This window comes from Janthinobacterium sp. P210006, assembly GCF_036231885.1.
GTDB classification, from domain to species: Bacteria; Pseudomonadota; Gammaproteobacteria; order Burkholderiales; family Burkholderiaceae_D; genus Janthinobacterium; species Janthinobacterium violaceinigrum.
In genome coordinates, this window is the sequence record NZ_JAZARD010000002.1 from 398,745 (window position 1) to 456,415 (window position 57,671).

Annotated in this window: 46 protein-coding genes and 1 pseudogene (1 of these 47 only partly in view); 15 read left to right on the plus strand and 32 right to left on the minus strand. The window is 62.2% G+C overall.

Features of this window, described 5'->3' with window-relative positions; translation table 11 throughout:
* The 7 genes from VPH41_RS10215 to VPH41_RS10245 all read right to left on the minus strand — a co-directional run.
* Positions 1–963, minus strand: the 5' portion of a protein-coding gene (locus VPH41_RS10215; protein WP_328569905.1) for a methyl-accepting chemotaxis protein. Its footprint begins 588 nt before the window's first position; only the first 963 of its 1,551 coding nucleotides appear in the window; it begins with the start codon at positions 961–963; its stop codon lies off the left edge, out of view.
* A gap of 60 nt (positions 964–1,023) precedes the next feature.
* Positions 1,024–1,488 (minus strand): cache domain-containing protein, encoded by a 465-nt coding sequence (locus tag VPH41_RS10220; RefSeq protein ID WP_328569906.1) that lies wholly within the window; start codon positions 1,486–1,488, stop codon positions 1,024–1,026.
* A gap of 237 nt (positions 1,489–1,725) precedes the next feature.
* On the minus strand, positions 1,726–2,157 hold the full coding sequence (locus VPH41_RS10225) for a hypothetical protein (RefSeq protein ID WP_328569907.1): 432 nt from the start codon (positions 2,155–2,157) through the stop codon (positions 1,726–1,728).
* Between the two features lie 13 nt (positions 2,158–2,170).
* A complete protein-coding gene (locus VPH41_RS10230) occupies positions 2,171–2,551 on the minus strand; it encodes a hypothetical protein (protein WP_287772030.1) in 381 nt (126 codons plus the stop codon).
* Between the two features lie 114 nt (positions 2,552–2,665).
* A complete protein-coding gene (locus tag VPH41_RS10235; RefSeq protein WP_328569908.1) occupies positions 2,666–3,217 on the minus strand; it encodes a DUF4142 domain-containing protein in 552 nt (183 codons plus the stop codon).
* A 100-nt stretch (positions 3,218–3,317) separates the two neighbouring features.
* Positions 3,318–3,983: an SMI1/KNR4 family protein gene (locus tag VPH41_RS10240; protein ID WP_152255762.1), complete on the minus strand. Its 666-nt coding sequence runs from the start codon at positions 3,981–3,983 to the stop codon at positions 3,318–3,320.
* Positions 3,984–3,986: 3 nt separating this feature from the next.
* On the minus strand, positions 3,987–4,373 hold the full coding sequence (locus VPH41_RS10245; protein ID WP_328569909.1) for a MerR family transcriptional regulator: 387 nt from the start codon (positions 4,371–4,373) through the stop codon (positions 3,987–3,989).
* 154 nt (positions 4,374–4,527) lie between these two features.
* On the opposite strand from VPH41_RS10245, the gene VPH41_RS10250 reads away from it, so the two are divergent.
* Positions 4,528–5,322 carry an SDR family NAD(P)-dependent oxidoreductase gene (locus tag VPH41_RS10250; RefSeq protein ID WP_328569910.1) on the plus strand — a complete coding sequence of 265 codons (795 nt, stop codon included), beginning with the start codon at positions 4,528–4,530 and terminating at the stop codon, positions 5,320–5,322.
* Between the two features lie 3 nt (positions 5,323–5,325).
* Here the strand turns inward: VPH41_RS10250 and VPH41_RS10255 are convergent, their stop codons facing one another.
* The 7 genes from VPH41_RS10255 to VPH41_RS10285 all read right to left on the minus strand — a co-directional run bounded on the left by VPH41_RS10255 (position 5,326) and on the right by VPH41_RS10285 (position 13,855).
* Positions 5,326–6,615, minus strand: a complete 1,290-nt coding sequence (locus VPH41_RS10255; protein WP_328569911.1) for an NRAMP family divalent metal transporter — start codon at positions 6,613–6,615, stop codon at positions 5,326–5,328.
* Positions 6,616–7,392: a class I SAM-dependent methyltransferase gene (locus VPH41_RS10260; RefSeq protein ID WP_328569912.1), complete on the minus strand. Its 777-nt coding sequence runs from the start codon at positions 7,390–7,392 to the stop codon at positions 6,616–6,618. It lies immediately after the preceding gene.
* A gap of 59 nt (positions 7,393–7,451) precedes the next feature.
* Positions 7,452–9,554: a c-type cytochrome gene (locus tag VPH41_RS10265; RefSeq protein WP_328569913.1), complete on the minus strand. Its 2,103-nt coding sequence runs from the start codon at positions 9,552–9,554 to the stop codon at positions 7,452–7,454.
* A gap of 189 nt (positions 9,555–9,743) precedes the next feature.
* Complete coding sequence (locus VPH41_RS10270; protein WP_328569914.1) at positions 9,744–10,943, minus strand: FAD-dependent monooxygenase; 1,200 nt, start codon at positions 10,941–10,943, stop codon at positions 9,744–9,746.
* Positions 10,940–11,398, minus strand: a complete 459-nt coding sequence (locus VPH41_RS10275) for a MarR family winged helix-turn-helix transcriptional regulator (protein WP_328569915.1) — start codon at positions 11,396–11,398, stop codon at positions 10,940–10,942. The genes VPH41_RS10270 and VPH41_RS10275 overlap by 4 nt, the downstream gene beginning before the upstream one ends.
* A gap of 46 nt (positions 11,399–11,444) precedes the next feature.
* Positions 11,445–12,812, minus strand: coding sequence for an MFS transporter (locus VPH41_RS10280; RefSeq protein ID WP_328569916.1), 1,368 nt, complete (start codon positions 12,810–12,812; stop codon positions 11,445–11,447).
* A gap of 134 nt (positions 12,813–12,946) precedes the next feature.
* Positions 12,947–13,855 (minus strand): LysR family transcriptional regulator, encoded by a 909-nt coding sequence (locus VPH41_RS10285; RefSeq protein WP_328569917.1) that lies wholly within the window; start codon positions 13,853–13,855, stop codon positions 12,947–12,949.
* Positions 13,856–13,956: 101 nt separating this feature from the next.
* On the opposite strand from VPH41_RS10285, the gene VPH41_RS10290 reads away from it, so the two are divergent.
* The gene (locus tag VPH41_RS10290) at positions 13,957–15,402 is read left to right on the plus strand and encodes an amidase (protein WP_328569918.1); all 1,446 of its coding nucleotides are present in this window, start codon (positions 13,957–13,959) and stop codon (positions 15,400–15,402) included.
* A gap of 9 nt (positions 15,403–15,411) precedes the next feature.
* On the opposite strand, the gene VPH41_RS10295 is transcribed toward VPH41_RS10290, so the two are convergent.
* Complete coding sequence (locus tag VPH41_RS10295; RefSeq protein WP_152255770.1) at positions 15,412–15,834, minus strand: DUF2061 domain-containing protein; 423 nt, start codon at positions 15,832–15,834, stop codon at positions 15,412–15,414.
* Between the two features lie 164 nt (positions 15,835–15,998).
* Positions 15,999–16,403 carry a nuclear transport factor 2 family protein gene (locus VPH41_RS10300; protein WP_328569919.1) on the minus strand — a complete coding sequence of 135 codons (405 nt, stop codon included), beginning with the start codon at positions 16,401–16,403 and terminating at the stop codon, positions 15,999–16,001.
* A 91-nt stretch (positions 16,404–16,494) separates the two neighbouring features.
* Here VPH41_RS10300 and VPH41_RS10305 point away from each other — a divergent pair, with 91 nt between their 5' ends.
* On the plus strand, positions 16,495–17,079 hold the full coding sequence (locus VPH41_RS10305) for a TetR/AcrR family transcriptional regulator (RefSeq protein ID WP_152280955.1): 585 nt from the start codon (positions 16,495–16,497) through the stop codon (positions 17,077–17,079).
* A 36-nt stretch (positions 17,080–17,115) separates the two neighbouring features.
* On the opposite strand, the gene VPH41_RS10310 is transcribed toward VPH41_RS10305, so the two are convergent.
* Both VPH41_RS10310 and VPH41_RS10315 read right to left on the minus strand, forming a co-directional pair.
* Positions 17,116–18,462: a chitinase gene (locus tag VPH41_RS10310; RefSeq protein ID WP_328569920.1), complete on the minus strand. Its 1,347-nt coding sequence runs from the start codon at positions 18,460–18,462 to the stop codon at positions 17,116–17,118.
* A gap of 280 nt (positions 18,463–18,742) precedes the next feature.
* Entirely contained in the window at positions 18,743–20,305 is a 1,563-nt protein-coding gene (locus VPH41_RS10315) for a PA domain protein (RefSeq protein ID WP_328569921.1), read from the minus strand.
* A 223-nt stretch (positions 20,306–20,528) separates the two neighbouring features.
* On the opposite strand from VPH41_RS10315, the gene VPH41_RS10320 reads away from it, so the two are divergent.
* A complete protein-coding gene (locus VPH41_RS10320; protein WP_442906251.1) occupies positions 20,529–21,185 on the plus strand; it encodes an SDR family oxidoreductase in 657 nt (218 codons plus the stop codon).
* Positions 21,186–21,445: 260 nt separating this feature from the next.
* On the opposite strand, the gene VPH41_RS10325 is transcribed toward VPH41_RS10320, so the two are convergent.
* From VPH41_RS10325 to VPH41_RS10350, 6 genes and pseudogenes are all read right to left on the minus strand, one after another.
* Positions 21,446–23,275 (minus strand): ATP-dependent endonuclease, encoded by a 1,830-nt coding sequence (locus VPH41_RS10325; protein WP_328569922.1) that lies wholly within the window; start codon positions 23,273–23,275, stop codon positions 21,446–21,448.
* Positions 23,276–23,862: 587 nt separating this feature from the next.
* Positions 23,863–24,141 (minus strand): hypothetical protein, encoded by a 279-nt coding sequence (locus tag VPH41_RS10330; protein ID WP_328569923.1) that lies wholly within the window; start codon positions 24,139–24,141, stop codon positions 23,863–23,865.
* A gap of 40 nt (positions 24,142–24,181) precedes the next feature.
* Positions 24,182–24,667: pseudogene (locus VPH41_RS10335) on the minus strand (rolling circle replication-associated protein); the annotation flags it as partial.
* 300 nt (positions 24,668–24,967) lie between these two features.
* Positions 24,968–25,762: a hypothetical protein gene (locus tag VPH41_RS10340; protein ID WP_328569925.1), complete on the minus strand. Its 795-nt coding sequence runs from the start codon at positions 25,760–25,762 to the stop codon at positions 24,968–24,970.
* Between the two features lie 687 nt (positions 25,763–26,449).
* Positions 26,450–26,863, minus strand: a complete 414-nt coding sequence (locus VPH41_RS10345) for a MerR family transcriptional regulator (protein WP_328569926.1) — start codon at positions 26,861–26,863, stop codon at positions 26,450–26,452.
* Between the two features lie 16 nt (positions 26,864–26,879).
* Positions 26,880–27,674: a type 1 glutamine amidotransferase domain-containing protein gene (locus tag VPH41_RS10350; protein WP_328569927.1), complete on the minus strand. Its 795-nt coding sequence runs from the start codon at positions 27,672–27,674 to the stop codon at positions 26,880–26,882.
* Positions 27,675–27,925: 251 nt separating this feature from the next.
* On the opposite strand from VPH41_RS10350, the gene VPH41_RS10355 reads away from it, so the two are divergent.
* The 5 genes from VPH41_RS10355 (at position 27,926) to VPH41_RS10375 (ending at position 34,397) form a co-directional block, all read left to right on the plus strand.
* The gene (locus tag VPH41_RS10355; RefSeq protein WP_328569928.1) at positions 27,926–29,170 is read left to right on the plus strand and encodes an NADH:flavin oxidoreductase/NADH oxidase family protein; all 1,245 of its coding nucleotides are present in this window, start codon (positions 27,926–27,928) and stop codon (positions 29,168–29,170) included.
* Positions 29,170–30,225: an acetoacetate decarboxylase (ADC) gene (locus tag VPH41_RS10360; protein WP_328569929.1), complete on the plus strand. Its 1,056-nt coding sequence runs from the start codon at positions 29,170–29,172 to the stop codon at positions 30,223–30,225. Before VPH41_RS10355 ends, VPH41_RS10360 begins: the two co-directional genes overlap by 1 nt.
* A 230-nt stretch (positions 30,226–30,455) precedes the next feature.
* On the plus strand, positions 30,456–31,493 hold the full coding sequence (locus VPH41_RS10365; RefSeq protein ID WP_328569930.1) for a zinc-dependent alcohol dehydrogenase: 1,038 nt from the start codon (positions 30,456–30,458) through the stop codon (positions 31,491–31,493).
* Between the two features lie 100 nt (positions 31,494–31,593).
* Entirely contained in the window at positions 31,594–32,298 is a 705-nt protein-coding gene (locus tag VPH41_RS10370; RefSeq protein ID WP_328569931.1) for a hypothetical protein, read from the plus strand.
* A 155-nt stretch (positions 32,299–32,453) separates the two neighbouring features.
* Positions 32,454–34,397 (plus strand): cytochrome c/FTR1 family iron permease, encoded by a 1,944-nt coding sequence (locus VPH41_RS10375; protein ID WP_328569932.1) that lies wholly within the window; start codon positions 32,454–32,456, stop codon positions 34,395–34,397.
* A gap of 107 nt (positions 34,398–34,504) precedes the next feature.
* Here the strand turns inward: VPH41_RS10375 and VPH41_RS10380 are convergent, their stop codons facing one another.
* Positions 34,505–36,523, minus strand: coding sequence for an amidohydrolase (locus tag VPH41_RS10380; RefSeq protein WP_328569933.1), 2,019 nt, complete (start codon positions 36,521–36,523; stop codon positions 34,505–34,507).
* Positions 36,524–36,781: 258 nt separating this feature from the next.
* Between VPH41_RS10380 and VPH41_RS10385 the strand changes: the two genes are divergently transcribed.
* Positions 36,782–37,186 (plus strand): ribonuclease domain-containing protein, encoded by a 405-nt coding sequence (locus tag VPH41_RS10385; protein WP_328569934.1) that lies wholly within the window; start codon positions 36,782–36,784, stop codon positions 37,184–37,186.
* 264 nt (positions 37,187–37,450) lie between these two features.
* On the opposite strand, the gene VPH41_RS10390 is transcribed toward VPH41_RS10385, so the two are convergent.
* Positions 37,451–37,822: a gamma-glutamylcyclotransferase family protein gene (locus VPH41_RS10390; RefSeq protein ID WP_328569935.1), complete on the minus strand. Its 372-nt coding sequence runs from the start codon at positions 37,820–37,822 to the stop codon at positions 37,451–37,453.
* Between the two features lie 226 nt (positions 37,823–38,048).
* On the opposite strand from VPH41_RS10390, the gene VPH41_RS10395 reads away from it, so the two are divergent.
* Positions 38,049–38,696, plus strand: coding sequence for a hypothetical protein (locus VPH41_RS10395; RefSeq protein WP_328569936.1), 648 nt, complete (start codon positions 38,049–38,051; stop codon positions 38,694–38,696).
* Positions 38,697–38,714: 18 nt separating this feature from the next.
* On the opposite strand, the gene VPH41_RS10400 is transcribed toward VPH41_RS10395, so the two are convergent.
* Positions 38,715–40,220, minus strand: coding sequence for an anion permease (locus tag VPH41_RS10400; protein WP_328570512.1), 1,506 nt, complete (start codon positions 40,218–40,220; stop codon positions 38,715–38,717).
* Positions 40,221–40,510: 290 nt separating this feature from the next.
* Here VPH41_RS10400 and lodA point away from each other — a divergent pair, with 290 nt between their 5' ends.
* The 3 genes from lodA to VPH41_RS10415 all read left to right on the plus strand — a co-directional run bounded on the left by lodA (position 40,511) and on the right by VPH41_RS10415 (position 44,951).
* Positions 40,511–42,721, plus strand: a complete 2,211-nt coding sequence (gene lodA / locus VPH41_RS10405; protein WP_328569937.1) for a CTQ-dependent lysine 6-oxidase LodA — start codon at positions 40,511–40,513, stop codon at positions 42,719–42,721.
* 2 nt (positions 42,722–42,723) lie between these two features.
* Positions 42,724–43,881, plus strand: coding sequence for a tryptophan 7-halogenase (locus VPH41_RS10410; protein ID WP_328570513.1), 1,158 nt, complete (start codon positions 42,724–42,726; stop codon positions 43,879–43,881).
* A gap of 296 nt (positions 43,882–44,177) precedes the next feature.
* Positions 44,178–44,951: a ferredoxin--NADP reductase gene (locus VPH41_RS10415; RefSeq protein WP_152280938.1), complete on the plus strand. Its 774-nt coding sequence runs from the start codon at positions 44,178–44,180 to the stop codon at positions 44,949–44,951.
* A gap of 62 nt (positions 44,952–45,013) precedes the next feature.
* On the opposite strand, the gene VPH41_RS10420 is transcribed toward VPH41_RS10415, so the two are convergent.
* On the minus strand, positions 45,014–46,672 hold the full coding sequence (locus VPH41_RS10420) for a phosphoethanolamine transferase (RefSeq protein ID WP_328569938.1): 1,659 nt from the start codon (positions 46,670–46,672) through the stop codon (positions 45,014–45,016).
* A gap of 233 nt (positions 46,673–46,905) precedes the next feature.
* Between VPH41_RS10420 and VPH41_RS10425 the strand changes: the two genes are divergently transcribed.
* Positions 46,906–47,481, plus strand: a complete 576-nt coding sequence (locus VPH41_RS10425) for a type 1 glutamine amidotransferase family protein (protein ID WP_152280936.1) — start codon at positions 46,906–46,908, stop codon at positions 47,479–47,481.
* A 20-nt stretch (positions 47,482–47,501) separates the two neighbouring features.
* Here VPH41_RS10425 and VPH41_RS10430 read toward each other — a convergent pair whose 3' ends face one another.
* The 4 genes from VPH41_RS10430 to VPH41_RS10445 all read right to left on the minus strand — a co-directional run bounded on the left by VPH41_RS10430 (position 47,502) and on the right by VPH41_RS10445 (position 57,573).
* Positions 47,502–48,977, minus strand: a complete 1,476-nt coding sequence (locus tag VPH41_RS10430) for a serine hydrolase domain-containing protein (protein ID WP_328569939.1) — start codon at positions 48,975–48,977, stop codon at positions 47,502–47,504.
* Between the two features lie 187 nt (positions 48,978–49,164).
* Complete coding sequence (locus tag VPH41_RS10435) at positions 49,165–56,763, minus strand: glycosyl hydrolase family 18 protein (protein ID WP_328569940.1); 7,599 nt, start codon at positions 56,761–56,763, stop codon at positions 49,165–49,167.
* A gap of 86 nt (positions 56,764–56,849) precedes the next feature.
* Positions 56,850–57,185 carry an immunity protein Imm33 domain-containing protein gene (locus VPH41_RS10440; RefSeq protein ID WP_152280933.1) on the minus strand — a complete coding sequence of 112 codons (336 nt, stop codon included), beginning with the start codon at positions 57,183–57,185 and terminating at the stop codon, positions 56,850–56,852.
* Between the two features lie 7 nt (positions 57,186–57,192).
* Positions 57,193–57,573 (minus strand): hypothetical protein, encoded by a 381-nt coding sequence (locus VPH41_RS10445; protein ID WP_328569941.1) that lies wholly within the window; start codon positions 57,571–57,573, stop codon positions 57,193–57,195.
* Positions 57,574–57,671: the final 98 nt, after the last annotated feature.

Sequence of the window (57,671 nt, forward strand, 5' to 3'; positions counted from 1 at the left end):
CGACAGCACCATCTGGTTGGCCTGGTGCGCATGGCTGGCGTTCTCGCGCACGGTATCCGTCAAGGCATGCATGGACGATGCCGTTTCCTGCAAGGAATGGGCTTGCGACTCCGTGCGGGCCGACAAATCCGCATTGCCCAGCGCGATTTCGCTCGCTTCCACCGTGATGGTGGAGCCTGCCTGGCGTATGTCGCCCAATAAGGTGTTCCAGTTTTTCAGCACGGTGGCCAGGGCCCGCGACAGCTTGCCCACCTCGTCGTCGTCCCGTGCATCGATGCGCGTGGTCAAGTCGCCCGCGGCCAGGCTTTCGGCGGCGCGGCAAGCCTCGTCGATGGGGCCCAGCACGGAGCGCGCCACCCAAGTGGCGATCAGGGCCAGCAGGGCAAAGCCGATGGCCATGGTGCCCAGCGACAGCCAGCCGGCGCGCTGGCCCGCATTCTTGGTGTCCTGCAATGCATCGGCAGTGTGGCGGTCGAGGTTGAACAGCACCTGGCGCAGCTGCCCGCGCACTTGCTGGTAATGCGTGGCGGCATTCTGCATCGCGGCCACGCCCGTGTTCGCATCCATCGAGGCCAGGTCCAGCGCCTGCGCCACGCTGCTGCGGTAGCGTTCGAGCCCCGGCAACGCCTGGCCCGCTTCCGTGGCGGCGCCCGAGAACTTCTTGAGTTCCGTCAAGCCTTGCGCGATGGCGTTCAGCTGGCTATCCGTTTGCGTGCCGAATTGCTTGAACTGCTCGTCCGACAGGCTGGCGGCGATGGCGATCTTCGCATACACATCGGCATGCACCTGTCCCAGGGCAATGGCTTGCTGGTTGGCAAGCCGCTCGGCCGTCAAGGTGACGTCTTTCAATTCGCGCATGCGCTGTTCGTTTTGCTGCATGGCGAAATACGACAAGGCCCCCATGGCCAGCAGGCAAGCCAGCGCGACCACCGGGACGATCAACATCTTCTGCGCGATTTTCATCGGAGCCCCTATCGTCAAGAGAGCGGAAAACCATCCCGGCGCCGGCGGCGCGAAGGCTGGCTACAGGTAGATGCCGCCGCAGACGACGGTCTCGGCCAGCTTTTCGCAATACATCACCTTGGGCTCGATCTTCTTGTTTTCCGGATTCGTGAATTTGTATTCCTGCCAGAACGTGCCCTTGCTCCTGGCCAGGTCGACTCTTTCCTTGACGAAGGCCTTGCCATCGATATCCTTCAGGTCGATCAAGTTCTTGCCCACCATTTTCGGGTTGGCGCCATGCGCGACGACGCTTCCATCGAGCTTGTAGACGACCAGGTACAGGTCGTGCAGGATGAATTGCGGCGACTTGGCCGTGATCTCGCCATACGCCTTGGCGTCGCCGGCGCTCTTGATGTAGGCCACGCCTTTCTTGACCATGGCTTCGGCGTCGGCGCGCGTGGCGCCGCCTTCCGCGGCGCTGGCCGCGCCCAGGGGCAGGGCGGCCACGGCGATCGACAGGTAAAGGGCGGGGGCGAACTGGGGCATGAGAGTCTCCTTCAAATGGCGGCTGGGGGAGCCGGCAAGGAAGCGGCGCCGCATGCGGTGCCTATCGGAGTGCCGACGGGTCATGGTAGCGCGATGCCAGCGGGCATACACTGGTGCAACAGACTTTTTTTGAATGGGGCGTTTTTGCAACGTCGCGCGCGCCATGCCGCAACGCGGTTTTCAGAGGGAAAAGCGCGCTGCAGGCTATCGACAAGCTAGTGTGGCGCGGGCGCCGCGCTACCAGTCGGCCGGGTCTTCCGCCGCCGCGCGGGCCAGATCGTCGCGCCAGTCCTGCTGTACCAGCCGGTAGATATCGGCAAAGAAGGCGCGCGGGTCGGCCATTTCATCCCATCGACAGGGCAGGGCATGCGTGCTTTCGGGGTCATGTTCGAGGATGGCCTGGAAATCGTAGGCGGGGTCTTGCAGCGCCTGCGCCAGCACGGCCACCAGCGCGTGGCGGTGGCGGTAGCCGAGTTCCTTGTATTGCGACGTGATGTCGCGCCGTATCAGCGCCGCGCGCTGGGCAGGGTCGTTCATGTCCCAGCCATCGAGCTCCACGCCCAGAGTTTCTTCACGGTCATACACGTCGAAAGGACCGAGGAAATGGTGCAAGGTGGGAACGTAGAGGGCATCGCTCCAGGGGCCGCGCAGTCCTTTTTGCTGTTGCATGGTGACGTTCCTTTTACGCGCACTCGGGCAAGGTCCAGCCTTCGTAGCCCAGGTCGGTGGGATAGATGGCACGGTTCTGGCCCCAGCGCGCATAGTCGAGGATGCCGTCTTCGTGCATGTCCAGCACCCATTCTGTGCTTTCCAGCAAGGTTCCATCCTTGTGGTAGACGCGGAAGAAGGTTGTCGTGCTCAGCGCGCGCACGATGTTTTGTGGTACGCCATCGCCGTAGTGGGGCACATAGGTCTTGATCACGCACGTGCCCTGGTCGTTCCACTTCTGGGCATACACGGTGGCATTGCGCGCCGCGCTTACCTTGATGAACAGCCAGCCTGCCAGCACGATGGCGAACAGGATGGCGGCGGCGATCAGGCCGGTTTTCTTGAGTAGCTGCATGAGGTCATGGCATGGCCGAAAACGAAGTTGCCGCATTGTATGTCAAGAGCAGAAATACTTGCCGTACAGCACGTACGGCAAGTATTTCCCTGCGTACTGCTGTCTTACTGCAGTCTATTTCGCCAGCGCCGCGTGCAAGGCGTTTGCCATTTCCAGGTGATGTTGCAATGCCGGTAAGGTCTTGGCGGCAAAAGCCTTGATGTCAGGGTCGCTGGCCTTCTGGCTGGCATCCGTAAACAGTTTTACAGCGTCCTTGTGCGCGGCCACGCCGATGCTGGCCGCATATTCCTTGTCGAATTGCGGGCCTTCCAGGCGGCCCAGCTTGTCGATTTGCGCCTTGTGTTTCGCGGCCGGCTGGTCGCTGACCTCGATCTGCTTGCTGCTGGCCAGCTGTTTCAATTCCTCCGCCACTGTCGTGTGGCCGCTCACCATGGCGTCGGCGAATTTCTTCACCTCCTCATTGCTGCTCTTGCTTTGCGCCACTTTGCTGGCAGCAATTTCCGTGCTGCCAGCATCGGCGGCCTTGCTGAGGAATTGCCTGTCGTAAGCGGCGGGTACGGCGGCGGCAATGCTGCTGATGGCGATGCCGCTCAGCAGCGCCACGGCGGCGCCGATGGCCACGCTTTTCAGGGAAGGCGTACGGGAGCTGGTGGTGGAGATGGGCATGGGAAATCCTTTCAAGTGTGGTTTTTTCTGTAAGCTGATGACAATGTTAAGCCACCGGCCTGCGCACACGAATAGGACCGTCGCGGCCATGCCCGTAGGACTAGTCCTGTTCGTTAGCGCACAATTCGACCTGTTTCAGGGCAAACAAGGCAGCGATGCCCGCATCGCGGCGCCAGGCGGGCATGCCGATATCGAGCCATTGCGCCATCGCTTCCAGGTGGGAGGGTTCCGACACGCTGTGCTCGAGCTCGTCGAGTACCGTTTCCCGGTCGATATACAGGCTGTCCAGCCACGCGTCGAACGAGGGCGCCAGTTCGATGAAACCGTGGGCGCGCTTGCCCGTCCACTCCGGCAACTCCTGCACATAGGCCAGCACGCGGCCGCCGCCGTCTTCCGTCAGGTCCAGGTAGACCATGGAATTGCCGCCATCGCGGGCGAAGGGCAGGATTTTCGGGGGCATGGCCGTGTGCTGGCGCGCCGCGCGGATTTCGCCCACCAGGGTTTCATCGCAGAAATCGCCTTCGTCGGCGCTGAAGAAGGTATTGAAGCCCATCTTTTCCACGCCGCCATTACCGTCCGGCACATCGCAGGTGTAATCGAACCAGGCGCCGTTGGCCGCCTGCAGGAAAGCCAGGAAGGCGGGCGGCAGCGGGGCTTCCAGCAGGGTTTCGATGGCGGCGATCTGCTGCGCCGTGGGCGGCGGCTTGGCGCCCTCGATGGCCAGGTGGCGGTATTGCGTGTAGTAGTTAGCGATTGAATGGTTCATTGATTATCCTTGTATATGCACTGGCGCCGTATCGTCGCAGCCTGTCTCCACCTTGGCCAGCGCATCGACGAGGCCGGCGCGCAGCACGGCCATCGAGCGGGCCTTGTCGTCGATCTGGGCAATTTTAATTTCCAGCATGCTCCGCTTGGTGGCCGCATCGAGGGCATTTTCCTGCCAGACGGCGATCACTTCAGCGATTTCCTTCAAGGTAAACCCCAGGGCCTTGGCGTGGCCGATCAGCTCGATGCGCCGCAAGGCTTGCGCCGAATATTCCTTGTAGTTATTCGTCATGCCTGGCTGCGGCGCTTCGTCCAATAAGCCCTGGCGCTCGTAGAAGCGCACCGTGTCCTTGCTGACGCCCGTCAGGCGGGTGATTTCACCGATGCGCATGTTTTTTGACTTTCTATTCATTTGTGGAACGCGAAAAATGTGCAGGGCAAGGCATGTGCAACGCAGGCATGCGCACTTTTTTACGTTCCACGCTTGACCGTGGACTAAAGACCACAGTTTACAGTGAAATCCTCTTCACTACGATTCAATTGCCATGACCGCCTTCAACTATACCAATCAAACCGTGCTGATCACGGGCGCCTCGTCCGGCATCGGCCGCGTCTTTGCGGAAACCCTGGCCGCGCGCGGCGCCCACTTGCTGCTGCTGGCCCGCTCCGGCGCCGTACTTGATGCGCTGGCGGCCGACCTTTCCCGGCGCCACGGCATCCGCGCCCATGCGCTGGTGGCCGACCTGGGCTTGCCCGGCGCCGCGCAGGACGCCCATGCGCAGGCGTGCGCGCTGGGCATGCCGCCCGATGTGCTGATCAACAACGCGGGTTTCGCCACGCATGGCCGTTTCGAAAACACCGATCTGGCGCGCCAGGGGCTGGAGGTCACCGTCAATTGCACGGCCCTGATGGAATTGACGCACTGCGCCTTGCCGCACATGCTGGCCCAAGGGCGGGGCGCCATCATCAACGTGGCATCCACGGCAGCCCTGCAGCCCGATCCCTACATGGCGGTTTACGGCGCCAGCAAGGCGTTCGTGCTGTCGTTTTCGGAAGCGCTGTGGGCGGAAAACCGCCGCCGCGGCGTGCGCGTGCTGGCCCTGTGCCCGGGCGCGACGGACACGCCCTTCTTCGACGTGGTGACCGCGCCCGAAGCGGCCGTGGGCAAGCGCATGGCGCCGCAAGCCGTCGTCGATGCAGCGCTGCGGGCGCTCGACCGGGGCCGCAGCAGCCACGTGGCGGGCAGGCCCAACCGGCTGCTGGCCTGGCTGCCGCGCCTGCTGCCCCGCCAGACCGTGCTGGGCATCGTGGAAGGCATGCTCAAGCCGAAAACGGCGTAGGCATCAGAACGCCATGGTGGCAAACATGGCCAGCACGGCCGTCGCCATGACGGCGGTGGACAGCCAGCCCAGCGCCCGCAGGCGGCGCGAAATGGTGAGCGAGCCCATGATGGCGGGGCGCGACGCCATCACCATCATCAGGGCCATGATGGGCACGGAAATGACGCCGTTGATGACGGCGCTCCAGTACAGGGCCTTGATGGGGTCGAGCGGCGTGAAGCACAGGGCCGCGCCGATCACGGTGGACGTGACGATGATGCCGTAGAACTTCTTGGCGGCCCGGGGCGCCAGTTCCAGGCTGCTTTTCCAGTGAAAGGCGCCGGCCATGGCATAGGCGGCAGAGCCGGCCAGCACGGGTATGGCCAGCAAGCCCGTGCCGATGATGCCCAGGCTGAACAGGGCAAACGCGAACTCGCCCGCAATGGGACGCAGGGCGGAAGCGGCCTGGGCCGATGTGTCGATATGCGTGATGCCTTGCGCGCCCAGGGTCACGGCCGTCGTCAGCATGATGAAGAACGCCACCAGATTGGAAAAGCCCATGCCGATGGCCGTGTCCATCTTGATGCGCTGGAACTGCCGTGGCGCCTGCTCGGGCGTGCGGCGCAAGGCTTGTGCACTGGAATCGGCCTGCAAGTCTTCCACTTCCTGCGATGCCTGCCAGAAAAACAGATAGGGGCTGATCGTGGTGCCGAACACGGCTACGATCATGGTCACCGACGCGGCGGACCAGGCCAGCTGGGGCCAGACGGTGCGCAGCGCCACTTCGCCCCAAGGAATATGCACGGTCAGCACGGTGGCCACATAGGCAAGCAAGCCCAGGGTCAGCCATTTCAGGATGCGCACGTACTGTTGATAGGGAATGAACACTTGCAGCAGCAGGGACAGCAGGCCGAAGCCCACGGCGTACGCGTGGGGCGGGCCGCCGATGATCAGGGTCAACGCATCGCCCATGGCGGCCACGTCGGCGGCGATGTTGATGACATTGGCCAGCAGCAGCAAGCCGACGATGGCGTACAGCAAGGAGCGGGGATAGTGGCGGCGGATATTCGTCGCCAGCCCATGGCCGCTGACGCGGCCTATCTTGGCGCTGATGACCTGGATGCCCAGCATCAAAGGGAAGGTCAGGCACACGGTCCACAGCATGCCGAAGCCGAACTGGGCGCCCGCCTGCGAATACGTGGCGATGCCGCTGGGGTCGTCGTCGGCCGCGCCCGTGATCAGGCCAGGGCCCAGCTTGCCCAGCCAGGTGTCGGACGGGGCTGCGGGCTGTTCGCCATTTTTCCCGGTTGGCATCTAGGCCGCCTGTTTTTGCGCCACGAAGGCGGCCGTCCGGTAGGGCACGCTGATGCTGTCCCGGTCCCGCAAGGCCGGTTCCGAGGCGACCAGCTGGCGGATCTCCTCGTCGATGCGCTGGCGCTCCTGCGGCGGCAGGGCGGCGATAAAACTGGTCGAGCGCACGCGGTTGAACAGCACGTCTTCGGCCGTGCCCGTATGCTCCTGGGAAAATTGTGTTTCCTGCAAGGGCGCAAAGCCCGCGTGGGGGAAGGCCTGGCGCCAGGCGCCCGTGTAGTAGCGGGGCGTGTCGCCTTCGGCCCGGTTGACGATGGCGTCGAGCCTGGCTACCCAGGGCACGCTGGCGTCGCGCAAGTTCCACACCAGGCCCAGCCTGCCGCCCGGCTTGAGCACGCGCAAGATCTCATCGAGCGCCGCCGGGGTGGCGAACCAGTGAAAGGCTTGCGCGCAGACAACGGCGTCGACGGATGCGTCGGGCAAGGGAATGGCCGTTGCCGTGCCGGACAGGGCCTGTACTTGCGGCAAGGCTGCGGACAGGGTCGCCAGCATGGCGGGCACGGGTTCCACGGCGATGACGGTGGCGCCCGTGTCCAGCAGGCGCGGCGTGAACTTGCCCGTGCCGGCGCCCAGGTCCAGCACGCTGGCGCCCGGCGCCAGGCCCAGGCTGTCCTGCAGCCAGGCCGACACGGCGGGTGGATAATCGGGCCGGCCCTTGACGTAGGTGGCGGCCGCCGTGGCGTAGCCGTCGGCTGCCGCGTGATGGATATTGCTGCTCATGCATGACTCCCAGGCGTGGTCGTGGCATGAGCGTAGCAGATTACGCAGGGAACAGGGTGTCAGTAGCGCGCATCCGTGGGTTTGCCGCCCTTCGGCCAGTCCTTGACCTTGTCGGGGAAGTCGGGGCGCGGCATGTGGGTGAAATACTCGGCCACGTCGACGGCATCCTGGTCGGACAGGTTGCCCTGGCCCAGCGGGAATTTCTGGCCGTGGCCCATCACCATATTGGCCTTGACGAAGCCGGCCGCCGTGTAGGTGCGGGCCATGCCGGCGCCGATGTTGAACGAACGCTCGCCCCACAGCGGCGGGAAGGCCACTTCGCCGTTGGCGCCCCGGATGCCGTCGCCATTCGCGCCATGGCAGACGGCGCATTGCTCCACATACACCTTCTTGCCACGCACGGGGTCGGGCAGCAGCGCGCGGTCGATCTTGGCCACGCCCCGTCCCGGCACCTTGTCGTTCGCTTGCGTGGCGCCCTTCATCCAGTCGATGTAGGCGACCATGGCTTGCAGGTCGGGACCGTCCACGGGCAGCGGCTTGCCGTGCATGGAGCGGCGGAAGCAGCCGTTGATGCGCTCGCCCAGGCTGATGACCTTGCCGGCACGGGGCGCTTCCGACGGGAAGAAGGCGGAAATGCCGAGGAAGGGCGAACCGTTGGCCACGGTGCCGCCGTTCAGGTGGCAACTGCTGCAATTGAGGTCGTTGCCCACGTTGTTCGGCAGGCGCGCGCGCGTTTCCGTCATCAGCTGCATGCCGTGGATCAACTGGCTGGCATTCGGATCGGCCGACAAAGCCGCAAAGCGGGGCGTGACGAAACCGCCAGCATCCGGCGCCTTGAGCTTGAGCTCCTTGCGCACCCTGGCGATCTGCGCTGGCGTGACGGGCGCGCCGTGGTTGCCCCATTTGCCGCGCACGAAGGTGAGGATTTCCGCCAGTTCCGCGTCCGACAGGCGGTCATACGACGGCATGCCGAACGAGCGGGGCGAATGCTGCGTGACGGCCGACTGCCAGCCCGTCAGCGCGATATGGATGACGGTAGTGGCGTCCTTCGACTGCACGGAATCGTTCTGCGCCAGCGGCGGGAAGATGTTTTCCACGCCGCGGCCGTCGCGGCGGTGGCAGGTGGCGCAAAACTGCAGGTAGCCCAGGCCGCCGCGCGTGTTGTACAGCGCATCGTTGCTGGCCGCGACAGCAGGCGCCGGTTTAGCCTGCGGCACTGGCGCGCCCGGTTTGGCTGGCAAGCTGTGCAGGTAGTGCGCCAGCGCATCGAGGTCGCCGTCAGTGAAATACTGCGTGCTGTGCGTGATGACTTCCGTCATGCTGCCGGCCGCAGTGCCGAAGCTGTTGCGGCCCGTCTTGAGCAATTGCACGATGTCGGCCGGCGTCCACAGCTTGCGCAGGTTGACCGCATGCCAGCCGTCGAAAGTGAAGCCGGACAGGTAATGCTTGCCGCTGCTGCCATCCTGGCCCATGGTCTTTTCCTGGAAAGCCACGCCGCGCGGCGTGTGGCAGGAGCCGCAATGGCCGAGGCCCTGGGCGAGATAGCTGCCCCGGTTCCAGACGGCCGACTTGGCGCTGTCGGGCTTGAACGGCGCATCGTCGAGGAAGACCGCATTCCACAAGGACAAACCCCAGCGCATGCTGAACGGCCATTTCATGTCCGTTTCGCGGTTTTGCTGCGCCACGGGCGCCACGCCCCGCTGCAGGTAGGCGTACAGGGCCTGCATGTCGTCGGGTGTGATCTTCGCGTAGGAAGGGTAGGGCATGGCCGGATACAGGTTGTGGCCGTCGGCCGCCACGCCCTTGCGCATGGCGCGGTCGAATTGCGCGAACGAGTAGCTGCCCAGGCCCGTCTTCGCGTCGGGCGTGATATTCGTGCTGTAAATGGTGCCGAAAGGCGTTTTCAGCTCCAGGCCGCCCGCCATGGGCGCGCCGTTCGGGCTCGTGTGGCAAGCCACGCAGTCGCCCAGGCGGGCGACGTATTCGCCGCGCTTGATCAGTTCGGCCGAGGCGGCGGGCGTGGCGGCAGGCGCGGCCCGGGCGCTGGCGCAGCAGGCCAGCAAGCCCAGGACCAGCAAGATAAGCGCGAACCAGGTAGTTGTCAGGAAGAAAGTGACGCGATGGCGGTGCGAACCGCGAGGGGGGATGGAAATGGCGTTCATGGTGACCCTTTATTATTGGGGCCAAGCTTACGCATTCGCCGCCATGGCGAAAATTGGGAGTTTCTTTCGATCGACTAGGTAATTTTGCCTAGTGCATCACGGCAAAAATTCGTGTATGCCTGCGCGCGGCGCACCGGCAGGCGCGCATGGCAGACACCGTGCACGCCTGCCCGTCACCGCCGGCCTGCTTCACGCCATGTGCGCATACTCGGGCAGCGAGATGGCATCGGCCTTGGGCGTCAGGAACTTCGCCAGGATGGACTTCACAACCGGCACATTGCTCATGCGCAGCAAGGCATGGCCAACGGCGATCCCGGCGCGCGAGTGCGGGGAAGCGAGGCGCGGCGCGAACTTGGGCACGTTCTGCGCCTGGTCCACATACGGGCGCATGATCGCTTCATACGCGGCAAATGCCTGCGCGTGATCGTCGTGGCGTCCCAGCTCCCCCGCCAGCACGTAGGCGCCGCACATGCCCAGGCTCGTCCCCATGCCGCTGATGGGCGAAGCGCAATAGGCGGCGTCGCCCACGAGCGCAATGCGGCCTTTCGACCAGCGCGCCATTTTTACCTGGGAAATCTGGTCGAAATACAGGTCGGGAGTGTCATCCAGGGCCGCCAGGATGCGCGGCGTCTCCCATTTGAGGCCGCCAAATTTCTGCTTCAGCAGGGTCTTCTGCTCGGCAGGCGACAGCTTTTCGTAGGCGCTGGGTGCTTCCTGGAACGACAGCAGGGCGCGCGTGGTGCCCAGGTTATCGGGACGCAAACATACGCTCAGGCCGCCAGGGGCATTGAACCAGCGCATCTGGCGCGCATCGCCGGCTGCGCGGGGGATGGTGAAATAGGCCGTGTAGAGATCGAACGAGCGGCGCCTGACTTCGTTGCCGAACACCAGCTTGCGCGTGTGCGAACCCACGCCTTCGGCGCCGATGACGAGATCGAAGACCTGTTCGCCGCCTTGCTCGAAGCGCACCTTGACGCCATGGGGCAATTCCTCGAGCGCGGCGATGCTGTCGCCAAAGCGGTAGTTCACCGTGCTGCGGCCATGCTCGATCAGCAACTTGGCCAGTTCCCCGCGTAAAATTTCCAGCTCGGCCACGGGACCGTTGCCGCCGAACGCCCCGATGCCGATTTCCGCCTGGGTGCGGTCATGTTCGTCGACAAACTTGATGCCGTCCTCATGCGTGCTTTTGGAACGGATGGCGCTTTCGAGCCCCATGCGCTGGGCCACGATCTTGCCTGCGCCCCGCACGTCGATCGTTTGTCCCCCATCGCGAAATTCGGGCGCCCGCTCGACCACGGTGACGTCCATGCCCTGGCGCGCCAGCCAGAAAGCCAGGGTGGGGCCGGCGACACTGGCGCCCGTTACGAGGATTTTTCGTTTGTTTTTCATTTTGTTTTCTTTTCTGATGGGGTTGGCAACGTGGTCCGGTAAACCGTGATCACTTGCTGGAGAAAATGTTCGATCGTCGTGCGTTCGTCCGCCGACAGGGCGCCCAGCACCGCATCCAGCCCATCGAGCATGGGTGCGATATGCCGGTACGTCTGGGCCACGGAGGCCGGCACGGGATGGACGAGAACGCGGCGCTTGTCATCCTGCTGGCGTACGCGCGTCACGTGGCCGGCCCGTTCCAGGCGGTCGATGACGAGCGTTACGCCCGCCGTCGTCACGGCAAGGCGCGCGGCCAGCTCATTGGGCGACAGGGGACCATGCGTGATCAACTGCTCCATCAGGGCCAGGTCCGTCTGGTTGATGCCCATCGCGGTGCCCAGTTGCTGGGCCGTTTCGCGCGTCAGGATCGCGATATCCTGCAGCTGGCGGCCGATGATGTCCCCGGCGATGTGCATGCCGCGCGGATCTTCCGCGGAAAATGATTCAGTGTGTGAAGGCTGGTCATGCATGGTTTACCTCGAGGTCGGATTTTGCAGCAGTGGGAAAAAAGAAGGTCACGCCCATGAAGGCGATGAGTATGAAGGCCTGGATCGTCAATGCGGCGCCCAAGGCCAGGTCCGGCGTCATGGCGGGATGGGCGGCAAAAAATGCGCCGCTGAACAGGGCCACGCCTATCGACGCGGCAATCGATTGCACGGCAGACAGCACGCCCGAGCCGGAACCGATCTGCCTGTCGTCCAGCGACGCCAGAATGATACTGAACAGGGCAGCGATCACGAGACCGGCGCCGATACCGCAGACCAGCATGCCTGGAACTATCTGCCATGCAGAAAATGCCGCCGTCTTGCCCAGTTCAAATTGCAGCAGTGCCACGCCGGCCAGCTGGATGCCGGCCCCCAGTTGCAGCACCTTGCGGCCGAAGCGGGCCGCCAGGAAAGCGCCGCTCAGGGTGGCCCCGCACGCGGTGCCCACAGCGAACGGCAGGTTGGCGATACTGGCTTCGCCTGCCGTCAATCCATGGCCGATCTGCAAGAACAGCGTCAGCACCAGCTGCATGCCGACCAGCGAGCAAAAGAACAGGGCGATGCCGGCCAGTCCCGCCGTGTAGGCGGGGCGCCCGAAGATCGACGTCATGATGAGCGGCGTCTGCCCCGCGCGCACTACCGCCGACTGGCGCAGGCCGAACAGGCCCAAGCCCAGCACGGCCATCGCGATGGCGGGCCATCCCCAGGCTGGCCATGCTTGCGCCTCGCCCAGCGGCAAGACCAGGAGGATGGAAGACAATACCAGCAGGCTGGCGCCGATGGTGTCGATCTTGACAGACGGGTCGCCCGCACGCCGGGGCAGGTAGCGCCACGCCACGAGGAAACACGCGATGCCGATCGGAATATTAATCAGGAACATGGTCCGCCAGCCGAGGCCGAACAAATTCGATTCGAGCAGCATGCCGCCCAACACGGGGCCCAGTATGCCCGCCAGGCCCAGGATGGGGCCAAAGATGCCGAACACCTTGGCCAGGTCCGGACCGCTGTAGTTTTCACGCAGCAGTCCCAAACCTTGCGGCAACAGCATGGCACCGGCCAGCCCCTGCAGCAGACGAAAGGCAATCAGGAATGCAATGGTCGGCGCCACGGCGCATAGCAGCGAGGCGATGGAAAACGCGGCCAGGCCCAGCAGGAACATGGCGCGCCGGCCGAAACGGTCGCCCAGCCGGCCGCCGAGCACCAGGCCGGCGCCCAGCGCAAGCGCATAGCCGCCGATCACCCATTGCATCTGGGCGGCGCTGGCGCCCAGCGTCTCGATCAAGGCCGGACCACCGACGTTGACGATGGTGGAGGCGGCAAGGTCCATGATTTCGGAAACGATCATGACAAGTAAAATGGGCCAGCGAGGCAGTGCAGCAGTATTCATCTCGAATTAATAGCTAACTTAGTTAGTGATAAAGCGAGACAGTATACGGATTTTTGATCGCTGTCAATGCGGCGGGGCGGCGGGCCCGCGCGTCAAACGGGCTTGCCGTTCCACTCCATGATGCGCTCGCGCAGCCAGCGGTGCGCCGGGTCCAGGTGCATGCGCTCGTGCCAGACCATGGCCATGTCGTAATCGGGCAGGGCGACGGGCGGCTCCCAAGTGCGCAGCGCGCCCAGCGCGTTCTTCAGCAGGCGCGACGGCAGCAAGGCCACCATGTCGGACTCTGCCAGCAGGGGCGGCACGATGAGGAAATGGGGCACGGACAGCACCACCTTGCGCGTGCGCCCCAGCTGTTCCAGCGCCGTATCGACGCTGCTGCGGAAACCGCCTCCATTGGGCGAGACGACGATAAATTCCAGCGCGCAAAATTGATCGAGATCGGGCGCTGTCTGCAGCAGCGGGTGGCCGTGGCGGCCCGCCAGCACGTAATGCTCGGTGAACAGGGTGCGGTGGCGCAAGCCGGGCGGCGCTTCTTCCTGGGCCAGAAAACCAAGGTCGACCTGGCCGCTTTCCAGCTCTTGCGCCATGCGCGCCGGCACGGCTTCAAACACGGCCATACGCGACAGCGGCGCCTGCGCGCGCAACGATGGCAGCATGGGCCGCAGGATCGCATATTCGGCGGCGTCGGCCGCGGCCAGGTTCCAGCGCACGTCGGATGTGGCCGGATCGAACGCCTGTTCCGGCTGCAAGACTTGCTCGAGCTGGGCCAGCGCGGCTTGCAACGGTGCGAACAGGGACAGCGCGCGCGCCGTGGGCAGCATGCCGCGCGGACCGGGCAGCAGCAGCGGATCGTCGAAGGCGGCGCGCAGCTTGCCCAGCTGCACGCTGACGGAAGGCTGGCTCAGGTGCAGCCGCGCGGCCGCCCGCGTGACGTTGCGCTCGATCAGCAAGGCATTCAGGGTCAGCAGCAGGTTCAAGTCCAGCTTGTGCAAATTGTTCATGGCTATACCTTGTATATCAACTATTCATTTCCACTATGATAGCGCAAGCCCTACAGTGGTTCCTGTACTTTCCATTCTTCACCTTTTACAGGAACTAACTGATGCAACTCCATGAATATACAAGCTTTGATGGCCTGGGCCTGGCCCAGCTGCTGCGCGATGGCAGCGTCTCGGCAGCCGAATTGCAGGACGCGGCCGTGCGCGCCTGCGCCGCCGTCAACCCGCAACTCAATGCCGTGGTCGAGCTGTGGCCGGCGGATGTTTCAGCCATCGACCGCACAGTCAGCACTGCGCCGTTCGCGGGCGTGCCGTTCCTGATCAAGGATGTGGCCGTCACGATGGCGGGCAAGCGCAGCGAAGCGGGCAGCCGCCTGGGCGCCGGCCATGTGGCCACCTTTGACTCCCATCTGATGACGCAGTTCCGCCGGGCGGGACTGGCGACCTTGGGCCGCACGAGCACGCCGGAAATGGCATTCGCCACCACCACGGAACCCGTGCTGTACGGCGCCACGCGCAATCCGTGGAACCTGGCTTTGAGCGCGGGCGGCTCCAGCGGCGGCGCGGCGGCGGCCGTGGCGGCCGGCATCGTGCCGCTGGCCCATGCGACGGATGCGGCCGGTTCCATCCGCGTGCCGGCCGCGTCGACGGGCTTGTTCGGCTTCAAACCGAGCCGGGGACGGGTGTCGAACGGCCCCGCCATGGACGAAATCTTCAGCGGCCTGGGCGTGCAGCTGGGCGTGAGCCGCACGGTGCGCGACAGCGCCGCCTTGCTCGATGCCGTGCAAGGCATCTTGCCGGGCGAGCCGTATGTGACCGGTGCGCCCGGCCACAGCTGGCTGTCGCAGGTGGGCGTGGCGCCCGGCAAGCTGCGCATTGCCGTGCAACGGGCCGCCTGCAACGGCGCCCGGCCCGTGCCCGCCATCGACGCCGCGCTGAACGACACCGTGCGCCTGCTGGAAAGCCTGGGCCACCACGTGGAAGAAGTGCCCGCCGCGCTGGGCGTGTCGTGGGCAGCGTTCGTGCAGGCCAATGCCAGCATCTGGTGCGCCAACCTGGTGCCGTGGATCGATGGCCTGGCGCGCGAAAGCGGGCGCGCGGTGTCGCTCGCGACCCTGGAACCGGCAACCCTGGCTTGCTACCGCCATGGACAGACGGTGTCGGCCGTCGATTTCGTGGCCGCCCTCGACGTGCGCAACACGGTCACGCGCCACGCCGGCGCCATGTTTGGCCAGTACGACGTGCTGCTGACGCCCACCTTGCCGGACTTGCCGTGGCAGCTGGGGCGCTATGGCGAAAAGGAGGAACAGCTTGACGGTGTTGGCTGGACGGCGCGCCTGTTCGAACACTCGCCGTACACGCCGCTGGCCAACGTGGCGGGATTGCCGGCCATGTCCGTGCCGCTGGCGCAGTCGCCCGATGGCATGCCGATCGGCATGCAATTTATGGCGGGCTATGGAAACGATGGCGCCTTGCTGCGCCTGGCGGGACAACTGGAGCGGGCGGCGCCGTGGGGGCAGCGGCGCCCGCCCGTCTGGGCGGGAAATTAAGAACGGCGCTTACAGGGAGGCGAGGCGGGCCGCGCCGCGGCTTGCCAGGCGAAAGCGGGCTTTTTCCCACAGCCGGTCGTGGAAGGGCAGGACGATCACGTTGCAGATCGGCTCGACCACGGCCAGCAAGCCGCCGAAGGCCATGGAGCCCGTGGCCCAGTACATGACGCCGAAAGCCACGCCCATGTGCAGGGCCGTCTGGCTGAGCTTTTCGCCGGCCACGGCGGCAAAGCCCAGGCGGCTGGCCGCATGGCGGCGGCGGATCGCGTGCCAGGCTTTTTCATGCCCGGGCAGCAGTGCAACGTTGATGATCGGTTCGATGATTGCGGCCAAGCCACCGAGCGCCAGGGACCCCGTCAGCAAATAGGCGAGGCCAAAGGCAATCGACATGTGCGTGCAGACCTGGCTGAATGTTTTGATCGCTGTAAACAAGGGATGCTCCTTTCTGTTGAAATCGCTTATCCTTGAAGTAGATAGTAACGATTCTCATTTACAAAAGGAAGTAAAATATTTCAACTGACCCCATAGATTGAGGCTATGGTTTGAGAAATATCAATTGCCCCTGCTGCGGGCACCTCTTGCCGCCGCCATCGCCGTCAGCGTATCGCCGTCGCCTGCGACCAGACGGCTTGCCAGCATCCATCGCGCCGCTCATAGCTATCGATATGCCAGTAGCGTGCCCGTGGCACGGCCTGGCCGGCGAAATGGATTTCAAGCTGGGCCTGATAGCGCAGGACGGCTGCATCGCCATGCAGGCGCACGGCGATCTCGCCCGGCTCCCAGCTCAGATAGCGCATGTGGCCTGCCGCGATGGCGCCCAGGTATTCCTCCCGGGACAGCATGCTGCCGATCGGCGTGACCAGCTGGAAATCATCGGCATGCAGGGTGCGCGCCAGCGCCAGGTCGCCATCGACCAGCGCCCGCAGGCGGCACCGTTCGATCTCGCGCAAATGCTCCGTCTGCTGCAAGGCCGTGTGGCGGCAAGAGTTCTGCTCCATCATCATCCATCCTTCCTGAGGGAAATTGACACTTTGACGCAATTTGTCCAAAAGCCATGTTGACACTATATACTCTAAGTGTCAACATGCCCGCATGTCACTCCACACCCTGAAAACCCAGCGGATACTCGATGCGGCGCTGGCCGTGTTTTGCCGCTACGGCTACCGCAAGACCTCGATGCTCGACATCGCACAGGCGGCCGGCATGTCGCGCGCGGCGCTGTACCTGCACTTCAAGAACAAGGAAGACGTGTTCCGCGCCGGCTCAGAACGGGCCCATGCCACCGTCATGGCGCAGGTGGCAGCGGCGCTGGCCGAAGCCGGTCCCGTCTTCACGCGCATCGAAACGGCGCTGCTGGCATTCCAGCAAGGCTTGATGGCGGAAATTTCCGCCAGCGCCCATGGGCAGGAATTGTTTGACGCCAACATGACCCTGGCCGCCGACATCACCTTGCACGCGCGGGCAACGCTGGCGGCATCGCTGGCCGGCGCACTGGAACAAGCGGAAGCGGCGGGCGATATCGCGCTGCGCCGGGTGGACGCGACTGCCGCGCAGGTGGCCGCCCTGCTGGTCGCCGCCATGGAGGGTATCAAGCACACGCAAGGGGGAGGGGAGGCGTTGCGCCAAGGCATGGCGCTGCACACGCGCCTGCTGGGCGCGGCGCTGCTGCGCATGTGAACCGCGTGGCTCCCATGCGCAGCGGGGCCAAGGCTGTTACGGCAGGGTTTTCAGCACATTCTTCGTCGGCACGGAGAAGTTATAGCCATCGTGGCGGTCCCAGTTGATCGACCACGTCATCACGCCGCGGAAGTCCGGATACGCCTGCAGCGGCTTGATGGTGCCGCAATTGAGCAGGCGCGTCAGGCAATTGAGGGCATTGCTCACGTCGGCATTCGTCGTGAAACCCGACCCGGCCGAGCTGCGGCCCGACGGTACGCCAAAGCCCACCTGGTCCGGACGCAAGCCTGCAAAGGTATTGCCGCCATAGTTGAACCCTTCGATCAGCATGCGCGCCGTGGCCACCAGTTGGTCGGCCGAGCCCGCCTTGATGGCGCCCGTGGCGTACGGCGTGTAGATGTCGCCATTGTTGTAGTACTGCGGATGCAGCACCGTCAGCTCGCTGCGCAAGGCGTTGATGATGGGAATGTAGGCGCCCCAGATGCTGCCGTAGCTCGTATATCCGCCCTCCACGTACACCCATTCCGGCGCCATCGACAGGTAGAAACTGTTGCCGACCTTGGCTTTCAGGTTTTTCACGGCGATCGGCAGATAGGTCTGGATGGCCGCGCCTTGCGCCACGCCGTTTTCCAGGTCGAGGTCGATGCCGTCGAAGCCATACTTGGTGATGATGGCGTACAGGCTGTTGGTGAAATTCGTCGCTTCGGCCGTGTTGCCGACGGAAACGGAACCGTTTTGTCCGCCCAGCGACAGGATCACTTTCTTGCCCTTGGCCCGCTTGGCCGCCACGTCGGCGATGAACTGCGCTTCCGTACCCGCACCCGGATCGATGGTCAGGCTGACATTGCCGCCGCCCGCGTTGTCGCCAAACGAGACGACGATCACGTCCCAGTCATCGCTGACCTGGCTGATCGGATAGGTGGCGCCGCTGGGGTTGGTGAAGTTGTGCCAGTAGCCGATCAGCGCGTGCTTGGCCAGGCCCGTGGGGGTAGGCGTCGGCGTTGGTGTAGGAGTTGGTGTCGGTGTCGGAGTTGGCGTAGGTGTCGGAGTTGGAGTTGGAGTTGGGGTTGGCGTAGGTGTTGGGGTCGGAGTTGGCGTAGGTGTCGGCGTGCCGCAGTCTCCCACCGCCGTCCAGGGCTGGCCGCTGCCGGCGCCGCCGCTGCTGGTCGATGGGTTATTTCCTTGTGTCCACCAGTTGGCCGTGTAATTGACGTTGTTGTAGCTGGCCTGGCCGCCGCCGTTGTAGGCAGTGGCGCTATTCCATGGCGTGTAGCAAGCCACCGCTGCGGTCGCTCCCGCCAGCAGCTGGCTTGCACCTGCGCTGGACCCGTCGCTGCCGCCGCCGCAGGCGGCCAACGTTCCGCCGAAAAGGGTAATGATCATGGTATTCATGACTGTCCGGTTCATTGCATCTCCTTGTGTGTTTTTATATGGCCAGACGGCTGGACACCGTCCGCTGTTTCAGAGTGCAAGCATTGCAGGTGGTAGTCAACTGGTTTTATTCTTTGCGCGAAATCACAATACCAGTTGCCATCTGGTCCCATCAGAAGGGCGGCGCGGGCCATACCAGTGGCTGTTTTCTGGCGCGCTGGTATGGTGTCCGGATTAGCGCCAGGGGCAGGGCGGGGAAGGGAGGAGGACGCCGTGCGGCGGCGCACGGCCGCTACGGCGCGGTTTCCTTGCGCAAATCGGCATGGGACACGCGCGACAAGTCCAGCAGCAGTTGCGTCAAGGCCACCGTCTGGCGCTGCATGAGGCGGTAGTCGAGCTGGGTCACGGTGTCGATGCCATAGTCGAGCAAATAATACGGTTGCGCCATGTAATGCAGCGTGGGAATGGACTGCGCGGCCTGGAAATACCGGCCTTCGTCAGGCCAGCCGGCGTGCTGCGGGCCGGATTTGCTCGACGGCAGCACGAACGCGGGTGCTGCGTCGGCCTGTTTCAGCATGACGTAAGACGCATCCATCAGGGCGGGCGTGCGCGGCGAAAACAGGGCGGCCGGCTCGAACCTGCCCGTGGGATGCAAATAACCATTGCTGTCGGGCAGCACTTCCAGCGCACCCAGGTGCCCGACGGCCAGCATCGCAGCCATGCGCTGCGTCAATCCATCGTCCTGGTGGCGCTTGAAAAACTGCGTGATGCCCACGCCACCCGCGAAATGGCCGCTCGTCAACAGCAGCATGACGCTGCGCGGCAGGCTGTCCTGCGGCAGGCGCGCCAGGTACTGGGCCATGTCGACGATGGCGTTCGCCCCATTGTCGTCCAGCCCGTTCGGGCCATCCGTGTGGCTAGCCAGCACCATCAATTCCTCGGACTTGCCGGGGATGATGCCGATCAAATTGCGCGTCTGCACCTGCCGCACGGTGGCAGCCATGGTCAACCGCAGGACGGGCGCCTTGCCCGCCAACACTCGGTCGCGCAGGCGCTGGCCCCGATCGCGGTCGATAAACACGCCGGGCAACTGGCGCACTACGCCGTCGTGGGGCGCATATAAGCCATCCGCCGCCATGGACGGCGTATCGAGAATGACGATTACACCTGCCGCACCGGCCGCCTGCAGGCTGTCCAGCAGGGCGATGAATGGCTGCAGCCTCTGGGACGGGCGCGCATACGGCGTGTCCGGCCCCATGGCATGGTCCGGATCGTGGATGTGGACGGCGGATTGGTGGAAAACCTGGCCTGTCCACGCCACCTTGGGCATCTCGACAAGCACCAGCTTGCCCGCCAGGCTGGCATCGGGCGGGCCATTTGGCGCCAGATAGACGATGCGTCCTGTAATGCCGGACGGCGGCGTCACGCCCGAATACGGAATGTAGCCAGCCGTGGGCAGTACGCCGGATCTGTCGTCATCGACCACGTCCAAACCCCAGTTTTCCGCTTCCACCGACCATTGCCGGAAGCTGAAAGGCTCGAAGCGCAGCTGTTTGACACCGGCGCGCGCCAGGCGTTCCTGCAGGACGTCGATATACGCTTCATGCCGCGGCGATCCCGTGGCGCGCAGGCGACGCTCGTCGAGGTCGACTTGCCAGTCCACCAGCTGTTTTCTGGACAGAAATTGCGTAGCATCGACCGTCATGGCAGCCGACGGCGGCAGGGCGCGTGCAGGCCAGGGGCCGGGCTTGCTGGCGCAGGCGGACAAGGCGGCCGCGATGGCCAGCGCGCTGGCAGGGGACAGGCAGCGACGGCGCGGCGGCAAAAACGCGGTGCGTGGAGGCGCTGCGATCATCGGGATTTGATGTTAAGGTTTTTCATTCGAAATAGCCGATAAAGGATTGATTTCATGGTGAATTTGATAGACGTTGCAGACCATGACAAGCTTGTCACGGGCGGCAATTTACCACGAGACCAGGCGATTGGCCGGCACGCATCACCAGGCGATATCCTGTTTTCAAGCGCACCGTATTCCTTTCGCCAAAGAAAGCCTGTAACTTCCTGCATGGCACCGTGCCATGATGAAAGCGGAAATGATGAAAAAGATATTGATATTGGGCGCAGGCGGACAAGTGGCGCAGTGGGTCATCCGCGCCTTGGCGGGCCGTGACGACATCGCCTTGACGCTGTTGCTGCGCAATCCCGCCAAGCTGCCCACACCAGTCCCGCCTAACGGCACCGTGCTGGCCGGCGATGTGCTGGACCAGGCCTTGCTGCGGCAAACGATGCCGGGTCACGACCTGGTCTATGCGAATCTCGTGGGCGACGACATGGACAAGCAGGCCAACAGCATCATCGCCGCCATGCTGGCCTCTGGTGTCGAGCGCCTGGTTTTCGTGCTGTCGATGGGCATCTACGACGAAGTTCCCGGCAAATTCGGCGCATGGAACAACGCCATGCTGGCCGAAGACCTGAAACCATTCCGGCGCGCCGCCGACGCCATCGAAGCGTCCGGCCTGGCATACACGATCGTGCGCCCAGCCTGGATGACGAACGAAGACGAAGTCGACTACGAACTGACCACGCGCCACGCGCCATTCAAAGGCACCGTAGTGTCGCGCAAGAGCGTGGCCGACCTGATCGCCAGCATCATCGCAGCGCCAGACCTGCACCTGCACGCCAACCTGGGCGTGAACAAGCCGAACACGGACGGGGACAAGCCGTATTTCATGTAGCTTGTTCACGTGAAGGCTCGCAGCGGCGGCGACAGCTGCGCGCAGATGGGGAAAATCGCATTTGCGATTGGGGAGTTGGCAAAATGGGGGAATCCTCAAATTCATCCATAACTTCGCATAATTTATATTATGTCAAATTACAAGTTGAGGCGGGAACTACTTTTGGTCCGCCTGTCTAGCCAAATTAATCGTATCCACTCAAAAGCTGGCAGACTCTCCCCCAGTTGAGAATCTACCAGACGATACTCAGTTCCCAACGATCAAACAGCAAGTCCCCTCAATCGAGTAAAAAGCTCCGTCAACTCACATCGATCAGCCTCACCGTCGTTGTATAGCGAGCAGTTGATAATTTGTTCTGCCGTCATACTTGGCCAAAACCTATCTATAACGTCGTCGGGCTTCATGCCAACCGCGTTGCCAATGATTTTCTTAGCGTCACAAATATCGGTGAATATGACACGTTGACCGGTTTGGGCAAAAATCATATCTGGACAGAGGTAATTTTCCACTTCGCGTTTCTTTGTCGAGTAGAACTTTCGTCCTTGCCCCTCAACCTCCTGCTGCCTCTTCTTTATAGATTTCACTTGCCCAGGATCGCCACCTATATCGGAATCGAGGAACACACACCATGGCAAGCCCAAATCATCTGCCAGATTTAATGTAACCCAGTGCTTCACACTGCCACATCCGCCAATCAGAATAGGAACGATACCCAAATCCTCCAAATCGGAATCTAAGTGACCTCCATGTTTTAGTGCCTTAGCTGCATGACGTAGAAATATTACGTCAGACTTACCTTCAACTAGTATCACCGCTCTCGCGCGCTCCATACCTGTTTCAGGAAGGATGCCGAGACTTTCGGAAGCTTCTTTGAGGACATCTGGGTGCGGCATCTTGACTACAGGAGTGCCTTCATCATCCTTAGTTACATACCTAATCCCCTCAATCGGCATCAAGCCTGCCAATGCAGGCACATGAGTTGTTACAATAATCTGTCGGTTAGGTTGAAGGGAAAGAGCTAAAAGCGCCTTCATCAACATAATTTGATAGTTGGGGTGCTGCGAAGTCTCTGGCTCCTCAATGGCATAGATCACATTACGCTGTGAACCAACTACCACTTTCGCCGCCTCAGCTCGGAAAAAATTAAGCAAAATCAAGCGACGCACGCCGCTGCCGCGCTTGTTAATAGGAATGCCATTTTCACCATCCAATGTAAAGCTGAACGTCCATTTAGGCTTTTCTTTGAAGCGCGGAGTAAGCTCATTAGCCAACTCTGGTGCCATCTCTCGTAACTTATCAAGTGTCCGAGAAGCGACATCTAATACACTTGCTTCGATCTGTAGCTCAAGCTTATTTATCTCTGCCTGAAGCGCACTCTGCGCGTCCTTTACTGCTTGCTGTAAGGGATTTTTTGCTTCGGCATCGCCATCATTGCTTTCTCGATCAGCCTTGAAAAGTGCAAATGTTGGCAGTTGATCCTGAATCTTCCCCCAAATAGATTTGCTATCAGTTGAAAGTTCTTTATCTACATCTAAAAGTGTTTCTTTACATGCCAGATGCGGAACCCCAGCTCGAATAGCCTGCCGCCAAAACGATGCCACGCGCTTATCCGCCACAACATCAGCTACACCCCGTTGCTCACCTAATTTCTTAAGATCGGCAATTTTCATACTCAATAATGTACTCAATAATTCATCAGCTGGATGATTGCAACGAATCGATGTACGCTCCAACTTTCCAGTCGTTGCCTTAAAAGTCTTGACTATTTCGAAATCGCCGTCGATATTAATTAAGTACTCTTGCGCGAGGGAAGTTTGTACTTTTTCATCTAGTATCAGCGCTTCAGGTAGGTCATCAAATATGCAAGTAATTTCAAACTGCTCAGCGCCTGCTTTTAGACTAAAACAGTTCATGTCATTTTTATCTGCTTTAGCGCCATCAACCTCAAAAAATATGGAAAGCGCTTCAAAAATAGTAGATTTCCCGAAATCATTGCGACCTACGATGCCAGTCATTGCCTCATCGATTGAAATAGCAATAGCATCACGATATCCGCGAAAGTGACTTAGTTTTATAGACTTTAAACGCATTAGCATATCCTTTTAATATCGCGCATAACGGCAAAAATCTGGGGCGGCACTCAAATAAATATAATTGATTGCAAAAATATTAAAATACTAGTCGCCATCCGTATTGGTTCGCACATTTAATTGCCATTCAATTGCACCTTGTGTAGAGGGGTGCTGATGATGGTTTTGTAGCGGAAATTTATCTCCTTTATTACAGGTCACTTCCTTTTTGCAACCGAGATATTTATAAATTCCTGACATAGGGACAATGTCTGCGGGGCCGTGCCTCTTAGTCCACCATTCACCACCACCACTTTCCGTGAGACTTGAACTGCTTATATGCCAAGACATATCTAAATTCCTCTTTTTTTTAAAAATCGTAAAACCACACAATATCTTAAGCGAATTCAGATGAATCAAGCAAATTATGATCTTTTGATGCTATGCAGCAAATATTAAAGCAACACATCCACAGCTTTCAAGAAAAATTGCAAATAATTGTTGCATTAAATTTCGATTTGAACTATTAAAAAATATTCAAGTTTTATGGGTTGCATAGATAAATAATTCATTTTGAAATAGTATACTTTCTTTACGTTAGATTCTAGCTATTGATAATCGCCACGCTTGGCTCGCGCACCGATGCCGTGGCAGCGAAATTCGTTTTTGAAGCATCTCTTACAAACACGTAAGCGCAAGCAGTATCGCGCTTGCTGCACCGCCCATTTCGGCACCCCAAGCATGTACATGAAATCACCGAGCATTCGGGTACGGTTTACCGCTCGCCAGTTGGTTCGCCTGGAGTTACGGATAATCCAGTACTGATTGCGGAATTCATCCTCAATTTGCTCAAGTATCCGCAGCGAATTAGCGTCAAAATTTGCCATGTCACGTCCCTCCTCCCCGTCAATCAAGGTGGAGTAACTGTCAGAACGGACAATCGTCCACCACCTGTGGCAGTCCCGGAGCCGTCGCCAGGTACACGACGCCGAGATTGTTGTTGCACCAGGTCTGCAAGCCGTCCATGCAATGACCTGATAGCGCCTGGAATGCGACCTGCGCAGCGCGCAGCATGTTTGTACAAAACGGCACCCGCCACACATCGACTTCCGGCACCACGATGCCCCTGGAACGGAAGTAGCGTTTCTGGTCAAGCGCCCTGCACTGCATTTCCTTGCCGCAGTATTTCGCTATATAGTTGGCGATCTTGTGCGCCCCGGCCACGCCGAAGCCGAAACGGTGCGGGTCGCGAACGTGAACTTGGCCCATCTGTTCACCGTTCGGACCGCGCCCCAGGATGCCTTGCCAGATGGAGCGCAGCAGTGCATACATTTGCCGCCCGGCGACCGCCACATGGAAATGCAAGGCGCCACGGGCCTGTTCTTCAATGACCGCTACATAATGAAATTGTTTATGCTTACCAAGTTTTCGACAAAATGCCTAACAGGCCGCGCTAACAGTACCGTGCCTACTGCTTGTGCCCCAGATGGTCAAGAACTTCGTGGCGGAACAGAGGTGGCGTGCGAATAGCAGCGGGGATGGCTGCTGAAGTGCTGGTTTGATCACGCAAGATAATCTATCCTCCATATTAATAACTAATAAATGGAATTACCGGGGATGCCGAGAGGTTAAAATCAATCAGCTAAGCGAACCGATTGCTCGCCGATCTTTGTACGTAGGTTTTTACGTTTAATCAGTATTTTTAACTGCTTCCTACTTATTTTTATTTTCCGAGGTGGCGGGAGGTGAGGCTTCTGTGTGCGCCAATACAATACTCAAGTCGAATTTTTCATTTTCTTCCAAAGGCACTGCGCATATATTTTTACAGGGATGAGAGCTATAATTATCTTCAATTTGGACAATTCCGCATTGATTCCTGGATTGACATATCCACGCGCTCCCTGAGTTAGCGCGAATATCTATAGAAAAAGTTTTATCTTTAGGGAAATAAGATGGAATAGTTTTATTTAATTTGTCGAACGGATTATTATACATCGCATGTATGTTTCCAGTTAGCACGAGCAGGCGATAGCCTGGATGTTCAGCCAATTTGCTGATTAAGTTATTCGCCATTTTCTCTTCGGTAGCATCACTGAAGCAAAGAATTTTAATATCTACATCCTCAAGAAGGCTGAGCGATCTGAGTGAATCAATTAGATCGAGCATTGCTATACTTGAACGTCCATCATATATCCCGCTAGCAGGCTTCCAAAATTCCCGCTCTAACATTGATTCTCTGATATTTCTCGCTTCTTTTTCGTTGACATGAATGAAATTATTTAAAATAACTTCCTCGGATTTTGGAATTTCCAATGCGACCGCAATATTTCTTTTCTGCATAGATAAACTTTCTACAAGATAGTAAAAAATTCTTGGTGAATGCACAGTCCCATGAATCTCTCCGACAAAAATATATTCATACTGATCTTTTATTTGGAAACCCCATGTGGGAGGCGAGATAAGTACGCCAAAAATAATTATGGCTTTTAATAAATTGGTAGCCATCATCGAAGATTATCCTTGTTAATTTTATCAGCTTTCATAATTGATATCTTATTTGGCGTTGGCAAATAGCCCTCTTCAAACGATTTATAATAATCAGTATTTTCCATGTAATATTTATCAAATTCCTGAATGGTTAGTCTAGGTTTTTCATTTGAGTATTTAAAAGACGATTAAGCTGCTCGCAATAATCTTCAACACCGCATCGGTTTTCCAAGTCTCCTTGCCGTCGACAGAGTTGAACGCGATTCCAGCACCCTGCTCCCATTGTTTTTTCGCAGCATTGGGCTCATCTGCCGACCGCAAGGTCAACGCGAGAACACGACCCTAAGTCATAGAAATTTTCATTTAATTATTATATAAAAAACAATAATCACTCTATACGGTTATTCAATGTCAAAGTCTCACACATCTTCACAATGACGTGAAAGCAACAAATTATGTGAAGATACTGCCAGAACAGAATCCCGTCGGCGATGGAGCCAGTGTGGCGAACTCGGAGATACCCAGTTGGTGCTTGACCATGTGAACCTGTTCTTGGCACTGGGTGACGGATGGGGGCGGAGCAAAGAATAAGCATGCTGCCTGCCAATGCCATGATCAAATGTGAGGTAATCGTGCAAAGGTAAATAAATCGCAGCATAGCGATTCATTTCTCCCCGATGCAAACCTGCTGTAAAACCAGTCCCGTATTTAGTCTTTACCGACTATACCCAAGCTTTCCATGACCCTGGCAGCATTGTCCTTGCAGTCCACATCCTCCGGTTTTGCATCGATCAGTTGAATCAGCGATAAAAGATGGGCCTTGTTTTGCGCCAGGCGCACTTCCAGCGATTCGATATCGGCTATCTTCTTCTTGAGCGCGGCCATCAGCTCGTCGTGCCGCCATGACGATATATCCTCGGGCAAGACTTGCTTGATTTCGTCGAGGGAAAAGCCTGCCTGCTGCGCGTCGCTGATAATGGACAGGACTGCCACCGCTTCCAGCGGATAGTCGCGGTAGCCGTTCGATTGCCGGCTCACGGCTTTCAGCAAGCCCTTGGATTCGTAGAAGCGTATCGTGGAGGCGGCCAAGCCGCTGCGCTTGGCCAATTCGCCAATTTTCATGGTGTTTCCCGCTAAGTTATTGTGGTTTGTTATCCCGGAGGGCTTTCAGTAGCGCTTGTGCCACCTCCTTGCTGGACCCGGGGTTCTGGCCAGTGACGAGGCGGCCGTCCGTCATGACGAAGCTGCCAAACGGGATCAAGCCTTTTTCATACCGCGCTCCTCTCTTCTCTACCTCGCTTTGCAAAAGGTAGGGAACCTGGTCCCTGATGCCGGCAAGCGATTCTTCTAGGTTTGAAAAACCCGTCACACGGCGCCCTTTGATCAGCGGCTCGCCCTTGTCGTCCTCGAGGTCGAGCAAGCCAGCGGCGCCATGGCACACGGAGGAAACGATGCCGCCGTTGCGGTAGATCGCCTCGGCGATGCGCTTGAGGTCCTTGTTGCCCTTGAAATCCCACATCGTTCCATGGCCGCCCGTGTAGAAAACAGCCGCATAGGCAGCGGGATCGATGTCGGCCGCGGCCTTTGTCGATTGTAATGATGCCATGAAAACAGGATCTTTCAGGTGCTCTCTTGCCGCCTCATCCATGTACAGCCATCCTTGGCTGCGTTCATCGAGCGGCACGGCCCCGCCGCCTGGGCTGACGAAGTCCACGCCATAGCCGGCTTCCTGCAGCGCGTCGTACACGTGCGTCAGTTCCGTGAGCCAGAGCCCCGTATGGTCGTTTCTGCTTGGATATTGGGAATGATTGGTCATGACGACCAGCACTTTTTCCATGCCCGGACCGCGCATGGGGGACGCAGGTTCAGCAGCAACCATCTGCATGAACAGCAAAGGCATGACAGCCAGGAACAGCTTCTTGATAACAGACATGGGATCGTCCTCCGAATAGTTGAGTGGTCTGGGCCATGTTGTCCGAACACAGCGTGATCGACTATAAGCTTAAAGCCAACTTGAATGTCAAGCGGCCGATGGGCAATCGCGCGATTTTTCTGGCCCAAAGGGAGCGGCCTCGCTGCAAACCAGTGTCCCGAACGCGACAGTGCGATTTTTTTCATTTTAGGGCTTGACCTTCAAGTTAGCTTAAAGCTTATCGTGAGGCTATTGCAACCTTGGAGATAAGCATGAAACCCTTCACCCCCCTGACATTGCCCAATGGGGCAGTCATTCCCAACCGCCTCGCCAAAGCCGCCATGGAAGAGAACATGGCTGACCAGGGCCACGCCCCGTCGGATGAGCTGATCCGTTTATACCAGTCGTGGGCTGACGGCGGCGTTGGCCTGATGATCACTGGCAACGTGATGATCGACCGTCGCGCCATGACGGGCCCCGGCGGAGTGGTGCTTGAGTCCGAGCAATTTGGCGCCCGCTTCGAGAACTGGTCCCGTACGGCCCGTTCACGGGGGGCGCACATCTGGATGCAGATCAACCACCCAGGACGCCAGATGCCAGCCGCCATGGGACAGGAAACCCTGGCGCCGTCCGCCGTATCCATGGACCTGGGCAACTTCTCCAGGCAGTTTGCGGCGCCGCGCGCAATGACGGAGGCCGATATTGCCGACGTGAAGCAGCGCTTTGTCCGGGCGGCGCAGCTGGCGGAACAGTTTGGCTTTACGGGCGTGCAGATCCATGCGGCGCACGGTTACCTGATCAGCCAGTTCCTGTCCCCGATTACCAACAAACGCAGCGACCGCTGGGGCGGATCGATAACAAACCGGGCGCGGCTGCTCGTCGACGTCGTCAACGAGGTGCGCCAGGCTGTCGGCAAAGGCTTTGCCGTCGCGGTGAAGCTCAACTCGGCGGATTTCCAGAAGGGCGGATTCAGCTCGGAAGATGCCAGGCAGGTCGTATCCATGCTCAACACGCTGGGCGTGGACTTGATTGAATTGTCTGGCGGCAGTTATGAAGCGCCGGCCATGCACGGCCAGACCCGCGATGGCCGCACGCTGGCCCGCGAAGCCTATTTCCTCGAATTCGCCAAGGACATCGCCACGGTGGCCAGCATGCCGCTCATGGTAACAGGCGGCATACGCCGCTACCAGGTGGTCGAGCAAGTGCTGGACAGCGGCAGCGGCATCGCCATGGCCGGCATGGGTACGGCGCTGGCGCTCGATCCCCAGCTGCCCATGGCATGGCGTTCCAATCGATTGGCCAGCCCGTCGCTCCGGGCCATCACCTGGAAAAACAAGGTGCTGTCGTCCATCGCCTATATGGCAATGGTGAAGTATCAGCTGCGGCGCCTGAGCCAGGGCAAGCATACCAAGCCGAATGTGGCCCCTGCCCTGGCCTTATTGATTCAGCAATTGGAAACCATCGTCAGGAATCGCCAGTATCGCCGCCGGATGAACAGGCATGCGCTTGCCGCGTAATGGCCGTAGTGGGTCTTAAATTAACTTTTCCAAATCAACCATTAGAGGTACGAGAAATGAAGATGAAAATTGCCGCGGCAGCCACTGGATTGATCTTGAGTACGGCAGCAAGCGTTTCCTGGGCTGACACTGGCGTGGAAAATACGCAGGTCGTCATGAATATCGCGGGCCATGACGTTCCCGTGAAGGCTGGCGGCCTGTACGACCGGTTTCGCTCGAATCCTCCTTTGTCGGTCATTGCGGCGGAAGCGCCAGACGTCGACCTGAGCTGGTTCAAGGGAATCAAGAAAGAAAAGGTGGCCATCGGCTTTGAATCGTATTCGCCGAACTTCTATTACAAGAACCGCAAGATCACGGCCGTCTTTACGGCGGACCTGGAAAGGCTGAAGGAACTGATGCCGGAAGACATACGCAAGCAGGTGCAGCCGCTGCAGGTATGGCCAGGCCGGGGCGCCGTGGCATTGACGGCCTACGCCTATGATTATTGCGACAACGACAGCTACAATGAAATCTCATTGGCGATTGTGACCAATCAACCCGGCACAAGCAGCTTTGGCCCTTTCACCTTGCTGGGCCAATCGCTGTCCAAGGACTTCTGGGGCTATGTGCTCAAGCTGCCCGTGAATACGGAACTGGCCAGGGTGCGCGGTGTCGTCGGGTACAACCTGCCCAAGTGGCTGACGGGTATCGATCTGAAGGAAACCGAATCAGGCATTTCCTTCGAAGTCACGGATAGAGAAACGGGAAAGCTCGATTTTGTTTTTGAAGGAAAAAAACTGGGCGACTTGTCGCACAAGGCCGATTTGGTGACCAACAGCTTCACCAACAAGGACCTGGCCGGCAAGCTGACATATGGCTATGCCGTTTCCCGCCAGCTGAGCTACGCATCGAGTACGAGCGCGGACGCCGTCGGCCTGAAACTGGGCGACGGCAGCTTCTCCCGCTATATCAAGTCATTAAAGCTGGGGAAGATGATGAAATATGAATACGTGCCGGAATTCCAAAGCGCGCTGTATGCGCCGAAGCCGCTCGCCGCCCTCGGCGCCGAAAAGTGATGGGTGAAGAAGAAGCGCCAGATCGCGCCGCGAGAAGTTAAAAGCACCCGTCCGGGTGCTTTTTTTATATCGGATGCGCCTGCCACTGCTGCTGCAATACGTTGATGTAGGTCATTCAAATTTCACGCTCCCTGCAGCAGAATATGAGCATGCGCAAACGCCTGTACTGCAAACCACGGCAGAACGTTTCGCGCCCTGCACGATGCCCTACCCACTTCACAAGGAATAACATGACACCCACTACCATGAAAGCCGCCGTTGTCGAGCAACTGGGCCAGCCCCTGGTGCTGCGCGACGTACCCGTGCCGGTTCCCGGCCCTGGCCAGATCCTGGTCAAGACGGAAGCGTGCGGCGTCTGTCACACTGACTTGCATGCGGCGCGCGGCGACTGGCCCGTCAAGCCCACGCCGCCGTTCATTCCCGGCCACGAAGGCATCGGCCTGGTGGTGGCCATGGGCACGGGCGTGACCGAGGTGCAGCTGGGCGACCGGGTCGGCGTGCCCTGGCTTTATTCGGCCTGCGGCCATTGCGAACATTGCTTGGCGGCCTGGGAAACCGTGTGCGCCGAAGCGCAGTTTGGCGGCTACACCAGGAATGGCGGCTTTGCCGAATACATCCTGGCCGACCCGCGCTATGTCGCGCATATTCCGGCGGGTCTGTCCGCCGTGCAGGCGGCGCCCATCATCTGCGCGGGCGTCACCAGTTACAAGGGCATCAAGGAAACGGGCGCGCGGCCGGGCGAATGGCTGGCCGTGTCCGGCATCGGCGGACTGGGCCACCTGGCCATCGAGTATGCGCTGGCCATGGGCTTGCGCGTGGCGGCCGTCGACATCGATGAAGGCAAGCTGGAACACGCGCGCGCCCTGGGCGCCGAAGTGACCATCAATGCCCGCCAGGGCGATCCCGTTGCGGCCCTGCGCGAAGCGACGGGCGGCGGCGCGCAGGGCGTGCTGATCACGGCGCCGTCGATCGACGCCTTCCAGCAGGGCGTGGCGATGACGCGCAAGCGCGGCACCTGCGTGCTGGTGGGCTTGCCGCCGGGCGACTTCCCGACACCCCTGTTCGACGTGGTCGCCAATTGCGTGACGATACGCGGCTCTTTTGTGGGCACACGCCAGGACATGGCCGAAGCGCTCGCCTTCGCCGCCACAGGCAAGGTCAAGGCCGACGTGGAATTGCAGCCGCTGTCGGCCATCAACGAGATCTTCAACCGCCTGGAACATGGCAAGGTTGCCGCGCGCGTGGTGCTCGATTTCAGCGGCAGCTGAGCGGCGCGCCGACGGCAGGCTGCGCGGTGTGTCGTGCGACGGCAATACGATTGATGTTGCTATGATGGCATTTTATAAAAGACACACCGAGGATACACCGATGAAGAAATCCCTCTCCCGCCTGCTGGCCTGCGCCGCCCTCGCCTGGTCGTTTTCGGCCAGCGCAGCAGACTCGGCTGCGGCTACGCTGCCCGGACACTATTACCTGCAAGGCGTCATGGAAACGGGCTCCGAACTGCTGCTGAAAAAGGACGGCACCTTCGAATGGATGCTTAGTTATGGCAATACCGACGAACAGGCCAGCGGCGAGTGGCGCGTTGCCGGGGACCTGGTGACCCTGGTGGCGGGCAACGGCGGCAAGGAACCGCAGTTTCGCGTGTTCGACGAAACGGAAATGAACATCCAGAAACCCGCCGAAGCGGGCGTGTGGGTGGCCATCGTCGGCTACCCCAAAGTGGGGCCGATGCCCGGCGTGGAAGTGAAGTTCGAGGCGCAAAGCGGCAAGACGGCCACGGCCGTCAGCGTAGCGAACGGCGACGCCATCGTCTCCATGCCCGCGTCGGAGCGCTGGGTGCGCGCCGGCTTGCGCCGCCAGGGCTCGAAGGCCGACTATCAATGGCTGGCCGTGCCGCCCGAGCGCGCGCAGGAGCGCATCGCCGCGTTCGCCGTCACCGATCCCCAATGGTTGCGGGGCCAGGCCTTCCAGAAGCTGGCCTTGCGCGTCGTCAAGGGCGGCCTGAAGGTCGACGATGCGGACAACGGACTGGCCAGGGGCCTGTACGCGAAACCGGCATCGAAGCAATAACCTTTCCCCCTTGTTCCATTCTCCAGGCAGTTTGTCCCGGTCAAGAACATTGACCTGGACGACGCTGTTTGCGCCCGCGCACGCCCGTGCGCCGTTGACACCCCGCACGGTCTGTCCTATAGTCGCCGGGTTAACGACAAATGAGAATGAGAATCATGTTCAGCTCTATCAAGAAATGGCTCGTATGCTATCCGCTCGTGGCCGCCAGCTTGCTGCTGGCCGGCGGCGCGCAGGCGCAAGCGACGGATCCTGGCGCCGGCGCCAAACAGTTGTGGCAATTGATTGACTATGTTGCCGTCGATTACAGCGGCGCCGTCGAGCATGGCAAGGTGGTCAGCGAGGCCGAATATGCGGAAATGCTCGACTTCACGGACAACGCGACGACGCAGATCGCCGCCCTGCCCGCCCACGCTTCCAAGGCAACCATTGCCGCCGCCATCGCCGACTTGCGCGCGGCCGTCGTCGCGAAGGCGGACGGCGTGGAAGTCAAGCGCCTGGCGCACCATGCGAATGGCTTGCTGATTGCCGCCTACCCGATCCCCGTGGCGCCCAAGGTGCTGCCCAACCTGGCGCGCGGCGCGGCCCTGTATGCGGCCCAGTGCGCGTCTTGCCACGGCGTGGCCGGCGGCGGCGACGGTCCGCTGGCGGCCAGTCTGGAGCCGAAACCGATCGCCTTCACGGATGGCGAACGGGCGCAGTCGCGCAGCCTGATGGCGCTGTACCAGGTCATCTCGCAAGGCGTGGTCGGCACCTCGATGGCCAGTTTCGGCCAGCTGTCCGAAAACGAGCGCTGGGACCTGGCCTTCTATATCGGCGGCATGTCGCACGATGCGGCGGCAAGCGCGCACGGTGAAAAACTGTGGCAGGACGATCCGCGCAGCAAAAAACTGTACGCAGACCTGGCTGCCGTGACGACCCTGACGCAGGAAGCCGTGGCCGCCAAGCTGGGCGCGGACGAAGCCCAGGCGCTGACGGCCTTCCTGCGCAGCCATCCGGACAAGGCTGAGGCGCACAAGCCGGCCGGCCTGGCCCTGTCGCGCCTGCGCCTGGCGGAAAGCCTGGCCGCCATGCACGCGGGCGACCGCGCGGGCGCCACGCGCCTGGGCCTGTCCGCGTATCTGGACGGTTTCGAGCCCATCGAGCCGATGGTCGGCGCGCGCAACAAATCCCTGCTGCTGGCCGTGGAAAACGCCATGCTGGCCTACCGTTCCGCCGTGGCCAAGGGCACGGTGGCCGACGCCGAGGCGGCGGGTGAAAAGCTGCAGCAACTGTTTACCCACGTGGAAGCGGAACTGGGCGATGCCAAGGCGGACCCGATGACGACCTTTATCGGCGCCCTGACGATCCTGCTGCGCGAAGGTGTGGAAGCGCTGCTGATCGTGATCGGCATCATCGCCTTCCTGCGCAAGGCCAAGCGCAACGATGTGCTGCCCTATGTGCATGCGGGCTGGGCCAGCGCGCTGGTGGCAGGCGGCCTGACGTGGGTGGCGGCAACGTATCTGGTGACCATCAGCGGTGCGAGCCGCGAAGTAAGCGAAGGGCTCGGTTCCGTGTTTGCGGCCCTGGTCTTGCTCAGCGTGGGCCTGTGGATGCACCAGAAGAGCAGCGCCGGGCGCTGGCAGGAGTACCTGCACGAGAAACTCACGGCAGCGATGAGCCGGCGCTCGGCCTGGGGCCTGTTCGCCCTGGCCTTCATCGCCGTCTACCGCGAAGTCTTTGAAACCGTGCTGTTCTACTCCGCCCTGGCGGCGGACGGCAATGGCGGCGCCCTGCTGGGCGGCTTCGCGGTGGCCATCGTGCTGCTGGTTGTCATCGCCTGGGCCTTGCTGCGCACCAGCGCTCGCATGCCAATCGGCAAATTCTTCTCGTGGACGTCCGCCTTCGTGGCCGTGCTGGCCGTGATACTGATGGGCAAAGGCGTGGCCGCGCTGCAGGAAGCGGGCTGGGTGGGCGTGACCCCCGTCGACTTCATGCGCATCGACTTGCTGGGCATCCTGCCTACGGCGGAAACCTTGCTGGCGCAGGCGGCCATCCTGGCCATCATCGTTGCCGGCTATGGCTGGAACCGCGTTTCCGCAGGCAAGCGCAAGCCCGCCTGACCGTCAAACGCCCAGGAAACGCGCCGGCACGGGCGTTTCTGCCTGAAATGGCTGACCGCCCCCGATCGCTGCCTGCAGCGGTCGGGGGCGGTGACGTTGACAGCCGCTTAGCGCGCAACTTTCCCTGAAGACTTGGCCGCGCTGTGCACTTGCACCCCTGCCAGCCAGGTTTCCTCCACCACGATGTCGCGCAGCTTGCGCACCGTCTCGTCCAGCGGGTCTTGCGCAAGAATCACCAGGTCAGCCCGCTTGCCGGCTTCCAGCGAGCCCACCAGATGATCCATGTGGCAATGCCAGGCGGCATCCAGCGTGACGGCACGCAATCCCGCCATGCGGCTGATCCGCTCGCCCGGATTCAGCACCTCTTTCCCTGGCGCACCTTCCATGGTGCGGAACACGGCCTGCTCCATCATGCGCAAAGGACCCAGCGGCGAGACGAAATGGTCCGAATGCAAGCTGATGGGCATACCCGCATTCAATGCCGAGTAGCAACGATCCAGCAACTGGGCCCGCTCCTGGCCAAAAATGGTCTGCTGGAACGTGTGTCCCCAATAGCCGACGTGGCCGATGAGGAAACTGGGATTTAATTGCAGTTCCGCCATTTTCGTGATGGCCTCATCATTCAGCAGCGATGCGTGCTCCACCCGCAGGCGCAGCTGGCGCCGCTTTTTCGCCTCTTCTTCGCTGATGCCGCCTGGCCGTGGCGTCAGTACCTGATCGTAGCTGTGCAGCACATATTCCACTGCCTTGTCGCCGTTGGCGTGGACCAGCACGGGCCAGCCGCGCCCCACCGCCTTGTCCAGCATGCGGGAAAACACGGACGTGTCGGGGTAGTTGCTCAAGCCGGTGGGCGGCACCTCCGGTATCGAATGCTCGTGCGAGCACGCATAGGGCTGGCTCTGGTATCCCGTCAACCCCTGGTTCGAGCCATCCGCGATCAGCTTGATCGCCTTGATGCTGAAACGCTGGTCGCCGTGGTTGTCCAGGTCCGGCTTGTAATGATCGAGCCAATTGTCCAGTGCTTTTTCTTCCGGTTTGGTAAACAGCGCGGCGCCGATGCGCACGGGACCGAGGTGCGCTGCCAGCTTGAGCAGGCCGATTTCCACCAGCGGCGTATCGGTGGCGCCCACGCCGGCGTCGAATACGCTGGTAAAGCCCATGGCCGAAGCGTTGTCCAGCACCTGCTTCAGGCAAGCGATAAATTCCGGCAGCTTGGGCAGCGGCGCAACCAGCAGCGCCTTGGCGATCCGGATTTCGGTCAGCACGCCGGACGGGCTGTCCTCGATGTTCGCCGCCTTCAGTGCAGCGGTATTGAGATAGGCAAGGTGGCCAGACGAGTTCATCAGCAGGATAGGCACCGTGCTGCTTAGCTTATCCAGTTGGCTGGCGCCGATGTCTTCCCAAGACTGCATCAGCGAAGGATCGACGCCGAAGCCCAGCACCCAAGGGTTGCCTTTTTTATCTTTCGGCAGCTGGTCCGGCTGCTCCAGCGCCGCGCTGATCCTCCGGCTGATGCTCTGGAAACTGTATTCCGTATCCAGTTCCTGCTGCCGGGGTATTGCCAGGAACGGCGTGAGCGACAGCCAGCTCTTGTACAGCGCGCTGGGCAGGATGTGCATATGGGGCTCGACAAAGCCTGGCAGCAAGGTGCGGCCGTCCAGGTCCACCTCGCTTGGCTGGTGCGGCTGCATGGCCTGGCGCACCGCGTGCAGCGTGCCGGTGGCAATGATGGTGCCGCCGGCGATGCCCAGCGCCTCTACCTGGTCGCTGCCGTCCGCAGCCATGGTGTGGATGTGACCGTTATGGAAAATCGTCGCTTGCGGCGTCAGTTTCTGGGCTTGCTGGGAATATGCGTGCTGGAACGCGGCGTCCAGTTCAGCGCTGAGTGCGGTTCCCGTCAACAGGCCGCTAGTCAGCGTAGGCAGGTGAGGCAGGTTGCAGCAGGCGCAACCGAGATGGTCATGGCTCATGCAGATTCCTATCAGAGGTTGATGATTTAAATTGATGAATTCATCCCTTGTTCTGGCTCGAATATACCCAACAGCAGAATATCGGGAGAACGGCACGTTTGCACTGGCTTGCTTATTGCCAGCAACTGCCTCGAAGCATAACGAATTAGCGATCAAAAAAACTCAAACATTGTCACGTCAATCAAAATGACGGCGCGATCTATTCAAAAATCCGCCTTGCATTTATTTTCCGGAATATTTCGTCTGACAGTTTCTGACGAAAGCATATGGCCACCCATAGTTGCGTGACAATTGGAGAGTAAACCTTTTAAATATTTAATTATATTCAGTACTGCAGAGATTGCGCCGGCCGACCAATACTGGCCGTATCCAAGGAAATATTCCATTAACCGCAACATCAACGAAAGATTAGCAATGAAAGCTCAACGCACAACAAGCTGGTCGCTGGGTCTGATTGTGGCAGGCGCCCTGTTCTCTTCCCATGCCTATGCGGCAAAAATCCCCGATTGCGGCAAAAGAGAGCCGAGCAAGACCCTGCCCAGCCCGCAAAATAGCGAATATGACGCATACCGCAATGCGAAAACAAGCGCGGTGGCCGGCGGTGCTGGCAATACCGTATTCAATAATAATGAAAAGCGCCTCCCTGCCGCCGGCAAGGACGAGGTTTATTATGAATACTATCTGGGTATTGGCGGCGATGGCGGTGCGGGATCGCATCGCGCGGTATTGCTCGTGCAGACTCCGGCAGGGAAACGCAAATTAGTGGAACGCTATTACACGCAAGACCACTATACGTCTTTCTGCAGCCTCAAGAATTAGACGTTCTTTATTGCATTAAAACGGCGCCGGGGAAACTCCAGGCGCCGCTTGAAATATCCATGCATAAAATTGAATATAGCTTGAATATTTAAATTCATCTAATCTAATAACGGATCTTAGCGCATGCGTGCGAAACAGACTTTGATCTGCGACAAATTCTCGCTGCATTGATCCGCCCAATGCGCAATCCTGCGCGATTGGCACTATAGCCGTTGCTGGCGTTTGCAAGCCGTTACGGGCCATGCTGAACGCAGCGCGCCGCCGTCACTGCAGCGCATCGCGCGCATCCACGTAGGCCCAGGCTTGCATGCCCGACGCCAGCGTGACGCGCTCGCGCCGGTAGTCGGCCACCTCGTAGCCATCCGCCTGGCGCAATTCCTCCATCGAAACGGCCAGCACGGCGCCCGGCACGCAATCTGCCGGCTCGCCACTGCGCGAGGCGATCGGGTGATGCGTCTTGCCGCTGGTCGCCACCACCTGCGCATCGGCTATCGCCAGCAGCGCCAGGCGGTAACCGGGCAACTGGTCGGGCCGGCTGTCGAGCAATCGCCCGAAGGTGGCCAGCTGCACGTCGGCCTGTTGCAGGGTGCCGTAGGAAAACAGGTGTTCTGCCGCTTCCGCTGGAAGAGTTGCCATTGCCGCTCCTTGTCGTTCTGCCTTGTTTGCCTGCCTCGAATACATCAATGTCATTATTCACCAGTGCCGTGGCACAGGTCAATTGTGCACCTGCCCGTGCCTCTGGCCCCGCGTGACGGCATTGACATAGGTCACGATGATGACGGCGCGCCGGCCCTCCACCCGGGCATGGCTGATCGGCCCGCAGCGGTTATCATGCCGCATATCGTGAAAGGAAGACTGGACAATGACATTGATCTCTCGACGCTTGCAGGAACTGGGCTTGACGGACAGCCAGGCGCAGGGCTTGGCGGACGCGGCGCAACGCAAGGACCTGGCCCCCGTGCTGCAGCACTTGCTGTTGCGGGGCCTGTGGTCCGATGTGGTCGATGAAAGCATGCCGCAGCCGCAATGGCTGGACCGCTGGCGCACCTTGGGCGAGTCCGACTTCCCGTTCATCAACGCCCCTGCCCTGCAGCGCCTGCTGGACGCGGGCGTCGACGTGCACGACCTGACGGACGTGGTGCGTTCCGCGCAGGTCTTAACTATCTATAACATCGCCCAGCTGATCGACGAACCTTGCGGCGACCTCGGTTACGACGTCGCGGATGCTCCCGACGTGCAACTGGCATATGTGGATGAGACCGGCGCGCCGCACCGGCCCGGCAGCCTGCATGCGGCGCTGGAAGAACTGGACCCGGCCGGCCGCCATGGCCAGCCCCGTACACTGGAGCTGCGCCAGTTCGGCGGCTTGCCGGACGAATTGCAGGGAGAAATCAAGGACTTGCTGGCGCAACAGGCGTGGTCGCAGGCGGCCGTCGCGTGGAAACGCGCCACCGGCGGCGAACTCAAGCAGTGCCTGGCCACGGTGCAGCAGCTGGCGCGCCAGCTGTAGCGGCGGTGATAGCCTGCGTTACCAGTAGCCAAGCACCTTCCACCAGGTCGTGCCGACGATGGCAAAGATCAGCAGTTCCACCACGCACATGATGAAGCCGACCCGCCACCAGTTGCCCATGGTCACAAAGCCACTGCCGAAGATGATGGGCGAGGTGCCCGTCGCATAGTGGGTCAGGGTCATCATGATGGCCGAGCCGGCCGTCATCATCAGCATGAACGGCACGTGGTATGCGGCCGGAATCAGGTGCAGGCCCACTGTCAGGAAGGCCAGCAGCATGGCGCTGATGTGGGCCGTCGTGCTGGCAAAGAAGTAATGCGAGAACACGAATACCAGCACGAGGACGGCGGCGATGGGCAGCCAGTCCATGCCGCTGGCGACGATGGCCGCCTTCATGCCGGCCGAGAACCAGGCGATCACGCCCGTCTTGTTCAATTGCTCGGCCATCATGACCAGCGCGCCGAACCACACCAAAGTGTCCCAGGCGCTCTTTTCCGACAGCACGTCGTCCCAGTCGATGGTGCCGGTAATGATCAGCACGAACAAGCCGACAAAGGCCACCACCGTCGCATCGAGCGAAAACGCAGGGCCGAACAGCATGGCGGGCACGTTCGCCCACAGCAACAGCAGCAAGGCGAAGGTGCCCAGCATGACTTTTTCCGACGGCGACAGGGACCCCATGCCTTTCAGCTCGGCTTTCGCGTAAGTGACGGCGTCCGGCGTGGCCTTCAGTTCCGGCGGCGACAGCCAGTAGATAATCAGCGGCATCACCAGCAGGCAGACCAGGCCCGGCAGCAGCATGCACAGGGCCCAGGTGGTCCACGTCAGATGGAAACTTTGGCCGCTGGCCTTGGCCACGAAATCGACCACCAGCGGGTTCGGCGCCGTGGCCGTCAGGAACATGGCCGACGTGATGGGATTGGCGTGATAGTTGACGAGGGCCAGATAGGTGCCGACTTTCTTTTCCGTGCCCTTGGCCGGGTCCGAATCGAAGGCATTGGCGATCGATTTCATGACGGGGTGGACGATGCCGCCACCCCTTGCCGTGTTACTTGGCGTAAATGGCGCCAGCACCAGTTCGCAAATGGCCAGGCCATAGCCGATGCCCATGGTGCGCTTGCCCAGCAGCGAGATGAACAGCAGGCCGATGCGGCTGCCCAGCCCCGTCTTCTTCAAGCCCCGCGAAATCAGGATGGCCACGACGATCAGCCAGATCAGGGGATTGGAAAAACTGCTGAGCGCATCCGTGATGGCGCCCTTGGACGAGGTCGACGTCACTTGCGACAAGGACACAATCACGATGGCCATCATCGCCATCACGCCGATGGGCATGACTTTCAGGATGATCGCCAGGATGGTGGTCAGGAAAATCGCCACCAGGCCCCAGGCCTTGGGCGTCAAGCCGTCCGGCGCCGGCAGCAATAGCATGCTCACAAGCAAGGCAGTGCAGATCAGGGCCGGGACGAGGCGGAATGGGACGGCTTCCTTGAAATGCAGGAACAGGTCGCGCACTGTTTTATACATCATGATTTCCTTTACTGGGACAGGCATCCAGGCGGGCAGTCGCGCCCGCGCAGACTGGTGATAATTCTTTTTAGCAACATCATACAAGTTCAGGCGCAAGTACCCTGCTCCATTACGCCTGCACGTGCGGGCAAATTGCCGAATCGTTGACTTGAGCGCTATCACAAGGACGGAAAATATTGACGGCAAGTGACAATAGGTGACTTTTTTGGCAATTTTTCTCTGTATCGTCCCCCGTAGCTGCCGCCAGATACGCCACCAGGGATGACAACCTTTTAAGGGAAAACTTGATGACTAGCACAGAACAGTATTCGATCCACCCATCGATCGGCATTGCCCGCGTGGGCAACAGCCATGATTCGTTTTACCTGGCGCCGGAAACGATAGGCGGGCTGCCGCTGGAAGTGGACAGTAACAACGATCCGCAGCTGGCCAATGGCAAGCCCGTTCACGTTGCCCAGTTCAAGGATGCGGCCGGCCGCGTGCGGCGCCAGGCAGCCAGCTTCAAGATTTACAAGTCCGACCCGGCTCGCCCGGGCGAAAAGACCGTGGTCGACATGCAAGACCCCAGCATTGCCCGCATCGAGTGGAAAGTGCACGTGGCAAACAAGAAGGCGGCCTGGTGGAACTTCATTCCCCTGCTGGGCGACCTGATGTTTGGCCCGTACAACAGCTATGAAACGTGGGAAAATACGCCGCCCGCCTGGAAGCTGACGCCCAACTCCTGGACCAATCTGCGCAACGGCGACGTCACCGGTGCGGCGGCACGGCAGGCACTGATCGTCGATCCGGGACCGCGCACGCTCGACGCGCCGCTGCGCAAGGCCCATTTCGACAAGGATGGCGCCGGCGCGTATAAATATGTGTCCTTTCCCGATCCGCAAGCCATCACGCAAGGCTATCCGGTACGCACCCTGGGCGAAATGCGCACGGACTCGCGCGGCAACCTGCTGGTGATCGGCGCCTTTGGCCGCGCCGGCGGCTCCGAAAGCATCACGGGCTTTGGCGGCGGCGATACGTGGAATGACGATGTGGGCGACGGCCCCGTCAGCGCAACCATCCATTTCAAGGATGGCAGCCCCTGCGTGGAATTGAAAGCGTGGGTGGTCATCGGCTCGCCGAAGTTCGCGCCCGAGCTGGTAAATATTTCCACCTGGGACGATGTCGTGGCCGACATGGCCATCAAATACAAGAACGCGCTGCCCGAAGCCTACGACGCGGCCCGCTGGAGCAGCAGCGATGGCTGGAACCCCGAGTATGTCGTCAATTACGAGCAGGATATCCGCCCCTTCCTCGCCAGGATAGGCGATTACCAGTGGGTGGCGACGGTGCCGTCGATGACGGCCTTCATCCGCCCTGCCTTCGACGTGGCCGATGCCTCGGAAGCGAACCGGCCGCAGCGTGAAAAGTTCCTCAGCTACTTCCGCAAGCCGTCGGCCATCCGGCCCGGCACGGCAGAACAGGTGCCGGGATTCACGGGCGGCCAGGGCGGACAATTGTTCAGCGCCGCCACCACGGAGAACCCCGGCGCGGGCATTCCCCTCGTGCCCTTGAATTCGGGCAGCAATTCCGTGCGCAACAACGTCATCAGCAAGTTTTCGGTCCTGACGGATACGCAATACTTTGCCTTGCAACAATGGGCGGCGGGCAAATTCTCGCCCACCGCGCCGGGCCTGGCCCTGCCGGGCATCGACCCGCTCGACCACGCGACCATCGGCAATTGCGTCGGCGAACCCATGTGCCCCGGCATCGAAGTGACGTGGAGCGTGCGCAATCCCGTCATCTATGCGAAACCGTACGCCATCCTGCACCGCGTGGATGCCGACTACGAAAAGAACGGCCTGTCGGCTGGCCGCGACGAATGCGAACCGCTGGACTGGAACGACCCGACCGTCGGCACCGGCTGCGAACCGGGCGACCTGACCAAGCGCATGGCCATCCCGTGGCAGGCGGACTTCTATGACTGCTCCGTACAGATGATCAACTTCGACAATCCGGACCTGGTGAAGAATCCCGATTCGCTGATCCCCGTGCCGCCCACCTACTACGCCTACTGGTGGCCGCCGCAAAGCCCGTGGAACGTGATCAACGGCGCCACCACCAAGGAAGAACAGGCGCTCGCCGGCGTGCCGGCCGGCATGCAAGTGATGTACAGCCGCGGCATGAACAGTTTTTCGCAAATGATCAGCTCCTGGCATTACCTGGGTTTCATCGTGAACCAGAACCAGGATGCCGAATCGGGCCGCCAGTACCCGTACTTTGTCGAAAAGGAACGCAATCACGCCAAATTCGTGGCCGCCAGCGTCGGGGTCGGCAATGCCAGCAGCTTCGTCACGGGCGACGATGCCAACTACCTGCCCGCGTGGTTCCTCAAGGATGAGGATCCGCAGACGGCGCGCGAGAAAGCATCGCAGCTGTTTGCCAGCGGCGGCGCGCATGTGGCCCTGCAGGATACGCCGAAGAAAATCATGCCAGCCAACCGGCGCCGGTTTTCCCATTGAGCGTGCCAACGGGTTTGCCAACGAGCGCGGCCGCAGCACGCGGCTACGACGTCGTCATAGTCGGCGGCGGGGCCGCCGGCACTGCCGCCGCCCTGACCCTGGCCCGGTACACGGGCTTGCGCATCGCCTTGCTGGAAAAACAGCTGTTCGACGATTACCGGGCTGGCGAAACGGTATCGTCGTCCATCTTTTCCATGCTGGACTTCCTGGGCGTGGGACGCGACTTGCTGGACGGCGCCCAGCTGCCCGCGTTTTCCCACGCGGCCGCCTGGGGCAGCGCCGAACTGATGTCGCGCGACGCCGTGTTCAGCAGCCACGGCCACGGCTTGCACCTGGACCGCAGGCAGTATGACGCCATCCTGCTCGAACAGGCGCGCCAGGCGGGCGTGACGTTGTTGCGCCCGGCGCAACTCGTGCAGCTCGTGCAGCTCGAACACGGCGAGCCATGGCGGCTGCGCGTCCTGGCCGATGGCCAGGAAACGGCGCTGACGGCCCGCTACCTGATCGATTGCAGCGGCAAGCAGGCGGCCATCGTGCGCCAGCGCAAGCGTCCCATCCACACGGAAGACTCGCTGGTGGCGCTGTACGCCTATTATCAGCTGGCAGAAGCGCAATTCCTGCCGCACCGCACCCTGGTGGAAACGACGCCGCACGGCTGGTATTACGCCGCGCCCCTGCCCGGCGACCGCGTGGCGCTGGCCTTCATCACGGATGCCGATATCCTCAAGCGCCTGCGGCTCAAGGAATCGGCGCCGTGGCGCGACGTGGGCATGGACACGCGCCACGTGCGCGATATCCTGGCGCGCCTGCCCGCGCCGGACGCCCTGCGCCACTACGCCATCCACAGCCGGGTGGCGTCGCTGCCTGCGGACGAGAACTGGACGGCGGCTGGCGATGCGGCCGCCTGCTTCGACCCGATCTCTTCGCTGGGCATCGGCCAGGCCATGGCGTCGGGCATCCATGCGGCGCGCGTGGCGGAAGCCTACCTGGCGGGCGACCATGGCATGGCGTCGGGCTACCGGCGCAGCGTCTTCGCCTCGTTTGAAACCTATCTGCAGATGCGGCGCGGCTTTTACGGCGCCGAGCAGCGCTGGCCCGATGCGCCGTTCTGGCAGCGCCGGGCCGGCCGGCATGGCGCCGCCGCAGGCCTGCAGGCCTAGTCTTGCCGCTGCGGCAAGTCCGGGACGCCTGCGTCCCGGCCCCCATCCTGGCACCCCCGGCGAAAAAGTGAGCCAGGTCAAGAGTCCGCATGCCCGGCGCCCGTTTCCGGGCGAATTTCAGCCCCGCCTTGCCATTCGCACTATAATGTCGGCACCGCGTGCGGCAGCAATGGCGGCGATAGACGGTAACAATTTCGTGTGGAGGCCAGTACAATAGCGTCTGGGCCTACACAGGGTTTCACTTTTGCCAGCAGTTGCCAGCAACTAACCATTTTTTTGACCAGCCAACAAACACTATGAGTTCGATGAATGAAGAGCGCGTATTAAGCGTGCACCACTGGACGGATACCCTGTTCTCCTTTACCACCACGCGCGATCCGTCGCTGCGTTTCTCGAATGGCCATTTCACCATGATCGGCCTGCGCGTCGATGGCAAGCCTCTGCTGCGCGCCTACAGTATCGCCAGCGCCAATTACGAAGACCACCTGGAATTTTTCAGCATCAAGGTGCCGGGCGGTCCATTGACGTCGCGCCTGCAGCACTTGCAAGTGGGCGACACCGTCATCGTGGGCCGCAAGCCGACGGGCACCCTGGTATCCGACTACCTGCTGCCAGGCAAGCGCCTGTACATGCTGTCGACGGGCACGGGCCTGGCGCCTTTCCTCAGCATCGTGCGCGATCCGGACATCTACGAGCGCTTCGACCAATTGATCCTCGTGCACGGCGTGCGCCAGGTCGACGAGCTGGCTTACCGCGAGCTGCTGGAAGAGCATCTGCCGCAGCATGAATTCCTGGGCGAAATGGTCAGCGACAAGCTGCGCTACTACCCGACCGTGACGCGCGAAGACTTCCGCAACATGGGCCGCATCACGGCACTGATCGAGAACGGCAAGCTGGCCGAAGACCTGGGCTTGCCAGAACTGAATCCGGCCGAAGACCGCGTGATGATCTGCGGCAGCTCGGACATGCTGCGCGACCTGAAGGAAATGCTGGAAGCGCGTGGCTTCAAGGAAGGCAATACCTCGACGCCTGGCGACTTCGTCGTCGAGCGCGCGTTCGCCGAGAAGTAAGCGACATCGCTCCCGGGGCCCGGCCCCGCCGCTACCTGCGGCGGCGCCGGGCCTTTTGCATGTCAGCTGGCGCCAGGTCCGCGGGCCGCAGCCGGTGTGCCCCGCTGGTACTGCAAGCCGTTCATGAAGCGCTGCACGGGCTGAAACGCGCTGCTGAGGATATCGTCGTGCGCTGCGTAATAGCGCGTCTCGATCTTCAGCAAGCCCAGCACGGTCGCATCGAGCTTGTCGGTCTGATACGGCCGGCTTTCCAGCGCGGCGCGCGCGGCCGTCGATTGCGGCGCTTGCTGGTTATTCCAGATCAGCATGGGAATTTCATAGCCGCTCTTGTCCGAGGCGGAATGGCCCGCATGGTTGCGGCTGTAGCCGACTTCCTGCCCATGGTCGGAGACAAACAGCAGCGAGGCGGCGCGGCCGGACTTGGCTTTCTCCGCCATGCCGATCAGGGTACCCAGCACGTAGTCGCCATAGCGGATGGCGTTATCGTACTCGTCGCGCTGGTTGCGTATCCAGCTGGACCGGCCCTGGCTGGCCATTTGCGCGCTGACGGCGTCATGCGCCTGGTCGAAATGCGAAAAGCGGCTGGGATAGCGCATGTCGTAGCTGGGATGCGCGCCCAGCAAGTGCACGACGATCAGCTTTTTGGGCGCCGTATCGGCCAGCGCGTGGGAAAACGGCTGGAACAGGTTGCCGTCGAAATTGTTTTCGCCGCGGCCAGTGCCATAGTTGATGAAGTCGCTTTCATCCGCCTCGCCCGCCAGCAGCCCGATCCAGCCGTCGTTGCGCGTCTGGTTCGACACCCAGAACGTCTTGTAGCCGGCCGCCTCGGCCAGCATCAGCAAATTCGGCTTGGCCATCCACGCATCGGGGTTGCCGATGTCGGCCGGCGTGAGCATGGTCATCATCGATTCCACCGTGCTGGACGCGGGCGAAATCACGTCATTGAATACCAGCAGCTTCGAGCGCATGGCGTCGAGCTGGGGCGTGGTGTCGCGCGGATAGCCGTACAGCGACATCGAGGCGCGGTTGGTGCTCTCGCCGATCACGAGGATGACGGTGCGCGCATCTTCGCCCGCGTACTGCACATTCCAGTCGCGCGGCGCGGCCATGGCCGCCGTCAGCGCATGCTGCATGGATTTCATCGCCTCGAGCTGCGCGCTGTACTGCTGGTAGCGCAGCGGCCAGAACAGGGCAGGATTTTCGCGCCGCATGGTGGTATTGACGTGCAGGGACACGAGAAACGCGGCCATGAAGACGGCAAAGCCCTTTTGCGCCAAGCCCGGCGCCGCACTGTCGCGCCCCATCTGCCAGCGCTGCAACCGGCGGTCGGCCAGCAGCACCGCCGCCGTCACGAGCACGAACCAGGCGGCCGCTTGCGCCAGCGCGACGCTGTTGTGCAGGAAAAACTCTCCCGTTTCGGCTTGATCTGTCGCAAACATGGCTTGCAAAACTGCATTGGGATTCGGCCGCATGCCAAAATAGCCGCGCAAGAAGCCCTTGACGGCGGCGTCGAGGTAAAACACGGGCACCACGACGCGCAGCAGCACGGTGAATGCGCCGGCACGGCAGCGCCACGCATGCAGCACGCTGCCCGCGCCCAGCAGGAACGCGGCCAGCAAGACGCTCAGTTTCAGGTATTCGTTCGCGCTTAATTGATCGAAAAGAAAGAAAAGCAGCAGGCCGGCAATGCTCAACAGGACACGGCAAAACAGAATCAGCATGGAGGCGGCAAAGAGTAGGTATTGAACAGGGGCAGGCCCGCGCGGACGGGCCAGCGATTGTAGCGCAGTCGCCGGCAATATGTGCCCCATTTCTGCGCTGCGCACCGTGCCGGCACGGCAGGACTTTCGCGCGCGCTCCTGACAGAAATTGTCAGTACTTTTTATTATGCTTTCGGCACCAACAGGCTAGCCAGCCTGTACTATTGATATCACCACCTGCGACAGGACTTTTCATGACACGTGCCATCACCATTCTGACCGAGAACTTTGCCGACTGGGAAACCGCCCTGATCAACTCCACGGCGCGCCTGTATTACGGCTTCTACACGCAGTTCGCCACGCCGGGCGGCTTGCCCGTCACGTCGTCCGGCGGCATGCTGGTCACGCCGCAACTGGCGCTGGAAGCCATTTCGCTCGATGAGCTCGACTTGCTGATGGTGTGCGGCGGCAGCCACTGGCAAAGCGGCAAGGCGCCCGACCTGGGTCCCTTGCTGCGCGCCGCCCGCGACAAGGGCGTGGTGCTGGCCGGCATCTGCGACGGCACGCGCGTGCTGGCGCAGGCTGGCGTGCTCGACACCGTGCGCCACACCTCCAACAGCGCCGACAACCTGATCGATGCCGGCTATGGGGGCGCCGCCCTGTACCAGGACGTGCCCTGGGCCGTGGCCGACCAGCGCGTCATCACGGCGCCCGGCACGGCGCCCGTCACCTTCACGGCCGAAGTCTTGCGCGCCCTGGGCATCGATGACGAGAACCTGGCCGCCTACCTGGCCCTGCATGGGGCCGAACACGGCCAGGCTGCCAGGTAAGGCGTCCACCCGGCTGGCCGCTAATCGGCGGCCAGCACGCGCAGGCGCTCGGTGGCGTGCGTATTGCCGGGGTCCAGCTCCAGCGACCGCCGGTAATGCGTGACGGCCAGCGCCTTCGCGCCGCCCGCCTCGTACGCTTCGGCCAGGCTGTCGTGGCCGTTCGCCCCTTGCGGATACAGTTGCACGCCCAGCGCGAAGACGGCAACCGCCTGTGTCGGCTGCTGCCGGCCCAGCAGGCGGTAGCCCCAGGCATTCAAGTCGTCTTCGCCGGGCGCTGACAGCCCGTGCTGGCGCCGGATGGCCGCCAGTTTCTTGTCCAGCCCGTCGAAACCCGCGCTGGCCGCTTGCTGGCGCAGCAAGTGCGCGGCATACGCGCCGCCGCGCTGCTGGCGCAGGGCAGGAACGTAAAAGCCGGCGACAGTATCGATCAGCTGTTCCGGCTGGCCGCCGGCCAGGTTGCTCAGGATAATGACGGCCAGCTCATCGTTCGGATACACATAAAAGGCCGAGCGGGCGCCGCCGATACCGGCCACGGCCCGGTGGCCATCGCGGCCGATGGTGGGCCAGCCCAGCGCCCACGCTCCCGGCTTGCCATCATTCAAGCTGGTCGGCTGCCACAGCCGTTCCAGGCTGGCGGGTGCCAGCAAGCGGCCCGACTGCAGCGCGATCAGCCAGTTGGCCAGCTCGCCCGCATTGCTGTTGATGCCGGCCCCGGCCCGCATGAACACAGGGAAATCCTCGATCACATTGCGGTAGCCCTTGCCGCCCCGGTTCAGCACATAGGAACTGGCCTTGTTGGCGACCACATCCTTCGCGTCGCCGAAGCCGCTGTGCCGCATGCCCGCCACGTCGAACTGCCGGCGCTGGACGAATTCGGTAAACGGCTGGCCGCCTTGCCGCTCGATCAATTGCGCCAGCAACACATAATTGGTCTGGTTGTAGCGGTAGCGCTCGCCAGGCCTGGCTTCCACTGGCAGCGCCTGCACGGCTTTCCACGCTGCATCGGCGTCGTCCGGCTGCGGCCCCACCAGCTTGCCGCTGCGCTGGTCCAGCACATCGGGCAAGCCCGATGTATGGTTGAGCAGCTGGGTCACTGTCACGGCCTGCCAGGCTGGCGGCAAGCCCGTCAGGTATTGGCTGACGGGCGCAGCCAGGTCGATCTTGCCCTGTTGCACCAGTTGCATCACGGCCACACCCGCAAACGCTTTCGTGGCCGAATTGATGGAAAACAGGCTGGCATCCGTCACGGGCACCTGGTATTGCAGGCTGGCCAGGCCGAAATTGCGCGATAGCACAACCTTGCCACGCTGAATCACTGCCAGTTGCAAGCCAGGAATCTGGCGCTCCTGCATTTCGCTGCGCACGAAGGCGGCAATGTCGCGCTGGGCCTGGTCTTGCTGCTGCACGGCCGGCAAGGCGCCGGCGCCCATGGCGGCTGCCGGAAACGCCGCGGCGAGCGCCACAGCCAGGGCAACGGATGAAAAATGAACACGCATCGTACGGCTCTCTCTCGTAATCTGGATCATGCTGGGCAAGCGGGTCTGCCGCGCTGGCGGCGCCCGGACGACAAAGCGCCGCATATCCAGCCAAGCCGGACATGCGGCGCATGGCGGCCCCGACGGGCCACTATTGCAAAATAGCACTATTGCAAATAAATGTATATACGCGCAGCAAGCTGCCTGCCTAGGTCAGGGCGCCCTCCCCTTGCCGCCTGGGCGCCGGTTCAGGGTCCAGCGCGCCCAGCAGCGGCGGCAGTACGCAGCGCTGCAGCATGGCGCGGTGCGCCAGCGCGCGTTCCAGCAAGGCATGCGTTTCCTGGCGCAAGCGGTCGACCAGGGGATCGCGTCCCACGTCGTCCGCCTGGCGGCCGGCACGCGCCGCCAGGGTGGCGCGCAAGCGGGCGCGCGCCGCATCGGCACTGAGCTGGCCTGCCTGCAGCATGGCGGCCACGGGCGGACTGAACTGGTTGCCTTGCCCACTGCTGGCCAGGCTGGCCTGGCTGGACAGATAGGCGGCCAGGCGGCCCGAGGTCCAGATCAGGCTCAGCGTTTCCGACATGGCCGTTTCGGCCAGGCCCGCCAGCGCCATGAACTGGATCAGGCGCGCCACGCTGCCGTCGAGCGCCGCCAGTTCCGCCTTCGCATCGGCCCCGATGCGGCCGTTGTACTGCGCGATCCAGCGCTGCTGCACGGGGTGCATGGCGCGCTGGATCTGCACCAGCAGGCTATTGCCGATGATCAGCAACTGGCTGTCGACCACCTGCCCCGCCACCAGGCGCAGCTGCGCCACTGGCTGGCGCGCGCCGCGGAAAGCCACCCACAGCGTGACTTGCCCCTCGTCGCTGACGAGCGACAGGTCGGCCACGCGCAGGACGTGGGCCACGGCCAGCACGCGCTGCAGCTTGACGGCGCGCCAGCCCAGGCTGGGGCTGGTCAGGAAACGCGACAGGCTGCCCAGGTGGCTGGCGCGCTCGGCCAGTTGCGTTGCGGCCACGCTTTCCATTTCCAGCTCGGCCAGGTCCAGCACGGGCACGGCGTCGAACATCAAGCCATGCAGCAAGGCCGCGTCGCCCAGCCGGCCCGGCGGCAGCCGCCAATCCTGGCTGCCCTGCACGGGAATGATGGCGCGGCAGCGCGCTGCCAGGCCGGCCAGCGCCTGCACGTAGTCATCGATCAAGCCGTCGAGGAACGGCTGGTTGTCGGCAAAGTCACTGAGAAAGCCCTGCAGCGTTTCCGACGGTGCCACGATCAGTTCATCCAGGTCGGCAATCATGCCCTGCGGATGGTCCGAGAACTGCATCAGGTGTTCGGACACCCACAGCAGCCGGCTGGCCACCGTCTTGCCATAGGCGGCAGAAAAATACACGCGCTGGCTCGCTTCCTCCGCCCCCGTACTGCGGCGCACATAGAAATCATGGCAGTCGCCGATGCGGTTGATGCTCACCTGCCCCGCCTGTCGCGTCGCCACGCCGGCCGGCAGCGGCCAGGTCTGCAGCCAGCTGCTGTCGAGCGTGTCCTCGAGCCGGCGGCGCGGCAAGCCCAGCAGCTTGTTGCGCACGCCGTTCACCAGGCGGTTGCGGTAATCGGCCAGGCGCGCGGGGTCGTCGGCCAGGCGGGGGCCGTCGGCCGCCGCTGCCGTCGCCGCGTGCAGGTTTTCCGTCTCGGCATTGGCGATGGCGATGTCCATCGTCGCATAGTCGTCCATCAGGCTCACGGTCATCATTTCTTGCAGGTAATGCAAATCGCTGCCCAGCCTGTCCTCGATCAGGTCGAAACGGCGCTCGACGCTGTCGAAGCCCCGCTGCATGGCCAGCAGCACCTGGCCCGTGGCTTGCCGCGTCTCGGCGCGGCCGGCGGCGAAGCCTTCGTCCATCTGCGCCGACAGTTCCGCCATCTGGCGCCCCAGTTCGCGGCCCAGGCCGTCGATCTTGTCCTCGATGCCGTCCAGGCGGTTGTAGATGCCGGCCTGCATCGACGCCAGCTGCTGCGACATGGCGGCCAGGCTTTCCTGCAAGGCCTTGCCCACCGCTTCGATCTGCTTGCTCAAGGCCTTGTACATTTCCTCCATCGGATCGGGCGGCGGGCCGAAAATGGCGCACTGCACGATATTGAAGGCAGCCATGCCGATGGAAAACATCATGGAAATGCTGTCGCCGCCCTTGCCGATCGAGCCCAGCCCCTGCATGGCGCGCATCTGTTTCCAGCCATAGGCGATGGTGGCCACGGCGATGCCGATCTGCACGATGCGGTTTGCCCACGTCAGTATGGTCTTGGCCACTTCCGCAAACTTGCCCGAAATCACGCCCTTGTCGTGCAGCCAGTCGAGCGCCGAAGCGCCGTAATGGGCGATGCTGTCGGCCAGCAGCGCATAATCCTGCATCTTGCTGATCTTGCGCTGGGCCGCCTCCAGCTGCCCCTTGAGCTTGGCCTGCTGCTCCAGCTGGCGCAGGCGCTGCGGGTCCATGTCGCGCTTGCGGCGCAGGCTGTCGACTTCGCCGATCGCCTTGCTGCGCGCGGCCACCGCGTCCTTTTCCACGCCGTCGAGCCGCACATGCTCGTGCTCGAGCGCGTCGTCGTACAGGTCGTCGGGCAAGCGCTGGTCTTCGCTCATGCCCGCCGGCAGCTTGACGTCGATGCCCGCCTTGCGCAGCTCGGCCGCCGACAAGCTGAACGGCTTGTTTTCCAGGTCCCTGACCAGCTCGCGGCGCGCCCGCGTATTGTTCAGGGTCGCATCGGCCTGGGCCGCGTTGCGGGTCAGCTCGTCGATGCGCGCCGTGTATGGGCTCTTCAGCAGGCGCTCATCTTCCTGCGCCTGCAGCTTGCTGTCGACCAGCATATTGTTTTGCCACGTCTGCACCATGAATTTCATCTGCGTGGCGCGCACGCTCTGTTCCAGGCGCCGCCGGCGGCTGGCTTCCTCGTCGATGCCGGGCACGGGAGACGTGTCGGCCGGGTCGAGCACGCGGCGCACGGGGGCATTGCTGCTGCGCGCGGGCAGCGGCGTGACGGCGTCCGTCTGTTCCGGCAGCGCCACCGGGTCCTGCGCCAGATACGGCGGATCTTCCGCCCAGCTGAACCACTGTTGCGCATAGGCATTCACATCGCCTTGCGGTATCCACGGCGCGGGCGCGCGCAGGGCCAGAAAGGCGGCCGCGGCGGGCAAGGCCAGGACGGCTCCCTGCGGCGTCGTGCAAGACCACAGCAGCAATTGCTGCATGGCCAGGCCGGCCATGGCCGGACCGCCGGAAAATTCGCCCAGGGCCGTGTACGGGTCCTGCACGGCCGCCAGGTCGGACACGACCAGGCGGCCCGCGTCCAGTTCCTGCTGGTGATAGGCGCGCACGGCCGTCCCCATGCCGCCGATCAGCGCATCGGCAGCCGCTCCCATGGGCGCGGCCATCCACGGCGCCATCACCAGCAAGGCCGTCACTTCGTTCGGCAAGGCCCGCTTGGCAAGGTCGGTGCGCAGCACGGGATCGTCCCAGCCGTTCGGCGTCAGGGCATCGCGGCCTGCCTGCATCAGCATGCGATAGTGGGCCGGCGCGCGCTGGGCCAGGCTTGCCTGCGGTTCACCGGCAGGCGCCGGCCAGCCCAGCTCCACCAGCGCGGCGTAATGCAGCAGCGCCTGCTCGTAGACGGCCGGTTCGCTGACGACGCGGTAGGCGTCGGGGCGCTTGGGCCGCGCGGCGGCGGCCACCAGCTGGCGGCATTCCTGGCGGCGCCACGGCCGCACCTTGTCCGCCGCCGTCCAGATGGCATCGATGGCGGCAATGAAGGCGTCAGGGTCCGCATGGCGCTGGCCCAGCAGCTGCACCAGCACCTGCCGCAAATCCTCGCCCACGCCCTCGGCCTGCTTGCAATCGTCGGCCCGGGCGCCGTCGGGCACCAGCACATGCATCAGGCAGGTATCGCCCTCCCCGCGTGCGGCCGCCAGCAAGGCGTCATCGATGGCGTAATCCTGCACCAGGTGCTGCACTTGCCGCGCCGTCTCCGGCAGCACGGGCGCCAGCGCCGTAGCGATCAGGGTGGCGATGCGCGGATTGTCGCTGAGGAAGGCCGCCGTCGCGGGCGCGATCGGCGCGCCCGCCAGCGGCAGGTCGGGCAGCAGATACGGCGTGCTGGCCAGCAGTTCCGGCGGCAGCAAGGCGGCCAGCACGGGTTCGTTCAGCAAGGCGCTCGTGCGTTCGGCGTTGCCGCCGCTCCACAAGGGCGCACCGGCGGCCGTCAGCTGGGGCACGATGGCGCAGTGCTGCGCGCGCAAGGCCGTTTCGGCCAGGCTTTCCTGGGCGCCGCTGGCCCCATCGGTGGCCTGCAATTCGGGCGGCGCGCCTTGCGCCAGTGCCTGCGCCATGCCGGCCTGGTTGCCGGCGGCAGCCAGATGATGCAGCCAGGAACGGCCGTCGTCGCCGTCGCGCCAATTCCAGCTGGACTGCAGGCCCGCCTGCGCACGGGGCCAGCCGCGCGCCGCCAGGTAGCGCAGTGCGCGGCCCTTGGCGATCACCACGTCGCCGTTGTCCAGCACGGCGGCCGCGTCGGCCGAACGACTGGAACTGAGGCGCTGCAGCATCACATAACCACTGCCGCGCCGGCCCCAGAACATGTAGGCGCCGTCGCTGATGCTGACAAAGCCGCCCTGCGGCAGCGGCAGCAGCGCGCGTCCCACCTGCTCGCCGTCGCTGAGCGCGGCCCAGGTGGCCGCCTGCGGCCGTTCCGGCTGCAACGCCGCCGGGCCGTAGGCCTGGTAATTGCCATTTGCCGTCAGGGCCGCCACGGAACCGTCGGACAAGGCGCTCAAGAAGGCGATGGCGCCCCAGTCTTCCCTGCCGGAACGGGGCACGGCCGCCTGCAAGGCCAGCTTGCCCCCATCGATCTTCCACAAGGCCACCGATGGCAGCTCCGCGCTGCGCGCCGCACCGCTCAGCAGCAAACCGCCCGGCAGCGCGACGAGCGCCGTTGCCGCCAGCGGCATGGGCGGCGACACCTGCCAAGCCTGCTCGCGCAGGGCCGGCGCCGTGACGGTGCGCAGCGCCGCGCCGTCAAAGCACAGCGCCTGTTCGCCCCAGCCGGCCAGCAAACTGCCCGCCTGCGGCGCCAGCCCCGTGGCGATGCGCTGCACGGGCGTCGTGCCGTCTTGCGCATCGATGCGCGCCAGCTCGCCATTTTGCTGCAATGCGAGCAGGCGGCCCGAAGGCAAGGCCAGCAGCGCGACCACGGGAGCGGCCAGGTGCCAGACGGCGCGCGCTTCCCACTCCCACGGCGCGACGGCGCGGTTGGGCGCCATGATCTGCACGGCGCCGTCCGCCAGGGCCAGCGCCAGGCGTCCGCCCGGCAGGGCCGCCATCGCCAGCACCTCGGCGCTCACCGCCATGTCGCGGCTGGCCAGCGGCGCGCCATAGTCGCGGCCCGCGCTCCACAGGGGCCGGGCCGGCAGTGCCGTGCCTTCCCTGGCCGCGCGCCGGTACAGGCTGGAATCGGGCAAGGCCAGCAGTTCAGGCTGCGCAGCCGGGCGTTCCTGGCGCAGTTCGTCGCCGATGGCGCGCAGCAGCGAGCGCGGGTCGCTGGCCGGCAAGTCGCCGGACAGATCCCAGGCCATGACGCCGCCCAGCGATTCCGTCTTGGCATAGCGGATCTTCTCGCGTATCGACGCGGGGTCGTCATACGTCACGGAAATGGCCGGCTGGCCATCGCGCGCCGGCACGTACAGATACGGTGCGCGCGCCTTCGGGTGCAGGCCGGGCGCCACGAAATTGGGAAACTTGTCGGAGCGGCTGCCCAGCTTCATCTGCCCGGCGATATGGCTGTACAGATAGGTGCCGGGCTGGTCGGAAAACTGCCCTTCGGCTGGGCCGTCCGTGCGGCAATTGATGCCCAGGCGCGCGTCCGGATCGCGCTGGGCGCCCGCTTCCGGCACCACTTTCACGCCGCGCCCGTAGATGGGCAAGCCCAGCGACAGCTGCTGGCGCGTGAAGCACAGGCGGTCGGCGTAGTCCAGCATGGTGGCGAGCGTCTCGCGCACGCCGCTCGGCTGTTCGCCCGCGCCCGCGTCCGAAGCTGGCAGCATGGGCGCGTTGAAGTCCGAATAGGTAAGCCAGGGCCCGCCGTAGTCATACGTCATCATGTGGATGGTGTCGACCAGGCGTCCGATGGGGCGCCAGTAGGTGTCGCTGCCGGACGGCACATCTCCGCTGTCGATCAGGCGGATCTTGGCCGCCGCGGCCGGCGAAGCGATGCCCAGGTAAATCCTGCGCTTGTCGGGATTGAAACTGGCGTTGGCCTCGGCGGCGCGCAGCGCCTCGAGGATGCGCACGTAGGCGGGACCGTCGTCCTTGCCCGGATACTCCCAGTCGATCTCGATGCCGTCAAAGCCCATCAACACCACGGTTTGCACCATGGCCTCGGCAAAGCGCTGCGCCTTGACGGGGTCGTTGCCGACCATGCTGAACAGCTCGGCGGCAGGCTGGATCTTCTGCTGCAGCGCGGCCGCCAGCGCAAACTGGATGCGCACGCTGTCGTCCGGCCGATAGGCGCTGCGCGCGCCCGAACCGAAGGTCTCGCTGCCGATGGCGCCCCCCACATTGGCCCAGAGGTTATTGAGGTAGGTGGGCACGAGGACCGTGGACCAGGCAAAGCGGGTGGGCGTCGCACTGGGCTGCACCACGCTGCCGTTCATCGTCAGCGGCGCCCACAGGCGATAGTACATTTCGACCACGGCCTGCCCTTGCCGGATGCGGTACACGCTGATCGTGGCATCCTTGTTCAGCGGCTCGGTCCGCGACGCCGATTCCAGCATTTCGCGCACGCTGAAGCAGTCGCACACCTCGAATTCCAGCACCTTGGGCCAGCCGCCCACGATCAGGTGCACTTTCAGGTCGGGATTGAGCTGCTTCATGAATTGCAGCGAGGACAGCTGCCAATCGTCGCCCCAGTGGTCGGAACTGGCGGGCGTGCCATCCTGATTGATCGTGAACATGCCGTACGACAATTCATTGATGTTCTGGAACGGCACGTCGCGGATGAAGACGTCGCGCTGGTAGCCGAAATAGTTCGCGTAATAGCCGAGCGAGCGGCGCGAAAAGGCGGCGGCCGTCACGAGGTCGCGGCAGGATTGGTCGATCACGCGGCTGCGCTTGTCGCCCATGCTGGCCTGCAGCAGGTCGAGCGGCACGTCCAGCCAGTCGTTGCTGCCGTCAAACTGCACGCGGATCCCAGGCAATCGGGTCAAGCCATCGATCGAGGAGCGGCACACCAGGTATTTGAAACTGCTGACATACGACAGGTCGCGGCCCAGGTTGGCAGGAATCACGGCCGGCTTGCGCAGGTAGCGCACCTGGTAGACAAATTCCGGCATGCCGCTCATTGCCAGGCGGCCCGCCTGTTCCGTGCCGACGCTGACCACGGCCGCATAGCCGCCCGCCTTGCTGATCGCCATGCGCGTATATTCCGCCGGATGCTCTTCCGACGAGGCCAGCGCGCCCCATGGCGCAAAGAACTCGTCCGTGGCGAACAGCGCCTGTTCGTCCAGCATGCCTTCGTGCTTGTTCATCTCGGCCAGGAAATACTCTTCCTTCTTCTGCGGCCAATCCCTCTCGTCGATCTTTTTCGCCGTCATGATGGCGTCGAGGCTGTTTTTGCCCGTGACGGTACCGACGGCGATATTCATGGTAATTTCCAGCTTGGCAATAGCGAGCTCCTGCTGGCTGGTGTTCAGCAACACGATCGTGTCGACACCGTTACGCTTGTGGAACTGCCATTTCAATCCGTATTCTGCGGTAGACGTTTTCATCTCGGCTCCGTTTCCAGGGAGATTAAGGAAATGAAAGTCTATGCCACGGGCAATATTTAAAACTGAGCAAAACTTACATCGGCGGCCTACTCTTGCCCTTCCAGCCACACGTCCTCATACCCTTCCCGGTCGAGGATGAACTTGGCGCCGCTGGGCAAGGCCAGGTAGTCGAGCACCTGCGGCAGCATCTCCTGCAGGTGCTCCGCGTGCAGGGGCTGGTAAAAGCCGCTGGCGTCGTCGTGCTGGCCGCAGTGGATGAACCAGCTGATGGTGCCGTTTTCCGGTAGCTCGATGCGCGTGCCGTAGATGGGCGATTGATCGAGGCTGCCGATGGCCAGGGCCACCATGGGCTCGGGCGCCTGTGCCGGCAAGCCGAACTTGTCGCAGATACGTTGCTGTGTTGCGCTGATCGATGCAGTCATATCGCTTTCAGGATCCGATGTAGTGGTAGTGGAGGCGCAGCGCGCCATCGTGATTGGACATTTCCAGGTGCAAGGTCGCTTCGCCCCGCTTGCCATCGGCCAGCAGCAGGCATTCCAGGCCCAGCGGTCCGGCATCGGTGGCGTACACGTCGACGGCGGGACGACCGCCCTTGCCCGGCACGAAGGCCTGCTCCAGCGGCGCCAGGGACAGCGCTTCGTTGGCCGCAAAATAGCTGTCGAGCATGTCGACGATCTCGTCGGCCACGCCCGGCGACAGGCCCCAGTCGCGTTGCAGCGCAACAGGATCGCGCCGGTCCAGCGTCCGCACGAAGGCGGCGGCCTGCGCATATGCCTGCTGCCGCAGGCTGTCCGTCAAGGCCATTTCCATAGCTCACTCCTGCCTTATCCATTCAACAGGCGCCATTATAGTGCGTGCCGGCTGGCATTGGCGCTGCGTTTGCCATGATAATCGCCCACATGCACCGC

Excerpts from the sequence above, each read along its gene's own strand:
- VPH41_RS10400 (WP_328570512.1), bottom strand. The coding sequence starts at position 40,220 with ATGTATAAAACAGTGCGCGACCTGTTCCTGCATTTCAAGGAAGCCGTC.
- VPH41_RS10255 (WP_328569911.1), bottom strand. The coding sequence starts at position 6,615 with ATGCCAACCGGGAAAAATGGCGAACAGCCCGCAGCCCCGTCCGACACC.
- VPH41_RS10245 (WP_328569909.1), bottom strand. The coding sequence starts at position 4,373 with ATGCGCATCGGTGAAATCACCCGCCTGACGGGCGTCAGCAAGGACACG.
- VPH41_RS10305 (WP_152280955.1), top strand. The coding sequence starts at position 16,495 with ATGTCACTCCACACCCTGAAAACCCAGCGGATACTCGATGCGGCGCTG.
- VPH41_RS10435 (WP_328569940.1), bottom strand. The coding sequence starts at position 56,763 with ATGAAAACGTCTACCGCAGAATACGGATTGAAATGGCAGTTCCACAAG.
- VPH41_RS10270 (WP_328569914.1), bottom strand. The coding sequence starts at position 10,943 with ATGAAAAACAAACGAAAAATCCTCGTAACGGGCGCCAGTGTCGCCGGC.
- VPH41_RS10365 (WP_328569930.1), top strand. The coding sequence starts at position 30,456 with ATGACACCCACTACCATGAAAGCCGCCGTTGTCGAGCAACTGGGCCAG.
- VPH41_RS10390 (WP_328569935.1), bottom strand. The coding sequence starts at position 37,822 with ATGGCAACTCTTCCAGCGGAAGCGGCAGAACACCTGTTTTCCTACGGC.
- VPH41_RS10325 (WP_328569922.1), bottom strand. The coding sequence starts at position 23,275 with ATGCGTTTAAAGTCTATAAAACTAAGTCACTTTCGCGGATATCGTGAT.
- VPH41_RS10225 (WP_328569907.1), bottom strand. The coding sequence starts at position 2,157 with ATGCAACAGCAAAAAGGACTGCGCGGCCCCTGGAGCGATGCCCTCTAC.
- VPH41_RS10375 (WP_328569932.1), top strand. The coding sequence starts at position 32,454 with ATGTTCAGCTCTATCAAGAAATGGCTCGTATGCTATCCGCTCGTGGCC.
- VPH41_RS10260 (WP_328569912.1), bottom strand. The coding sequence starts at position 7,392 with ATGAGCAGCAATATCCATCACGCGGCAGCCGACGGCTACGCCACGGCG.
- VPH41_RS10315 (WP_328569921.1), bottom strand. The coding sequence starts at position 20,305 with ATGATCGCAGCGCCTCCACGCACCGCGTTTTTGCCGCCGCGCCGTCGC.
- VPH41_RS10350 (WP_328569927.1), bottom strand. The coding sequence starts at position 27,674 with ATGTCTGTTATCAAGAAGCTGTTCCTGGCTGTCATGCCTTTGCTGTTC.
- VPH41_RS10345 (WP_328569926.1), bottom strand. The coding sequence starts at position 26,863 with ATGAAAATTGGCGAATTGGCCAAGCGCAGCGGCTTGGCCGCCTCCACG.
- lodA (WP_328569937.1), top strand. The coding sequence starts at position 40,511 with ATGACTAGCACAGAACAGTATTCGATCCACCCATCGATCGGCATTGCC.
- VPH41_RS10440 (WP_152280933.1), bottom strand. The coding sequence starts at position 57,185 with ATGACTGCATCGATCAGCGCAACACAGCAACGTATCTGCGACAAGTTC.
- VPH41_RS10340 (WP_328569925.1), bottom strand. The coding sequence starts at position 25,762 with ATGATGGCTACCAATTTATTAAAAGCCATAATTATTTTTGGCGTACTT.
- VPH41_RS10250 (WP_328569910.1), top strand. The coding sequence starts at position 4,528 with ATGACCGCCTTCAACTATACCAATCAAACCGTGCTGATCACGGGCGCC.
- VPH41_RS10370 (WP_328569931.1), top strand. The coding sequence starts at position 31,594 with ATGAAGAAATCCCTCTCCCGCCTGCTGGCCTGCGCCGCCCTCGCCTGG.
- VPH41_RS10445 (WP_328569941.1), bottom strand. The coding sequence starts at position 57,573 with ATGGAAATGGCCTTGACGGACAGCCTGCGGCAGCAGGCATATGCGCAG.
- VPH41_RS10420 (WP_328569938.1), bottom strand. The coding sequence starts at position 46,672 with ATGCTGATTCTGTTTTGCCGTGTCCTGTTGAGCATTGCCGGCCTGCTG.
- VPH41_RS10220 (WP_328569906.1), bottom strand. The coding sequence starts at position 1,488 with ATGCCCCAGTTCGCCCCCGCCCTTTACCTGTCGATCGCCGTGGCCGCC.
- VPH41_RS10430 (WP_328569939.1), bottom strand. The coding sequence starts at position 48,977 with ATGCGTGTTCATTTTTCATCCGTTGCCCTGGCTGTGGCGCTCGCCGCG.
- VPH41_RS10310 (WP_328569920.1), bottom strand. The coding sequence starts at position 18,462 with ATGATCATTACCCTTTTCGGCGGAACGTTGGCCGCCTGCGGCGGCGGC.
- VPH41_RS10320 (WP_442906251.1), top strand. The coding sequence starts at position 20,529 with ATGATGAAAGCGGAAATGATGAAAAAGATATTGATATTGGGCGCAGGC.
- VPH41_RS10275 (WP_328569915.1), bottom strand. The coding sequence starts at position 11,398 with ATGCACATCGCCGGGGACATCATCGGCCGCCAGCTGCAGGATATCGCG.
- VPH41_RS10415 (WP_152280938.1), top strand. The coding sequence starts at position 44,178 with ATGAGTTCGATGAATGAAGAGCGCGTATTAAGCGTGCACCACTGGACG.
- VPH41_RS10395 (WP_328569936.1), top strand. The coding sequence starts at position 38,049 with ATGACATTGATCTCTCGACGCTTGCAGGAACTGGGCTTGACGGACAGC.
- VPH41_RS10330 (WP_328569923.1), bottom strand. The coding sequence starts at position 24,141 with ATGGCAAATTTTGACGCTAATTCGCTGCGGATACTTGAGCAAATTGAG.
- VPH41_RS10300 (WP_328569919.1), bottom strand. The coding sequence starts at position 16,403 with ATGATGGAGCAGAACTCTTGCCGCCACACGGCCTTGCAGCAGACGGAG.
- VPH41_RS10285 (WP_328569917.1), bottom strand. The coding sequence starts at position 13,855 with ATGAACAATTTGCACAAGCTGGACTTGAACCTGCTGCTGACCCTGAAT.
- VPH41_RS10240 (WP_152255762.1), bottom strand. The coding sequence starts at position 3,983 with ATGAACCATTCAATCGCTAACTACTACACGCAATACCGCCACCTGGCC.
- VPH41_RS10360 (WP_328569929.1), top strand. The coding sequence starts at position 29,170 with ATGGCCGTAGTGGGTCTTAAATTAACTTTTCCAAATCAACCATTAGAG.
- VPH41_RS10290 (WP_328569918.1), top strand. The coding sequence starts at position 13,957 with ATGCAACTCCATGAATATACAAGCTTTGATGGCCTGGGCCTGGCCCAG.
- VPH41_RS10425 (WP_152280936.1), top strand. The coding sequence starts at position 46,906 with ATGACACGTGCCATCACCATTCTGACCGAGAACTTTGCCGACTGGGAA.
- VPH41_RS10385 (WP_328569934.1), top strand. The coding sequence starts at position 36,782 with ATGAAAGCTCAACGCACAACAAGCTGGTCGCTGGGTCTGATTGTGGCA.
- VPH41_RS10230 (WP_287772030.1), bottom strand. The coding sequence starts at position 2,551 with ATGCAGCTACTCAAGAAAACCGGCCTGATCGCCGCCGCCATCCTGTTC.
- VPH41_RS10265 (WP_328569913.1), bottom strand. The coding sequence starts at position 9,554 with ATGAACGCCATTTCCATCCCCCCTCGCGGTTCGCACCGCCATCGCGTC.
- VPH41_RS10235 (WP_328569908.1), bottom strand. The coding sequence starts at position 3,217 with ATGCCCATCTCCACCACCAGCTCCCGTACGCCTTCCCTGAAAAGCGTG.
- VPH41_RS10280 (WP_328569916.1), bottom strand. The coding sequence starts at position 12,812 with ATGATCGTTTCCGAAATCATGGACCTTGCCGCCTCCACCATCGTCAAC.
- VPH41_RS10355 (WP_328569928.1), top strand. The coding sequence starts at position 27,926 with ATGAAACCCTTCACCCCCCTGACATTGCCCAATGGGGCAGTCATTCCC.